The organism is Streptomyces sp. NPDC006879 (assembly GCF_042869595.1).
Classification (GTDB): domain Bacteria; phylum Actinomycetota; class Actinomycetes; order Streptomycetales; family Streptomycetaceae; genus Streptomyces.
Genome location: NZ_JBIAGC010000038.1, coordinates 1 through 54,390, shown reverse-complemented (window position 1 = coordinate 54,390; position 54,390 = coordinate 1). Strand labels below are relative to the sequence as shown.

Annotated in this window: 49 protein-coding genes and 3 pseudogenes (1 of these 52 only partly in view); 22 read left to right on the top strand and 30 right to left on the bottom strand. The window is 69.7% G+C overall.

Translation table 11 applies throughout. The features are described 5' to 3' along the window. Window positions 1-398: the 5' portion of an SRPBCC family protein gene (locus ACFYMC_RS23445; RefSeq protein WP_388528508.1), read on the bottom strand. Its footprint begins 103 nt before the window's first position; 398 of the gene's 501 nt are visible here — the first part of the coding sequence; its start codon is at window positions 396-398; its stop codon lies beyond the left edge, outside the window. Between the two features lie 627 nt (window positions 399-1,025). Between ACFYMC_RS23445 and ACFYMC_RS23440 the strand changes: the two genes are divergently transcribed. Further along, a complete protein-coding gene (locus ACFYMC_RS23440) occupies window positions 1,026-1,694 on the top strand; it encodes an HAD family acid phosphatase (RefSeq protein WP_388528506.1) in 669 nt (222 codons plus the stop codon). Window positions 1,695-1,859: 165 nt separating this feature from the next. On the opposite strand, the gene ACFYMC_RS23435 is transcribed toward ACFYMC_RS23440, so the two are convergent. From ACFYMC_RS23435 to ACFYMC_RS23415, 5 genes are all read right to left on the bottom strand, one after another. After that, entirely contained in the window at window positions 1,860-2,408 is a 549-nt protein-coding gene (locus ACFYMC_RS23435; RefSeq protein WP_388528504.1) for a GNAT family N-acetyltransferase, read from the bottom strand. 9 nt (window positions 2,409-2,417) lie between these two features. Next, window positions 2,418-2,990, bottom strand: coding sequence for a TerD family protein (locus ACFYMC_RS23430; RefSeq protein ID WP_388528502.1), 573 nt, complete (start codon window positions 2,988-2,990; stop codon window positions 2,418-2,420). Window positions 2,991-3,021: 31 nt separating this feature from the next. After that, entirely contained in the window at window positions 3,022-3,705 is a 684-nt protein-coding gene (locus ACFYMC_RS23425) for a YitT family protein (protein ID WP_388528501.1), read from the bottom strand. Window positions 3,706-3,807: 102 nt separating this feature from the next. Further along, window positions 3,808-4,557, bottom strand: a complete 750-nt coding sequence (locus ACFYMC_RS23420) for an SDR family NAD(P)-dependent oxidoreductase (protein ID WP_388528499.1) — start codon at window positions 4,555-4,557, stop codon at window positions 3,808-3,810. Between the two features lie 251 nt (window positions 4,558-4,808). Then, the gene (locus ACFYMC_RS23415; protein WP_388528497.1) at window positions 4,809-6,014 is read right to left on the bottom strand and encodes an aromatic acid exporter family protein; all 1,206 of its coding nucleotides are present in this window, start codon (window positions 6,012-6,014) and stop codon (window positions 4,809-4,811) included. A 337-nt stretch (window positions 6,015-6,351) separates the two neighbouring features. Between ACFYMC_RS23415 and ACFYMC_RS23410 the strand changes: the two genes are divergently transcribed. From ACFYMC_RS23410 to ACFYMC_RS23400, 3 genes are all read left to right on the top strand, one after another. Then, window positions 6,352-7,167 carry an endonuclease I family protein gene (locus ACFYMC_RS23410; protein ID WP_388528496.1) on the top strand — a complete coding sequence of 272 codons (816 nt, stop codon included), beginning with the start codon at window positions 6,352-6,354 and terminating at the stop codon, window positions 7,165-7,167. A gap of 131 nt (window positions 7,168-7,298) precedes the next feature. After that, entirely contained in the window at window positions 7,299-8,234 is a 936-nt protein-coding gene (gene hemC, locus ACFYMC_RS23405) for a hydroxymethylbilane synthase (protein WP_388528494.1), read from the top strand. A gap of 152 nt (window positions 8,235-8,386) precedes the next feature. Then, window positions 8,387-8,872, top strand: coding sequence for a hypothetical protein (locus ACFYMC_RS23400; protein ID WP_388528493.1), 486 nt, complete (start codon window positions 8,387-8,389; stop codon window positions 8,870-8,872). A 90-nt stretch (window positions 8,873-8,962) separates the two neighbouring features. On the opposite strand, the gene ACFYMC_RS23395 is transcribed toward ACFYMC_RS23400, so the two are convergent. The 4 genes from ACFYMC_RS23395 to ACFYMC_RS23380 form a co-directional block, all read right to left on the bottom strand. Further along, entirely contained in the window at window positions 8,963-9,706 is a 744-nt protein-coding gene (locus tag ACFYMC_RS23395) for a DUF4328 domain-containing protein (protein WP_388528491.1), read from the bottom strand. Between the two features lie 132 nt (window positions 9,707-9,838). Next, window positions 9,839-10,264 (bottom strand): hypothetical protein, encoded by a 426-nt coding sequence (locus tag ACFYMC_RS23390; protein WP_388528489.1) that lies wholly within the window; start codon window positions 10,262-10,264, stop codon window positions 9,839-9,841. 169 nt (window positions 10,265-10,433) lie between these two features. Beyond that, window positions 10,434-12,326, bottom strand: a complete 1,893-nt coding sequence (locus tag ACFYMC_RS23385) for an ABC transporter ATP-binding protein (protein WP_388528488.1) — start codon at window positions 12,324-12,326, stop codon at window positions 10,434-10,436. A gap of 115 nt (window positions 12,327-12,441) precedes the next feature. Then, window positions 12,442-14,757 (bottom strand): MMPL family transporter, encoded by a 2,316-nt coding sequence (locus ACFYMC_RS23380; RefSeq protein WP_388528523.1) that lies wholly within the window; start codon window positions 14,755-14,757, stop codon window positions 12,442-12,444. Window positions 14,758-15,139: 382 nt separating this feature from the next. Here ACFYMC_RS23380 and ACFYMC_RS23375 point away from each other — a divergent pair, with 382 nt between their 5' ends. After that, window positions 15,140-15,805, top strand: a complete 666-nt coding sequence (locus tag ACFYMC_RS23375; RefSeq protein ID WP_388528487.1) for a lysophospholipid acyltransferase family protein — start codon at window positions 15,140-15,142, stop codon at window positions 15,803-15,805. Window positions 15,806-15,989: 184 nt separating this feature from the next. Here the strand turns inward: ACFYMC_RS23375 and ACFYMC_RS23370 are convergent, their stop codons facing one another. From ACFYMC_RS23370 to ACFYMC_RS23350, 5 genes are all read right to left on the bottom strand, one after another. After that, a complete protein-coding gene (locus ACFYMC_RS23370; protein WP_388528486.1) occupies window positions 15,990-16,703 on the bottom strand; it encodes an anti-sigma factor domain-containing protein in 714 nt (237 codons plus the stop codon). Window positions 16,704-16,750: 47 nt separating this feature from the next. Then, complete coding sequence (sigK, locus tag ACFYMC_RS23365; protein ID WP_388528485.1) at window positions 16,751-17,314, bottom strand: ECF RNA polymerase sigma factor SigK; 564 nt, start codon at window positions 17,312-17,314, stop codon at window positions 16,751-16,753. A gap of 151 nt (window positions 17,315-17,465) precedes the next feature. After that, window positions 17,466-17,867 (bottom strand): hypothetical protein, encoded by a 402-nt coding sequence (locus tag ACFYMC_RS23360; RefSeq protein WP_388528483.1) that lies wholly within the window; start codon window positions 17,865-17,867, stop codon window positions 17,466-17,468. A gap of 170 nt (window positions 17,868-18,037) precedes the next feature. Continuing rightward, window positions 18,038-18,355: a hypothetical protein gene (locus tag ACFYMC_RS23355; protein WP_388528481.1), complete on the bottom strand. Its 318-nt coding sequence runs from the start codon at window positions 18,353-18,355 to the stop codon at window positions 18,038-18,040. 174 nt (window positions 18,356-18,529) lie between these two features. After that, window positions 18,530-20,845: a HelD family protein gene (locus ACFYMC_RS23350; RefSeq protein WP_388528479.1), complete on the bottom strand. Its 2,316-nt coding sequence runs from the start codon at window positions 20,843-20,845 to the stop codon at window positions 18,530-18,532. A gap of 363 nt (window positions 20,846-21,208) precedes the next feature. On the opposite strand from ACFYMC_RS23350, the gene ACFYMC_RS23345 reads away from it, so the two are divergent. Both ACFYMC_RS23345 and ACFYMC_RS23340 read left to right on the top strand, forming a co-directional pair. Next, on the top strand, window positions 21,209-22,021 hold the full coding sequence (locus ACFYMC_RS23345) for a glutamate ABC transporter substrate-binding protein (RefSeq protein ID WP_388528477.1): 813 nt from the start codon (window positions 21,209-21,211) through the stop codon (window positions 22,019-22,021). Window positions 22,022-22,117: 96 nt separating this feature from the next. Next, window positions 22,118-22,528 (top strand): ATP-binding protein, encoded by a 411-nt coding sequence (locus tag ACFYMC_RS23340; protein ID WP_388528475.1) that lies wholly within the window; start codon window positions 22,118-22,120, stop codon window positions 22,526-22,528. 139 nt (window positions 22,529-22,667) lie between these two features. On the opposite strand, the gene ACFYMC_RS23335 is transcribed toward ACFYMC_RS23340, so the two are convergent. From ACFYMC_RS23335 to ACFYMC_RS23315, 5 genes are all read right to left on the bottom strand, one after another. Then, window positions 22,668-23,243, bottom strand: coding sequence for a nucleosidase (locus ACFYMC_RS23335; protein ID WP_388528473.1), 576 nt, complete (start codon window positions 23,241-23,243; stop codon window positions 22,668-22,670). 52 nt (window positions 23,244-23,295) lie between these two features. Next, complete coding sequence (locus ACFYMC_RS23330) at window positions 23,296-23,736, bottom strand: FxLYD domain-containing protein (RefSeq protein WP_388528472.1); 441 nt, start codon at window positions 23,734-23,736, stop codon at window positions 23,296-23,298. A 301-nt stretch (window positions 23,737-24,037) separates the two neighbouring features. Further along, the gene (locus tag ACFYMC_RS23325) at window positions 24,038-25,306 is read right to left on the bottom strand and encodes a Kelch repeat-containing protein (RefSeq protein WP_388528470.1); all 1,269 of its coding nucleotides are present in this window, start codon (window positions 25,304-25,306) and stop codon (window positions 24,038-24,040) included. 324 nt (window positions 25,307-25,630) lie between these two features. Beyond that, a complete protein-coding gene (locus ACFYMC_RS23320) occupies window positions 25,631-26,548 on the bottom strand; it encodes an NADP-dependent oxidoreductase (protein WP_388528521.1) in 918 nt (305 codons plus the stop codon). A 171-nt stretch (window positions 26,549-26,719) separates the two neighbouring features. Continuing rightward, window positions 26,720-26,962 (bottom strand): DUF6158 family protein, encoded by a 243-nt coding sequence (locus tag ACFYMC_RS23315; RefSeq protein WP_388528468.1) that lies wholly within the window; start codon window positions 26,960-26,962, stop codon window positions 26,720-26,722. Window positions 26,963-27,217: 255 nt separating this feature from the next. Between ACFYMC_RS23315 and ACFYMC_RS23310 the strand changes: the two genes are divergently transcribed. Beyond that, the gene (locus ACFYMC_RS23310; RefSeq protein WP_388528466.1) at window positions 27,218-28,285 is read left to right on the top strand and encodes an N-acetylmuramoyl-L-alanine amidase; all 1,068 of its coding nucleotides are present in this window, start codon (window positions 27,218-27,220) and stop codon (window positions 28,283-28,285) included. Window positions 28,286-28,421: 136 nt separating this feature from the next. Here ACFYMC_RS23310 and ACFYMC_RS23305 read toward each other — a convergent pair whose 3' ends face one another. Further along, window positions 28,422-29,045, bottom strand: coding sequence for a TetR/AcrR family transcriptional regulator (locus ACFYMC_RS23305; RefSeq protein WP_388528464.1), 624 nt, complete (start codon window positions 29,043-29,045; stop codon window positions 28,422-28,424). A gap of 172 nt (window positions 29,046-29,217) precedes the next feature. Between ACFYMC_RS23305 and ACFYMC_RS23300 the strand changes: the two genes are divergently transcribed. Genes ACFYMC_RS23300 through ACFYMC_RS23290 form a run of 3 tightly spaced genes read left to right on the top strand, consistent with a single transcriptional unit; the run spans window position 29,218 to window position 31,399 of the window. Next, window positions 29,218-30,057 carry a phosphatase PAP2 family protein gene (locus ACFYMC_RS23300; RefSeq protein WP_388528462.1) on the top strand — a complete coding sequence of 280 codons (840 nt, stop codon included), beginning with the start codon at window positions 29,218-29,220 and terminating at the stop codon, window positions 30,055-30,057. Then, window positions 30,054-30,974 (top strand): DMT family transporter, encoded by a 921-nt coding sequence (locus ACFYMC_RS23295; RefSeq protein ID WP_388528460.1) that lies wholly within the window; start codon window positions 30,054-30,056, stop codon window positions 30,972-30,974. Before ACFYMC_RS23300 ends, ACFYMC_RS23295 begins: the two co-directional genes overlap by 4 nt. 56 nt (window positions 30,975-31,030) lie before the next feature. Next, window positions 31,031-31,399, top strand: coding sequence for a YbjQ family protein (locus ACFYMC_RS23290; RefSeq protein WP_388528458.1), 369 nt, complete (start codon window positions 31,031-31,033; stop codon window positions 31,397-31,399). 60 nt (window positions 31,400-31,459) lie between these two features. Here the strand turns inward: ACFYMC_RS23290 and ACFYMC_RS23285 are convergent, their stop codons facing one another. Then, window positions 31,460-32,209 (bottom strand): GntR family transcriptional regulator, encoded by a 750-nt coding sequence (locus tag ACFYMC_RS23285; RefSeq protein WP_388528456.1) that lies wholly within the window; start codon window positions 32,207-32,209, stop codon window positions 31,460-31,462. Window positions 32,210-32,452: 243 nt separating this feature from the next. On the opposite strand from ACFYMC_RS23285, the gene ACFYMC_RS23280 reads away from it, so the two are divergent. The 5 genes from ACFYMC_RS23280 to ACFYMC_RS23260 are packed head-to-tail and all read left to right on the top strand — an operon-like array spanning window position 32,453 to window position 37,203. After that, window positions 32,453-33,619, top strand: coding sequence for an ABC transporter substrate-binding protein (locus ACFYMC_RS23280; RefSeq protein ID WP_388528454.1), 1,167 nt, complete (start codon window positions 32,453-32,455; stop codon window positions 33,617-33,619). Then, on the top strand, window positions 33,619-34,515 hold the full coding sequence (locus ACFYMC_RS23275) for an ABC transporter permease (RefSeq protein ID WP_388528452.1): 897 nt from the start codon (window positions 33,619-33,621) through the stop codon (window positions 34,513-34,515). Before ACFYMC_RS23280 ends, ACFYMC_RS23275 begins: the two co-directional genes overlap by 1 nt. Continuing rightward, entirely contained in the window at window positions 34,503-35,414 is a 912-nt protein-coding gene (locus ACFYMC_RS23270) for an ABC transporter permease (protein ID WP_388528450.1), read from the top strand. The genes ACFYMC_RS23275 and ACFYMC_RS23270 overlap by 13 nt, the downstream gene beginning before the upstream one ends. After that, entirely contained in the window at window positions 35,414-36,514 is a 1,101-nt protein-coding gene (locus tag ACFYMC_RS23265) for an ABC transporter ATP-binding protein (protein ID WP_388528448.1), read from the top strand. The genes ACFYMC_RS23270 and ACFYMC_RS23265 overlap by 1 nt, the downstream gene beginning before the upstream one ends. After that, complete coding sequence (locus ACFYMC_RS23260; protein WP_388528446.1) at window positions 36,511-37,203, top strand: HAD family hydrolase; 693 nt, start codon at window positions 36,511-36,513, stop codon at window positions 37,201-37,203. The genes ACFYMC_RS23265 and ACFYMC_RS23260 overlap by 4 nt, the downstream gene beginning before the upstream one ends. Before the next feature lie 113 nt (window positions 37,204-37,316). Here ACFYMC_RS23260 and ACFYMC_RS23255 read toward each other — a convergent pair whose 3' ends face one another. Together ACFYMC_RS23255 and ACFYMC_RS23250 are read right to left on the bottom strand one after the other, a co-directional pair. Beyond that, entirely contained in the window at window positions 37,317-38,351 is a 1,035-nt protein-coding gene (locus ACFYMC_RS23255) for a LacI family DNA-binding transcriptional regulator (RefSeq protein ID WP_388528444.1), read from the bottom strand. Between the two features lie 71 nt (window positions 38,352-38,422). Next, on the bottom strand, window positions 38,423-39,868 hold the full coding sequence (locus ACFYMC_RS23250; protein ID WP_388528443.1) for a glycoside hydrolase family 16 protein: 1,446 nt from the start codon (window positions 39,866-39,868) through the stop codon (window positions 38,423-38,425). A gap of 550 nt (window positions 39,869-40,418) precedes the next feature. On the opposite strand from ACFYMC_RS23250, the gene ACFYMC_RS23245 reads away from it, so the two are divergent. Next, window positions 40,419-41,912 (top strand): FUSC family protein, encoded by a 1,494-nt coding sequence (locus tag ACFYMC_RS23245; RefSeq protein WP_388528519.1) that lies wholly within the window; start codon window positions 40,419-40,421, stop codon window positions 41,910-41,912. 205 nt (window positions 41,913-42,117) lie between these two features. Here ACFYMC_RS23245 and ACFYMC_RS23240 read toward each other — a convergent pair whose 3' ends face one another. Further along, entirely contained in the window at window positions 42,118-44,871 is a 2,754-nt protein-coding gene (locus ACFYMC_RS23240; protein WP_388528441.1) for a DNRLRE domain-containing protein, read from the bottom strand. Window positions 44,872-45,120: 249 nt separating this feature from the next. Here ACFYMC_RS23240 and ACFYMC_RS23235 point away from each other — a divergent pair, with 249 nt between their 5' ends. Then, a complete protein-coding gene (locus ACFYMC_RS23235) occupies window positions 45,121-46,263 on the top strand; it encodes a nitric oxide synthase oxygenase (protein WP_388528439.1) in 1,143 nt (380 codons plus the stop codon). A 66-nt stretch (window positions 46,264-46,329) separates the two neighbouring features. Further along, complete coding sequence (locus ACFYMC_RS23230) at window positions 46,330-47,409, top strand: lactonase family protein (RefSeq protein WP_388528437.1); 1,080 nt, start codon at window positions 46,330-46,332, stop codon at window positions 47,407-47,409. A gap of 339 nt (window positions 47,410-47,748) precedes the next feature. Here the strand turns inward: ACFYMC_RS23230 and ACFYMC_RS23225 are convergent, their stop codons facing one another. Beyond that, the gene (locus ACFYMC_RS23225; RefSeq protein WP_388528435.1) at window positions 47,749-48,672 is read right to left on the bottom strand and encodes a sirohydrochlorin chelatase; all 924 of its coding nucleotides are present in this window, start codon (window positions 48,670-48,672) and stop codon (window positions 47,749-47,751) included. Between the two features lie 209 nt (window positions 48,673-48,881). Here ACFYMC_RS23225 and ACFYMC_RS23220 point away from each other — a divergent pair, with 209 nt between their 5' ends. The 3 genes and pseudogenes from ACFYMC_RS23220 to ACFYMC_RS23210 form a co-directional block, all read left to right on the top strand. Beyond that, a complete protein-coding gene (locus tag ACFYMC_RS23220; protein WP_388528433.1) occupies window positions 48,882-49,559 on the top strand; it encodes a uracil-DNA glycosylase in 678 nt (225 codons plus the stop codon). A gap of 66 nt (window positions 49,560-49,625) precedes the next feature. Continuing rightward, on the top strand, window positions 49,626-50,252 hold the full coding sequence (locus ACFYMC_RS23215; RefSeq protein ID WP_388528431.1) for a TetR/AcrR family transcriptional regulator: 627 nt from the start codon (window positions 49,626-49,628) through the stop codon (window positions 50,250-50,252). A gap of 341 nt (window positions 50,253-50,593) precedes the next feature. Next, window positions 50,594-50,884: pseudogene (locus ACFYMC_RS23210) on the top strand (agmatine deiminase family protein); the annotation flags it as partial. Window positions 50,885-50,919: 35 nt separating this feature from the next. On the opposite strand, the gene ACFYMC_RS23205 reads toward ACFYMC_RS23210, so the two are convergent. From ACFYMC_RS23205 to ACFYMC_RS23190, 4 genes and pseudogenes are all read right to left on the bottom strand, one after another. Continuing rightward, window positions 50,920-52,116 (bottom strand): hypothetical protein, encoded by a 1,197-nt coding sequence (locus tag ACFYMC_RS23205; protein ID WP_388528525.1) that lies wholly within the window; start codon window positions 52,114-52,116, stop codon window positions 50,920-50,922. Window positions 52,117-52,272: 156 nt separating this feature from the next. After that, window positions 52,273-52,719: pseudogene (locus ACFYMC_RS23200) on the bottom strand (TniQ family protein); the annotation flags it as partial. Next, the gene (locus ACFYMC_RS23195) at window positions 52,716-53,948 is read right to left on the bottom strand and encodes a TniB family NTP-binding protein (protein WP_388528429.1); all 1,233 of its coding nucleotides are present in this window, start codon (window positions 53,946-53,948) and stop codon (window positions 52,716-52,718) included. The pseudogene ACFYMC_RS23200 and the gene ACFYMC_RS23195, both read right to left, overlap by 4 nt. Continuing rightward, a pseudogene (locus tag ACFYMC_RS23190) lies at window positions 53,945-54,390 on the bottom strand (transposase); the annotation flags it as partial. The gene ACFYMC_RS23195 and the pseudogene ACFYMC_RS23190, both read right to left, overlap by 4 nt.

The window sequence follows — 54,390 nt, the reverse complement described above, 5'->3', positions numbered from 1 at the left end:
GCCTCGGTGGTCATGGCCGCGAGCGCACCGAACGGGCCGACGCGCAGGTCGTGCCACGTCTGTTCCACCAGCGTTCCCCGGTCGTTGGGGGTGAGGGTGAACCCCCAGCGGGCGATCGGTAGCCCGAGTCGGACCTCCCAGAAGAGGGTGTGACCGGGGGCCGCGCGGGTGATGGTGCACCGAGTGGACCAACGTATGGGCCCCTTGCGGTTGGTGCCGCTGAAACGTGCCCCCGGTACCGGTCCGGTGTTCCCGTCCAGCCACCTCCCTCCCGTGCACTCCGGGCTCCACTCGCCCATCCGGGTAAGGTCCGCGACGGTCTCCCAGACCCGGCCGGGTGACACTCCGTGGATCTCTTCCCGCACGGTCACCGTGCGGCGGCGTTCCGCGCTCCTCATGCGTGCCGCCGGTAGCGGCAGGAGCGTACGGGCTGGAAGAGGCGCGGTAGCGGGCGCCCCATGCGGCACCGTGCGCTGGAACTTGGACAGCACCTCACGGATGATCACCTTTTCTTTTCCCGTGGCCGGACGGGCGCCCACACTAGCGCCGCCCTGGCTCCGGCGAGTAGCGGTGTGGCAGGGGAAGCCCGGGTGTTGGTGGGCACGAGCCGACTCCGCATCGGCCTTGTTCACAGGTCGGCGGTGCTGGCGCGATGTCCGTCCAGCCATCACGATGAGCGATCAGTGGGTGCGGTCCTCCGAGCGCTCGGAGGGCCTGTGGCACTTCCTGGCGCCCCTGGTCGGCGTCTGCCGACTCGCCCGAAAGCCGTCACTCAGCGTGCGAGGCCGCCTGGTTGACTGGATTCTTCGGCGGCGGCTCTCCGGTCCCCGGCAGGTGATGCGGAGCAACTCTTCGCTGTCAAAGGTAATTTCGACACGCGCAGGAGTTCACTGCAGGGGCATGTGAAATTTCCTACCGACCAGTAGACATGGCGTCGACCGGCAATCACCCTTGGGCGCGTACATGACAATAATGTGATCGACCGGGTGAGCCTTGAGGGCCCATCGAGACACGGGAGTGAACCCATGCCACGCCACAAGTCGGCCATGCGCGCAGCCTTGACCGCTGCTTCCACCACCATCCTGCTCGCCATCGGGCCGACCACCGCATCGGCCGTGACCCCCGTCCTGACACCCACCAAGGCGCAGGCGGCGGCGTCGACAGCCAGCTTCGGCGGTGGGATCGCCCAACTGCGCGGTGTCGACTACCAGGCGTGGAAGCGTGATGTCGCGGCGGTGAGCGAGGTTGCCCGTCCGTACCTGAAGGAGCGGATCGATCAGGGGAACGGGCGGAGGCTGGCCGTCGTCCTGGACATCGACAACACCTCGCTGGAGACCGACTTCCACTTCTTTCTGCACTACCCGACCCCAGCGGTCGACCAGGTGCGCGAACTGGCCCGTTACGCCAGCTCCCGCGGGGTGGCCGTCTTCTTCGTGACCGCTCGCCCAGGAATCATCGCCTCGCTCACCGAGCACAACCTCAAAGCCGTCGGCTACCCGGTCTCTGGACTCTACGTGCGCGATCTGCCGGACCTGTTCGATGAGGTGAGCACCTACAAGACCGCCAAACGTGCCCACATCGAGTCCCGGGGCTACACGATCATCGCCAACATCGGCAACAGCCCCACCGACATGGTGGGCGGGCACGCCGAGCGGACCTTCAAGCTGCCCGACTACGGTGGCAAGCTGTCCTGACCCGAGCGTCGGGCCGGCGGTGACGGCCCGTCATCGCTCGGTCTCGACACGCGGCCGTCCTCGCCCGGGGTCGGAATTCGAGGACGACCGCGCGGTGCCGACCGCGCGGTGCCGAGCGGGTGGTGTCGGGCGGGTGGTGTCGGGCGCCTTGTCCCGTCACCAAAGTCACGACGGCGCCGAGCCCGGCTTCCCGCCGGCCGGGTCGCCGCGTAGCTCGTCGGCCAGCAGGTCCATCAGTAGACCGTCGTGCCAACTGCCGTCCGACCCGCGTTCGTAGCGGCGCATCACACCGACCGGCCGGAAGCCGACTTTGGTGTAGCACCGGATGGCGGGCTCGTTGTCGGCGGCCGGGTCGATGACCAGTCGGTGGTGGCCATGGACGTCGACCAGGTACCGGGAGAGTAGGGTCACCGCCTCCGTGCCCAGGCCCCGGCCGTGCACCGCCGGATCCAGGAAGATGTCCATTCCGGCGTGCCGGTAGTCGGGTTCCTCCTCCGCGTACCACTGGATGGCTCCCACCACCCGGTCCTTGTACTCGATGGCCAGCGTGTGCGTCTGGGGGTCGTCCAGGTCAGCGGTGACCTCCGCGACCAGATCCGCCCCACCGCGCCAGCGCGCCCGCACCTGCGGGGTGGCGCGGATCGTGGCGAGTGCATCGACGTCGGCCAGAATGGCGGTACGCAAGGTGACGTGGCTTCCGCTCAGCACGGGCATGGGGCGACGCTACCGGCTGTGGGCCGAGCCCATGACACGGGTGAAGTCCGCCGGGCCGGCGTCGAACCCCCGCACCGCCTGCCGGAACGTCCAAGCGCCGTGTTCGTTCCGTGTGAACTCGGCGACCGTGGCGGAGGAACTCGACTCGACGAAGGAGAAGTCGTGCTCGGCGAGTTCGGTGTACCCCTCGCTGATCCGGATGTGTGCGTGCGGGATGTCCCGAAAGGACTTCGGTCGCTCCTCGGCCCCGGTGGGCTGGATGGCGACCCCGACCACCACCCGGGTGTAGCGGTCGGCGAGCCGGGTCAGCTCCAGGGTCATGACCTCGTCGAAGCCGAGTCCCTGCCCCGTGCGACTGTCCCGGTTGAGGGTGATGGTGCCGTCGGGGGAGCGGCTACCGAAGTGCACGAGGTAGCTCGCCTGCCCGTTAGGGTCCGCCTCGCTGTACACGCCCGCGATGATGTCGAGGTCGTTGGCGGGCGTCCCGGTGGGGCTGGGGTCCCACTTCAAAGCGATCTCGATCTTTGACAGTCCCTTACGGAAACCACTCACCGAATCTCTCCCCCCACTGTCAACCGTCACGTACTACCGATACGCCGTGTTGGCCATGGTGTCATGACCGTGGCGGTCCCATGGGTGCGGTTTCGGCCGTGGTGGTCGGGGCCGGCGCGGCGGCGCTGGCCGCCGCGGGCTGGGGGAGGGCGAAGAACCCGAGGAAGAACTGTGCCAGGGGGCCGATCGCCACTGCGTACAGGACCGTTCCCACTCCCACCGTGCCGCCCAGGGCGAACCCGGCGGCCAGCACGGTGACTTCGATTCCGGTGCGGACCAGGCGCAGGGACCGGCCAGTGCGACGATGCAAACCGGTCATCAGTCCGTCCCGCGGACCGGGGCCGAAGCAGGCTGCGATGTAGAGGCCGCAGGAGGCGCCGTTGAGGAGGATGCCGACGGCCAACATGCAACCCTGGGCGGGCAAGCCGTGTGGGGGCGGTACGAGCGCCAAGGTGGCGTCGACGCAGAGGCCGATGACGAACACGTTCGACACGGTGCCCAGGCCGGGCCGTTGCCGCAGGGGGATCCACAACAGCAGCACGAGCGCGCCGACGGCGATCGAGACCATGCCGATGCTGAGACCGAGGCGTTCGGCGAGGCCCTGGTGGAACACGTCCCATGGATCCAGCCCCAGGCCGGCCCGGACCATCAGGGCGGAGCTCGCCCCGTACAGCACGAGCCCCGCGTAGAGCTGGACGAGCCTACGCGGGAGTTGGGGTGAACGGGGGGACGGAGGTCGGGGCATGCTGCCACTCCTTGGAGGCCAGTGGGTTGACGAGCTCACCATCTGGCATCCAAAGTGAACCGGGACAGGGCCAATATGATTGAAGTGGCCTGGTTTCTTGGGTCAGAGATTGAACTCAGGCGTGCGGGCCGCCAAGCCCCCGTCCACCGGCAACTCCACGCCGGTGATGAACGAGGCTTCCTCGCCGGCGAGGAAGGCGACTGCACGCGCCACCTCCTCTGGTCGGCCGGGTCGTCGCAGCGGGTACGGCCGCACGCGGTTGGCGAGGTCGGCCGGGTCGTCGGCCAGGTGGGCATTGCGTTCCACCAGCACCAGACCGGGGGAGATGGCGTTGACCCGGATGCCGTGTGGGCCCCACTCCAATGCCGCCGTTCGGGTGAAGGACACCAGGGCGGCCTTGGCAGCGGCGTAGGCGCCGTAGGACTCGGCGGCGAGGCGGGCGTGCACGGAAGCGATGTTCACGATCGACCCGGGTCGATCGAGCTCCATGAGTCGCGCGGCGAAGGCGCGCGAGAGGCGGACGGCCGCGTGCAGGCTGACCTCGAACGTGTGGGACCACCCGGGGTCGGTGGAGTCGAGGAGTGCGGCTCGTTCCTCGGCATGGGCGCAGTTGACCAGGGTGTGCGGGTCGTCGAGTCCCTCCAGGACGTGCTCGGCGGCCCCCAGCTCGGAGATGTCGACCACCATCGGTCGGATCCGTCCGGAGGCGCTCGCCTTGACGGAGTTGAGGATGTCGACCGCGATCACCCGTTGTCCGCGGGCGGCGAGTTCGGCGACGACGGCCCGTCCTATGCCTCGGGCGGCTCCGGTGACGACTGCTGTTCCGCTCTTGTGCGTGTTGGTGCGGTGCATCGCTTCGGTCACTCCTTCGTCGAGTCCGTCGTCCGGCGGGTCCCGTCCGGACCCCAGGCCTACCACGGTCGCCGCCGGCCCCAAGGCGGTTGTCGGATGCTCAGCGGGAAAGGCGTGGTGTTCGACCGGGGGCGTCTACCGTGCTGGTGCCCGTCCGGCGCACCCGTTCACACCAGTGATCACAAGGAGTGAAGCCGTGGTGGGCTGTTCGGGGCGCGTGCGGCCGGTCGGTCCGTTCCCGTCAGGGCCCGCTACCCGTCGCGTCGTACCGTCTGGCGAAGTCGGTGGAGGCGGGGGTAGCGCTCGCGTTGGAGGCGGGAATGCCGGTCCAGCTCTTCCATGAGTCGCACTGAGCGCTTGTCCACGCCGAGCTCGTCCAGCACGCGGTCCATTTCCGTGAGCAGTGCTCCGTACAGCTGCCATTGCTTCTGATCGACGCGGATCTGGTCGAGCAACAGGAAGGCCAGGCGGTCACGACTGCTGCGGGCGGTGTCCAGTTCGGTGGCGAGTTGCTGCTCCGCCTCCTCGGCGGTGGCACTGACCTGGGCGGTGATCAGCCGAGCGAAGCTCTCCAGGGCGATGGCGAGGTGCTCGAAGAGATCCCGTAGGGCCGCTGTGATGTCCGGTGGGAACAACTTCTGTGGTGCGCGGGCCTTCGCGAGATCCGTGATGGTCCGGCAGGAGACCCTCAGGACGACGGCGCAGATCTCCAGGGTGTCCAGTCCGGTGCGCAACACCAGGCGGGACAAGAGCGCCTCCTTCACCCGCGGGTTGAGCCGCAGGCTGTCCTCGGCTTGTCGTAGCGAGGCGTCCACCAGGGCGATGTCGTTGTCCAGCCTGCGTGCCTCGTGCAGGTGGGCGGCGGCACGTTCCATGGTCGGTCGCCCCGCGAGTTCCTCGCCGACGTGGAGCAGCAGCGCGCCCATGCGCCCCGCCAGGTCGGTGATCGCGGTCTTCGCCGGCTGCACCCACACCGGCGGTACGAACAGGACGTTGAACATCAACCCCACCACGGCGCCGATCAGCGTCTCCAGGACCCTGTCCCACGCGGTGTCCGTCACCCGGGTCACGCCGAGCACGAGCATGGCGCTGATGGCCACCTCCGGTACGAACTCGTGCACCTTGACCAGACGGCCGATGACCAGTGAGGCCAGGATGACCAGGCCAAGGCTCCACCAGGTCAGTCCGACTAGGGAGCTGAAGGCGATCGCGATGAGCACTCCGGCCACCACGGAGTTCACTCGGCGGACGCTCGTGGTGAGGGTGGTGTAGAGGGTGACCTGTACGACGAGCAGGGCCGTGAGGGGGGCGGTGAGCGGCGCCGGCTCACTGCTGAGTTGGAGGGCGACGACGTAGGAGATGACAGCGGCGCCTGTGGAGCGGATCGCCTGTGCGACGGCCGGGTCCCGGTGGTGGCGCAGCAGGCGAACGAGTTGACGTCTGATCACTTCCGTCATACTTCCGCGCTTCCCGAGTCGTTCGCGTGATCAACATGGGTCGGCGCGTCCGGCCGAAGGTTGCTGCCGGGGCGGCCACATTCCGGGCCGCTCCGCGTGTGTTCCGGCTCCCACCGAGGAGGTGGGCGGGGCTGTGGGTGTGCAGAGGGTCAGGGCCGGATGTCCGGAGGGGCGTGATGCGCGTAGATTCGGCCGCAGGGCGTTGTGCTTTCGCCATTTAATTGACGTGTAACCGTCACCTCCGGGCCGGGCGCGGATGAGACGGTCCTGCCCGTCACCTGATATCCCGCCAATTCTGTGGCTGGGAGCGGTGCGTGCGAAGAGGTTCCCCCACGTGATGACTTCTCTCCGACTGGCGCGCTGGTCGGCAGGTGCCGCGGCGGCGGCCCTGCTGCTCCTGCCCGCGCCCGCCTCCGGCGCCCAGCCGGCCGCCGACTCCATATCCGTCTCGTCCGCGTCCGACGCGGACGTGGAAGCCTACTATGCGACCGCGGAGGGCAAGAGCGGTACCGCGCTCAAGAGCGCCCTTCACGACATCATCAAGAACCAGTCGAAGATCTCCTACAGCCAAGTGTGGGACGCCCTGCGGAACACCGACGAGGACCCGAACAACAGCGCCAACGTGGTGCTCCTCTACACGGGACGCTCACAGTCCAAGTGGACCAACGGTGGCGGCGTCAACGACTGGAACCGGGAGCACGTCTGGGCCAAGAGCCACGGTGACTTCGGCACCAGCACCGGACCGGGTACCGACCTGCATCACCTGCGGCCCACGGACGTCTCGGTCAACGGCGCTCGCGGCAACAAGGACTTCGACCTCGGCGGTAGCTCGATCGGCGAGGCTCCCGGGAACTACACGGACGCCGACTCCTTCGAGCCCCGCAACGCCGTCAAGGGTGACGTCGCCCGAATGCTGCTCTACATGGCGGTGCGGTACGAAGGCGGTGACGGTTTCGCCGATCTGGAGATGAACAACCAGGTCAACAATGGTTCGGCGGCCTTCCACGGCAAGATCAGCGTGCTGAAGCAGTGGCATCTGCAGGACCCGCCGGACGATTTCGAGCAGCGCCGCAACCAGGTCATCTTCGATGTGTACCAGCACAACCGGAACCCGTTCATCGACCACCCCGAGTGGGTCAGCGAGATCTGGTAGCACACCCCGGTGCCGTGACCGCCCGCAGCGCCAGCGGGCGGTCACGGCAGCCGGGCCCCGACTCGCCTGCACTGCGCAACCACGGGCGTGCCGAGGTGAGTTGTGCCTTCGGCAGGCCCTAGGCTTGAGGCATGTCCGTCCCAGAAATGATCCGCATCGTCTCCCGTGACTCGCCCATGGCGCTGGCTCAAGTGGCACGCGTCCAGGCCGAGCTCGCGGGCCTACACCCCCACCTGCGCACCGAGGTGATTCCGGTAAAGACCACCGGGGACACCTGGATGGGTGACCTCGCCCAGGTCGAGGGCAAGGGGGCCTTCACCAAGGAGGTCGATGCGGCCCTGCTCGCCGGTCACGCCGACGTGGCCGTCCACTGCGTGAAGGACGTCCCGGCAGACCGCCCGCTCCCGGCCGGGACCGTCTTCGCCGCCTTCCTCAGGCGCGATGACATCCGGGACGCGCTCGTCCATCCCGACGGGCTCACCTTGGACCAACTGCCCGCCGGGACCAGGATCGGCACCTCCTCGGTGCGACGGGTGGCCCAACTCGCGGCCTCCCACCCTCACCTGCGCTGTGTGCCGATGCGGGGCAACGCCAACCGTCGACTCGAAAAGCTCGCCTCGGGCGAAGCCGACGCCCTGCTCCTGGCCGCCGCCGGCCTGGAGCGCATCGGTCGCGCGGACGTGATGAGTGAGATCCTCAGCACCGAAGCGATGGTGCCGCCGATCGGCGCCGGAATCCTGGCCCTGCAGTGCCGAGCCGATGACACCGAACTGATCGACACCATCAGTGCGCTGGGCGACCCCGACACCTACCGGGAAGCCACGGCGGAGCGCATGTTCCTCCACGTACTCCAGGGTCATTGCAACAGCCCGATCGCCGGGTTCGCCAAGGCGGAACGCGGAGGTGACCTCTCGCTGCGCGCACGCGTCTTCACTCCCGACGGCAAGACCGTGCTCAACGCCCACGAGTGGGCCGGCCCGTTGGACCCCGCCACCTTGGGGACCTCGGTGGCCGTCGCGCTGCTCAGGCAAGGCGCCCGCGACCTGATCGACTCGATCGCGCACTGACGGGAGCGCAGTCACGCCATTCGTGTGCCCCCCTGCGCCTGGCTGTGCGCCGTACGCTGACGTGATGATTCCGAAGGGCCCGCGGATCGCCGCGGGCCCTTCGAAGTCCGGGGTTACCATAAGGCGTTCAAGTACCAACGGGGGAGGCAAGGGTGGCACCGCGTTCGGCTCGGGCCGAGGTGTCGCGGCTGGCGGACCTGCTCGAAGGGGCGGGCACCGGGCAGAGCGGCGCCCTGTGGCGCCTGCGCACCCACCAGCGCCAGTTGGATTCCAACATCGTGCGGCTACCGGCTGGGGCCGAAGTCGCCGAACACGTCGAGACCCACCTCGATGTGGTGATGTTCGCCATCCGGGGATCAGCGCGGATCACGCTCGACGGCAGGGGGCAGGACTTGGAGCCCGGCTCCGTGATCTGGCTGCCGCACGGGGTGCCCCGCGCCCTGTCGGCAGGTGCCGAAGGGCTGGTCTTCCTGACCGTTCACCGCCGCCGCCGCGGTATGACCATCGGCGGACGCTCTTCTTCCGCACAACCGCCGAACTGCACGCTGCACCGCGTGTGTCCCCGATGTCACCGGCACGCCATCGAGTTCGATGCCGCGTTCTGCAGCCGGTGCGGTACCGGACTGCCGACATCCTGAACGGCTCCCCCTCCGGTTGCGCTCACGGGCCGGCGGAACGGGCGCGGCTGGTCGGGAAGAACCGGTCCGGCTCGGGAAGCGGACACGGCTTCAGGCTTGGAGAGCTACCGGTCCCTCAAGGACCTTGCGCTGCTGGAGGCGCGTCAGTTTGTACACGAAGGAGATCGCGAGGACTGCTGCGATGATACTCAGGGCGTCGGTGAAGAGGTTCGGGGGGAGGGCGTCGCGGAACTCACGCAGCGTGTCGGCGTTGTCGTACATCCGAGCACTGATCCGGCTGGCGACCCAGTAGAGGGCGAAGAGGGTCCACCAGGCGGTCACCGGCACCGTCGAGACCTCGCGGCGGGAGCCGTCCGGCGCCAGTTGCGTGCTTGCGCTCCATGTCTCGCGGGCGATTCGGTACGGGATCCAGAGGTTCGCCAGAGGAACGAACCAGCCGCCTACGGCCCAGCCGCGGCCCTTGTCGAAGCCGTTCGGGTAGAACACCTCCGCGTTGCTGCGTACCCGGTGGAACCAGGCGATGAAGACGATCGCGAGCGCGACCGTCACGGCGGTCTGGAGGTGACCGCTGGCGGCGATCAGGTTCTGTGCCTGATCTGCGGAGTCGAGGGCGGTGGGGCTTGGGTCTGCGTTGAGGACGGCGTCCAGTTTGGAGTAGCCGACGAGGCAGGCGAAGACGTCGAAGAGGTCTGCCAGGATGCTCAGGCCGAACAGTGCCGCGAGTGCTTTGGCGAGCCCCATCGGTGAGCGGAGGATCGCGGTGGTGGCCGGCTTGCCGGTGGGCTGCGGAGCCAGAGGTGCGGTGGACGGCGGGCCGACGGAAGATGTGGACATGACGAATCCCCCCAGGGACGCAAAGGTGAAAGGGCCGCGGACGGGCGGACCGCACTGGAACCTACGTCATGAACACGAAGCACGTCTACGCGGATTCGCGCAGGTGGGAGGGGAAGCGGCGGCGCTGGTGACCTACAGCAGGGTCAGCGGCACGAGCAGGGCGTACGCCGACCCCGCCTCCACGGCCTGGCCGTACTCCGACGGATGGCGCACAGGAGCGGTCAGGAGGACGACCCGCTGTTGGGTGCGGGCCGCGGCCACCCAGTCAGCCGGGGCGCTGAGCGTGCCCTCGTACCAACCGGTGCAGGCGCCCGGGCCGGAGACGGCCAGCATGTCGTCGACGCACCGGTAGGCGGCGCCCCATTCCTCGGAGGGCCTGGACCAGCCCTCGAAATCGGAGAACGGTACCCACCCGCCCTCGTGGACCGCCTGGCCGAACCGCCAGGCCCAGCGCCCGTCGTCGGTGGGCTCGAAGCCGTCCTGCCCGGTGGTGAAGTGCACGATCGGCAGCGGGTCCTGGCCGTCGGGGGTGCTGGCCCAGGCGTACATCATCGTCATCGCTCAATTGTGCAGGTCCACCCCGTACCGTCCGCTCACGGGGTGGAGTACCTGCGATGTCCGGTTCGCCCAGGTGGCCTGTCGGTCGGGCGCAGTACGTTCCGCTTATGTCACGAGGGTGACTGGTGGGCCATCAGATGTCTGTGCAAGATGTGCAGTTGATGATCCATCAGTGAATATCGGCGCGCTCCGCGCCGCCTGCCTCGCCCTGGGCGAACTGGGTGCGGTAGAGCTCCTCGTAGCGGCCACCGGCGTCGAGGAGCTCAAGGTGGGTGCCCCGCTCGATGATCCGGCCCTCCTCGACCACCAGGATCTGGTCTGCGGCGCGCACGGTCGACAGCCGGTGGGCGATGACCAGCGCGGTCCGGCCTTCCAGGGCTTCGGCCAGTGCTTCTTGTACCGCGGCCTCGGAGGTGGAGTCCAGATGGGCGGTGGCCTCGTCGAGAACGACGACCTTCTGTCGAGCCAGGAGGAGGCGGGCGATGGTCAGGCGCTGGCGTTCACCACCGGAGAGCCGGTAGCCGCGTTCACCGACCACTGTGTCGAGACCGTCCGGCAGGGCTGCCACCAACCCGTCCAGTCGGGCCCGGCGAAGGCACTCCCAAAGCTCCGCCTCGGTCGCCCCGGGCCTGGCCAACAGGAGGTTCTCCCGGACGGAGTCGTGGAAGAGGTGTCCGTCCTGGGTGACCATGCCCAGGGTCTCGCGGATCGACGCGGCGCTCAGGTCACGTACGTCGACGCCACCGAGGCGCACCGCGCCGCGGTCGGCGTCGTACAACCGGGCCGACAACTGGGCGATCGTCGACTTCCCGGCGCCCGAGGAACCGACCAACGCGATCATCTGACCGGGCTCGGCCCGGAAGGAGACCTCGTGCAGGACCTGTGTACCGCCGCGGGCGTCGAGTACCGCGACATCCTCCAAGGAGGCGAGCGAGACCTTGTCGGGGGAGGGGTAGCCGAAGCAGACCCCGTCGAACTCGAAGGAAACCGGTCCCTCGGGCACCCTCTGTGCCTGAGGCTTCTCGGCGATCAGCGGTTCAAGGTCGAGGATCTCGAAGACCCGCTCGAAGCTGACCAGCGCGCTCATGACTTCCACCCGGGCGCCGGCCAGGGCGGTGAGCGGAGCGTAGAGCCGGGTCAGGAGAAGGGCGAGAGCCACCACCGCGCCCGCGTCGAGGCTGCCGCGCAGGGCGTAGAAGCCGCCGAGCCCGTAGACCAGGGCCAGGGCCAGGGCGGAGACGAGGGTGAGCGCGGTGACGAAGGCCGACTGGGCCATGGCCGTCCGGATCCCGATGTCACGCACCCGCGCGGCTCGGGCGGCGAAAGCGTCGGATTCCTCGGCCGGGCGTCCGAAGAGTTTGACCAATGTGGCTCCCGGCGCCGAGAACCGCTCCGTCATCTGGGTGGCCATTGCCGCGTTGTGCGCCGCCGCCTCCCGTTGGAGCCGCGCCATCCGCGTGCCCATCCGCCGAGCGGGGACGACGAACACCGGCAGGAGCACCAGGGCGAGCAGGGTGATCGGCCAGGAGATGCTCAGCATCACCGCGAGGGTCAGGGCCAAGGTCACCAGATTGGAGACGACCCCGGAAAGGGTGTTGCTGAAGGCTCGTTGGGCACCGATGACGTCGTTGTTCAGTCGGCTGACCAAAGCTCCCGTGCGGGTCCGGGTGAAGAAGGCCACGGGCATGCGTTGGACATGGTCGAAGACGGCCGTGCGCAGGTCGAGGATGAGCCCTTCGCCCAGGGTGGCGGAAAGCTTGCGGGTGAGGAGCCCGAGCCCGGCCTCAGCCACTGCGATGACCGCGATCAGTAGTGCCAAACGTACGACAGTGGCGCTCTCACTCCCCTGGACGATGGCGTCCACCACCCTGCCCGCCAGGACCGGGGTGGCTACGGCCAACAGCGCGGTGACCACGCTCAAGAGCAGGAACCGCAGTACCCGGGCGCGGTGCGGGCCGGCGAAGACGGCGATCCTACGCAAGGTGGCGCGGGAGAAGGGTCTGCGGTCCTGGGCGTTCATCGCGCTGTGCAGCGACGTCCAGGCGGTGACTTCCATGTCCATGGGGTGCCTTCCGAGAGCGGCGGGTGGGCGCGGGGCGCAACCCGCACGCTACGACCTCAACCGCACTTGAGATCAACGGATTCCCTGAACCCGCACCTCGGACATCCCTGCGGCGCTACTTCTCGCCGCCAGGTGCAGCCGGGTTCCGCAGAGGCTGCAGGCCACCGCCCTCCGCATCGACACGGGGCAGGACACGATCCAGCCACCGGGGCGACCACCAGGCGGACTTGCCCAGCAGCGTCATCACCGCGGGCACCAGGAGCAGTCGGACGATGGTGGCGTCGATGAGGACACTCGCCGCCAACCCCAAGCCGAGCATCTTCACCACGATGTTGTCGCTGAGGATGAAGGCCGCGAAGACGCTGACCATGATGAGGGCCGCGCACGTGATGACCCGCGCAGTGATCTCCAGGGCGTGGGCCACGCTTCCTTCGGGGTCACCGGTGCGCAGCCAGGCCTCGTGGACCCGGGAGAGCAGGAAGATCTCGTAGTCCATGCTCAGGCCGAAGACGATGGCGAACATCATCATCGGTACGTAGCTCTCGATGGGAACCTTGCCGGAGACCCCCAGGGCGGGGCCGCCCCAGCCCCACTGGAAGACGGCGACCACGACCCCGTAGGAGGCGGCGATCGAAATCACGTTGAGCACCGCGGCCTTGACGGCGACCAACAGTCCGCGGAAGACGATCAGGATGACCAGGAAGGCGAGCGACACCACCACTGCGATGATCAACGGAAGTCTGCTGGAGACGATTTCCAGGAAGTCGACCTGAGCCGCCGTAGGGCCGGTGACGTAGGTGTGCGCCTCGGTGCCCGACACCGCCTGCGGGAGCACGTCGTTTCCAAGGTGCTCCGTCAGCTGGGTGGTGCGCCCGTCCTGGGGGGCGGCCACCGAATATGCCGTGCCGATGAGGACGTCCCCGTCAGCGGTGGGCTGCATCGGCGTGATGACTTCTGCGTTCGGCACGTCCGTGAGGGCCTTTTGCACCGAGGAGGCCAGCGCCGCGCGGTCGGCTTCCGGCACCGCGCTCTGGTCCACCACCAGGGTCAGCGGGCCGTTCGAACCGGGCCCGAAGGCCGAGGTCATCAGATCGTAGGCGCGGCGGTCCGTGAAGGAGGTGGGGTCCGCCCCGTCGCCGATGTGACCCAGTTGGATGAACAGCAGCGGGAACGCCAGGACCGCCAGCACCACCACACCGCCGGTCAGGAACCGCCAGGGCCGGCGCTCCACCCGCATGGCGTACCGGTGCCAGGTTCCGGTCACGGGTGCACCCGGAGCCACCCCGGTCTCCGCCACGGCCTTGCGTACCACGAACCGGTCGACGTTCCGGCCGACCATGCCGAGCAGGGCCGGCACCAGGGTGATCGCAGTCAGCACCGCGGTGACCACCGTGATGCCGGCCGCCAGCCCGAGCTTGCCGATGAAGGTGATGCCGGAGACCCACAGGCCGGACAGAGCGATGATCACGGTGCACCCGGAGACCAGGACCGCGTGACCGCTGGTGGTGACCGCCATGGCGGCTGCGGTCGGCGGATCGTGGCCGTCCATCAGGTTCTGGCGGTGGCGGGTGATCAGGAACAGGGCGTAGTCGATGCCGACGCCGAGACCGATCATCGTGGCCAGGGTCGGGGAGACGGTGGCGAAAACGAAGGCGGCGGCCAACAGGCTCAGCAGAGCGAGTCCACAGACCACTCCGATGAGCGCGGTGACCAGCGGCATCACCGCACCGATCACACTGCCGAAGCCGATGAGCAACACCACGATGGCCACCGCGAATCCGATGACCTCACTGGTTCGGTCGTCCGGCGCCGGGCGGGCCAGTTCGCCGAGGGTGCCGCCGTACTCCACCGTCACGCCGGCGTCCCGCAGCGGCTGGACGGCCCGGTCCACGCCCGGGATGTAGTCCTTGCCGAGGACGGACGGCTGCTTGTCGAAGCGCACGGTGATGTACGCGGTCTTGCCATCGCTGGACAGCGGCCCGGTGTTGGGGGTGCCCGCGGGGCGGGTCGGCGGTGGGGTGCCCGGTTGGGGCAGCGGATCGACCGCGCTCAGGACGTCGGGCAGTTCCTCCAGGTTGCCGATGACCTCCGTGACCTGGCTGCTCACCTGGGTGAGTGGGGAACTGGGGTCGTGGAGGACGATCTGGCTGCTGTAGCCGCCGGCCGTCGGTGCGTGCTCCCGTAGGACGTCGAGACCCTCTTGGGACTGACTGCCCGGCAGGGTGAAGTTGTCGGAGTACTCGCCGCCGTAGTTCTGGTGCAGCACCTGAAGGCCCACCAACGCTGCCAGCCAGAGGGCGATCACCACGACGAAGTGCCGCGCGCACCACCTACCGGTGCGGTAGAGCCAGCCCGGGCGGGAGGAGGCTGGTTCCTTCGCCGCGCCCGGCCGACCTGAGGCACCGTTCGATCCGTTCTGCGGGTGCGGCATCGTCATGACCGTATTGAACGTCGGCGAGCCAGCTTCGGCACTCTGACGGTGAGAACCGGGTGAAAGGTGACTTACGCGCTCAAGAGACAGGGGCTCTCGCCACGCCCGGTCGAAGTCCGCACGCACCGGTACGTCCGGCCCCGCCCGAGGACCGTCGGGTCATCCCCGGCGGGCGCCCGAGAGCAGCTACGTCCCGGCCACGTGGCCGCCTTCCGCGCAGGTGCTCGGCGGCCGTGAAAGGCACTCAGGCGCCACTGATCCGGATGAGTACCCGCACTCATGATCGGCGCATCCCAGGGCGCGAGGATGTTCTCAACCACCGCAGGGGCTCCCGGGGCCGCATCGTCTCCCCGGAGCACACCGCACACCAGGGGGACCACCCGTGCTCAGCCGCATCGCCGCCACTGTCACACCCGCCTTCGGACGCCTGACGATCACCTCGGCACCGGAATTCCGGCTCGACCGCACGAGCATCATCGTGGCGAACCACTCCTCCTTCGCTGACCCGGCCCTGGTACTCACCGCCCTGCGTCGACGGCTGGGCATCGAACCAGTCGTCCTGGCGACTGCCGGACTGTGGCGCGTTCCCTTCCTGGGCCGTGTACTAACCCGTGAAGGTCACGTGCCGGTGCACCGGGGAACTGCCCGCGCCGGGAAAGCCCTGGAAGACGCCGCCCTGGCCTTGGGTGAAGGCCGGCACGTTCTGCTGTACGGGGAGGGCCGGCTCCCTGCGCGTCGGGACGCGGCGGACACCGCCCCTGAAGCCTTTCGCAGCGGCGTGGCCAGGCTTTCCCTGGCTACGGGCGCGCCTGTGATGCCCGTCGGCCAAGCGGGCGCCCGGCGGATCACCTCCGGCAGCCCGACCAAGCAACTCGCGGGCCTGCTGAGCGCACCCGTTCGACGTCCACGGCTGCACGTCCACATCGGCGCACCGGTCACCCTCCCCGAGGGCGTGCCCGCCGCGACAGCTCGGGCGCACCAGGCGGTGACCTGGGCCTGGGAGACCGCGGCCACCGCTGTGGGCCACACCGCGGTCAGTGCCGCCTGAGCCCGGGAGCAGCGGGCCGTCCACGATCACGCAGCCGTAGCGGTTCGGCGCATGCGGGACATCGCAGGTCGTGTTCCTGAGAGGAAGAGCCGAAGCCGAGGAAGTGGGCGGCACCGGACCGGCGTCGCGGTCAACGCCTACCCCGAGGACACCCTGGCGCCGAGATCGTGGACCGGCCCCGCCTTCAGGCCGGCAGGTCGATCACTCCGATCGGATCCGTGGTGGGCTGGGTGGAGCCGCCGGTCGGCTCCACCGTGATGCCGACGGCGGTGGCCTGGTCCACCGGACCGTCCAACAACTGGATGTGCCAATTTCCCTTTCCCGTCAGGGTGCCGGCACGGCGAGGGGTGCCGGAGTCGTCGTACCACAGCTCGTACACCTTGCCCGACTCCAGCTTCGGAAGGCCGGAGGCGATGAAGGCCGCCTGGCTCTCGCTCCGCGAGAGGACGACGCAGCCGGTGGCTCCGTTGCTGAGTTCCGCGGTGCTGATCCGCGCGTCTGGCGCGGCCAGTACGTCCGCGAGGGCCTCCGCCTCCTGCACCCGCTCCTGGGTCCGGGCCCGCACGTCCACGGCCTCCTGGTGCTGCCACAGTGCGATACCACCGAACGCCGCAGCTGCTGCCAGGCACGCGGCCAGAGCCAGCCGCATGGGTCGACTGGGCTTCCCACCAGGGGGCCGTGGAGCCCCGGACGGGCCTTCCTGCCGGGTGGTCGCCACCTTGGCGAGGACCTGCGCGCGCAGTTCCCCAGGAGGCTCCGGCGGTGGGCCGGAGCTGAGCTCGACCACAACGGTACGGAGCGCGGCCACCTCGCGCCGGCACGCCCGGCAGCGGGCCAGATGGTTCTCGAAGGCGATCTCCTCGTCTGGTGGGAGCGCGTGCAGGACATAGGCTCCCACCGACCGATGCGGTTCGGCAGAAGCCGGCGACGGTTCGTGTCCCGTAGTCATCGGGACGCCTCCAGGCAATCACGCAGCCGTTGCAGTCCGCCGCGCAGGCGTGATTTGACGGTGCCCTCCGGGGACGACAGAGAGCGTGCCACTTCGCGGTAGGTCATCCCTTCGTAGTAGGCCAGGAGGACCGCCTCGCGCTGCGCCAGGCTCAGGGTGTCCAGGCAGCGGCGTACCCGGCGTTGTTCCTCCAGCTCCTCCACGGTCTGAGCGACGTCGTCGACGGGGGTGTGCGCCTCCAACAGCGCCGCGCGCAGTTCTCGCTCACCGCGTGCCCGCTGGGAGCGCACCCGGTCCACGGCCCGCCGGTGGGCGAGCGTGAGCACCCAGGTCCTGGCGCTGCCCAGATCGGGCTGGTACCGGCCCGCGGTGCGCCATGCCTCCACCATCACGTCCTGAGTCACCTCCGCTGCCTGGTCCGGATCCCGCAGGATCCGGCAGATCAGGCCCATCACGGGGACGTGCAGTGCGTCGTAGAGGGGAATGAAGGCTTCCCGGTCGCCATCGGCGACCTTTGCGAGCAGTTCGTCCAGCTCCTGGCCCTGTCCCCTGTCCGGCATCGGATCTCTCGTGATCTCCCGGGTGTACTGACCTTCGATCCCACCACTGATCCACAGGTGGCGCATCCGGAGCGGGATCAACTGGTGAGGGCCCGTGACCTCGGGCCCTCACCGGCCGGTCGTCAGAGCTGCCGTCCGGGGGTCCGGGGTGCTACCAGCGGTGGTGCTTGCAGTCCCAGTGGCCCTTGACCCACTGCTTGTCCCAGTGCCCGGGGACGTACACCCACTTCCAGTGTCCCTTGTGCGAGGACCGCTTGTGTGAGGAGTCCTTGCGGAAGTCCTTGCCGTGATCGTTGTTCCGCTTGTCGTTGCGGTCGCGGTCGTGTCCGCTCTTGACCCACCTCTTCTCCCAGTGGCCCTTGACCCACTTCTTCTGCCAGTGCCCCTTCTTCCAGGTGCAGCGGTCGCCGTGGTCGGTCGCCACGGAAGCGGTGGTGGACGCGGGCGTGGCAGCTGCGGCGGGCGCAGCCGCTCCGAGGGCGGCGCCGCCGACGAGCAGTCCGGTCGCGGTCGCAGTGGCGACCAGGCGCCTGATCCGGATGGGAACGGTCATGGGTCCCAGCTCCTTGCGTCGGTTGAGGTGTGACACAAGTGGTTCGATGCCGGAACCCAGTTGGATGAGACATAAAGGGTAAAAGCTAGCAAAAAGGGCCCGGTTGGAGAACCGGGCCCTTCTTGTACAGGGGCATGACTGACCCCGTGATGTCGCGCAGGGTGATCGTCTCAGCGATGTCCGCCACGGCCGCCGTCGTTGTAGTGGCCGCTCCGGTGGTCATTCCCGTTCCGGTAGTCGTTGTGGTGGTCGCCGTTTCGGTTCCAGTTCCGGTCGTGGTTGTCCCAGTTCCGGTAATTTCCCCGATGGTCGTCATCGCACCAGTTGTGGTGGCGATCGTTGTTCCACCGGTAGTCGCGCCAGTCGGAGCAACGGTAGTCGTCCCGGTGGTTCCCGTTGTCCGAGGCGAAAGCTCCGCTCACGGGCATCAGGCCCAGTGCGAGACCTGCGGCTCCTGCCGCGGCTGCGGCAGCGATCCTGCGGCGCATTTCCATGCACCTCCGTGCATCATTGCAAATCGGGAAATTCGGGTCATTTCCACCCTGCATCTGGTGTGCCGTAATGTCAACGTAAGGGAGTGGTCGATACCTTTCGCCCCATGACCCGCACGCCGAATCGTCATGCGCCCAGGCACGCCGCGGAGTTGGGACTCGTCGTGGACCTCACAGCCCCGCGCCGCCAGGCTCCGACATCCCGAGCGGCAGGCGACCGCTGTGCAGGACGCCGAGTGTCCGGGTAGCACGGGTCAGCGCCACGTACAGGTCGCTCTCGGTGAAGTCCGCGGGCTCGACGACCATGACGGTGTCGAACTCCAACCCCTTCGCCTGGCGCGGGCCGAGCACAACCACCCGCTGTGTCAGATCCGGTTCCCCGCCCACCCGCAGGCCCGGCAGCGCCGTGGCCAGCTCTGCATGCAGGGCGGTCGGCGCGATCACCGCGAGCCGTCCCTCGACGGGGAGTTCTTCCACCACTGCCTCGGCCACCGCCCGTGCGAGGCCACCGTTCACCTTGCGGACCCAGGGGGATGTCCCAGTGGAGCGTACCGAGCGAGGCGGCTCGAACCGCGGATGCCGCGCCTTGCGCACCGCCCCAGCGAACTCCATGACCTCACTGGGGGTTCGGTAGTTGACGTCAAGTCGGACAAGCTCCCACCGGTGGCCGACATGCGGCGCCAGCGCCCGCTCCCATGTGCCACAGGCGCCCTCCTCGCCGGCCTGGGCGGGATCGCCCACCAAGGTCAGCGAGCGAGTAGGGCATCGTCGCATCAGCAACCGCCAGGTCATCGGGGACAGTTCTTGTGCCTCGTCCACAATGATGTGTCCGAACGCCCAGGTGCGGTCGTCCCTGGCTCGTTCGGCGGCGCTGCGGTAATCCGCCTCCTCGTGGCGCTCGGCCATCCTCTCGGCGTCGATGAGATCGTACGCGGCGAGGAACTCCCGCTCCTCGTCTTCGAATTCGTAGGACTCGGAACCCTGCGAGAGGTCGAGCACGCCTTGGGCGTAGGCGATGCGCTCCTGTTGGGCGGCCCGCCGCGCCGCCTCTTGTGCACTGTCATCCGCTCCCAACAGTTCGGCCGCCTCATCGAGGAGGGGGATGTCGGCGGGTGTCCAGGCCCCTGCCTCCGCTTCCGGACGCCGGATCACCCGGGCTTCCTCGTGGGAGAGGTGGCTGGGATCCGCCAGGAACTCCGCGATCAGCCGCTGGGGGGTCAGGCTCGGCCACAGCGCGTCGATCGCCGCGTGCACCTCAGGGCTCATGGCGACCTCCTGGCCCAGCTGGGCGATGTCGTCCGGGCTCAGGAGGTTGGGTCCCCCGAAGGGATCGGCGCCCAGTCCGTCGGCCAGCTGTGCGGTCAACGCGTCGATGATGTGGAAGGCGAAGTACGGGCGTGCCAGGTTGTGGGGGAGCGAGGTGGCCCGGGCCCGGTCGCGGGCGGCACGGGCCATGGTGCGGTCCAGGAACAGGGTTCCGTAGCCCTCGTGATCGATCTCCAAGGAAGGCTCAAGCGGGCCAGGGGCGGACTCGTGGTCGCCCCGCCCGCCAGCCGACGTCGCTCCGGGTAGGGTCTGGCGGTCCCGCACCACCTGGGCGAGGACCTCTGCCATCTCGGCCCGACCCTTGACGGCCGCCGCCCCCGGTCGATCCACCGCGGTGGCGCGCACGCCGGGGAACAGCTCCGCCGGCGTGGCCAGGAGCGCACCGGTCTCGCCGAGGGCGGGGAGTACCTGGGCGATGTAGCTGAGGAAGGCCGGGTTGGGGCCCACGATCAGCACGGCTCGTTTGGCCAGTTGCTCGCGGTGCGCGTAGAGCAGGAACGCGGCTCGGTGCAGGGCGACCGCGGTCTTGCCGGTGCCGGGGCCGCCCTCGACGACGAGGACGCCGTGAGGGGAGGAGCGGATGATGCTGTCCTGCTCGGCCTGGATGGTCCTGACGATGTCGTGCATGCGCCCGGTGCGTGCACTGTCGAGCGCCGCGAGGAGGACGGCGTCCGCATCGGTTCCCTCGTGCCCGGTGCGCACGGTGTCGGTGAGGTCCAGGATCTCGTCGTGGAGCGCGGTGACCTCGCGCCCTTCGGTGGTGATGTGGCGCCGTCTGCGCAGTCCCATCGGGGAATGCCCGGAGGCCAGGTAGAAGGGGCGGGCGAGGTCGGCGCGCCAGTCGATGAGGACCGGTGTGCGCTCGCCGTCGTCACGGCGGACGCCCATCCGTCCGATGTGCAGGTGGGAGCCGTTGTGGTGGTCCAGGCGCCCGAAGCACAGGCCCTGCTCGCTCGCATATCGCTCCGCAAGGAGGGCGGAGCGTTCTGCGACCAGGGTCTCGCGCTCCTGGCGGGCCTGGAACCCTGTTCCGTGCTGGCGAAGAGCGCCTTGTAGGGACCTCTCGGCTTCGTCGCGCAGGTCGTCGAGCCGGTCGTAGAGGTCGGCTATGAATTGAGCTTCGTTCCGGAAGTCCTCAGTTGTCTTGGTTGACAATTCCACTCCTGCCGCGCTACGGTCCAAATATAAGCTTCTGGGTGTCTGAGCTGTTGTTGGTCGCAATCCAGATGCGAATCCGCGAATATACGCCATAACGAGCCCTGGTCGCCATTTCATGGACCGGGGCTTTTTTGTGCGCGCCGGCCAACCAGGTCTCTACCGGTATGTCCCAGTCGGATACGGAAAGCTCCGACGCATACCCAGATCGTGATCCTCAAATTTTGCTCAGATCTGCTGACGTGGGGCTCATGGGCTCTCTAGCTTCCTTTGAACCGCGCACGGGCGAGTGTCATGACGTGCCGCACGGCCGGCTCCCACCCCCAGGAGCCATATGCCGACAAGGCTCCACCCCAAGGAAATTTCACCATGATGATGTCCAAATCAGGCGTCGCTGTAGCGACCGTCGTCCTCGCTCTGACCGCCACCGGGTGTTCGGGTCAGGGCGATGGTCAAAAGACGATCTCCATCGGCATCAAATACGACCAGCCCGGTCTTGGACTCAAAACCGCGGACTCGTTCACTGGTTTCGACGTGGACGTCGCGCGCTATGTGGCTAAGGAGCTCGGCTACAAGCCGGAGCAGATCATCTTCAAGCGGGTCGCCAGCTCTGACCGCGAGGTCATGCTGCGGTTCGGTGAGGTGAAGTTCGTCGTCGCGAGCTATTCGATCAACGCGAAACGCAAGGAGAAGGTCGACTTCGCCGGCCCCTACTTCAAGGCCCACCAGGACCTTCTCGTCCGTGCGGATGACGACAGCATCACCGAGGCATCGGACCTCAACAAGAAGATCCTCTGCTCTGTCACCGGCTCCACCTCGGCGCAGAACATCAAGGTGCGACTCGCTCCCAAGGCGGACCTGCTGGAGCTCGGGGACTACTCGGAGTGTCTGGCCGCGCTTGAGGACACCCGACTGGACGCGCTGACCACCGACGACACCATCCTTGCCGGGTACGCTGCGCAACCCGAGAACGAGGGCAAGTTCAAGCTCGCCGGACTGAACCTCAGCGACGAGAGCTACGGCATCGGGGTCAAGAAGGGCGCCACCGAACTGCAAAGTCAGATCAACAAGGCGCTGCGCAAGATGATCGATGACGGTTCCTGGCAGCGCTTCGCCTCGGCCAACTTCGGCTCCGCGGGCTATGAGAACGAACCCGCTCCGCAGATCACCGAAGGTAGCTGAGCCCTCCTGCCCCTCCTCCCCGTACCATCTCGATGCTCCGGTGCGTGCATCAGAAGGCGCAGGAGGGGAACCCGAAGACGGGTGAGGAGGAAGAACATGGTTCTCTGGCCCGTTCCTGGTGGCGGTCCGCCACTGACGGCTTGGCTGGCCCGGCGGATCGCCGCCGATTTCTGCGCGCACCGTGGCGTCTGTGCCGGTGCCGATGTGGACGCGGTGCTGCTCGTGGTCTCCGAGTTGATCACCAACGCACTCCGGCACGCCGGTGGGGTCACCTCCTTCGCGCTGGCCCTCGACAGCCGGGGCGTGGTGGTGACCGTCTCGGACGCGCTGACCGCTGCCCCGCATACCGTTCGGGTGGAGCCGGATCGGCCGGGAGGATTCGGTTGGCCGCTGGTGCAGCGGCTTTCGGTGGCCGTGGCGGTGGGCCCGCACGGCACCGGCAAGAGCATCCGGGCAACCGTGCCGGTAGCGGCGCTGGCACGGGAGCCCTGTCTTGAGGACCACTGATGCCGCAGGTGCCTCGCCCCTCCCGCCGCCCGGTTGACTCTGCCCGGGCGGCCCGCACCCTCATCCCGGCGGGCAGGTTTGCCCACAGCGCCGCCGGGATGCTCCCACCAACAGCCACGTGCTCCGGTGGGGGCGGCGCTCAGCTGACGTGTCGCGCTGCCCACTCGGCCAGCGCCTTGGCGCAGCCGGACACCGTCTCTCGCCAGGTTCCGGCAGCGCCCTCGCCGGCCTCGTCGCTGACGTGCTTGACGATCCGCAGTGGAACGCCGCACTGGTGGGCGGCCCATGCCAGCGCATAGCCCTCCATGTCCACCAGCGGAGCCCTGGCCGCCAGCCGTTCGCGGCTTTCCTCGTCGGCGATGAAGTAGTCTCCGGTCGCCAGCGTCGGCCCGCCCGGGTCGGCCAGCTCAAGCGGTGCCCCGTAGGTCTCCCCGGTGAGCGAGCGCAGGAGCTCGGTGTCCAGGTCGTGCTGGAGCACGGTGCCGATCGTGTGGGTGCCCGTGAAGCCGGGGCGCAGCGCCCCGGCCGTTCCCAGGTTCACGATCTGTGAGGGTCGGGGGCCGTGTCCCAGGGTTCCCGCCAGCGCGGTGGCGGCGTTCACCTTGCCCATGCCGGTGAGCAGGATCGGTAGATCCGTGCTGAGGAACTGGGCTTCCTCCTGGACGGCGAGCACGAGCAGCGGCCGTTCCGAGGTGATCTCTCCTATGAGTCGCATGTGCTCACGGTACGTCGACGGGGCGGCGGTCCCGGTGCGCGAAGCCGACCGTTCAGTACCGCAGGGCGTTGGCCACCTCAGCTTCGGGCGTGCCCGACAGATCGCGATTGCTGCGGGCGGTTGCCTCACCCTTCGCGCCGGCAGCCACGTTCGAGACGGTGACCGCGACGACGTCGAGCAAGTTGCCGTCCTTGTCCCGGAAATTGACCTGCACCAGGAAGGACTTCTCCGAATCGGTGGTGTTGTCGGTGGTCACCGTGACGGTACTGCGCCCATCGGCGTCAGTCGTCACATCGCCGAGGGTCACCGAGCTCGTCGCGTTCACCCCGCCGGAGATGTCGTCGATCTTCTTCTTTGCCTCGGCGGCGGCTGAGGAGGCCGCCTCGCCTGCCTGCGAGGCAGCCGACTCCAGCGCTGACGCGGCCTGCGAGGCGACCTGGGAGGGACTGCTGTCCCCGTCCGAACAACCGGTGACCGCGCAAGCGGCTGCCACCAGCAGCGCTCCAGCTAGCCCGCGTGACCATGTGCCCGCCATCTCGCCTCCTGTGGCTTGTCTTCTCGGCCCAGTCAACGCCGGGTGCGATGCCCACGCCCGTCCGTCGTGGCCGATCGAGTGACGGGCCACTGCCGCAGGTGGGGCGGCGGCCCCGTTTCGCGGTGAGACCTTCCGGCCACCGCCCTGGGGTGACGCGTGGTGCGGGCCCGCCACCGCACCGCGAGGTGGGGTGGCGGGCCGTAGGCTCGGCTTGATCCGTCCTGGTCGAAGGGACGGTGCCCGGCCGGCGAGAGTGGAGCTACGGCCGCGGGGCCTGTTGCGGAGCGAGGAGCGGGGTGTCCGTGGTGTCCAAGGCCACGGCCTGGGCACTGGGTGCCGTGCCGACCGCCCCACCGGGAGCGTAGACGCAGGTGCGCGCCAGGTCCTCGGCGCACGGCGCCGCGGCGGCTCCGATGCCGAAGCGGGCTTCGGGCAGGGAGGGCAGCGCGGACCAACTGTTGGTCCGCGGGACGTAGACCTCCACCGTGGCCACTGCTGTCGCCGCGGCCGTGGGCGAGCCGCCGAGTCCGTACACGCAGGTGGTGTGCGGGCGGGCGGTGTCGCCGGGGCAGGGGCCCTGGGTCACGCCCATGCCGCGGCGGGCAGTGGGCAGCGAGGGAAGGCGGCTCCACTCGTGCGCCCGCGGGTCGTATACCTCCACGGTGTCCACCGGCTCCCCCGTCCCGCTGCCGCCGACGGCGTATACGCAGGTCGCAGTGGGAGGTACGGCCGCACGGGTCACCTGCGGGCAGCTCGCGGCTGCCATGCCCAGGCTGCGGCGCGGAGCGGACAGACGGGGCAGGGCGGCCCAGGTGTTGGTGGCCGGGCTGTACGCCTCGACCGTGTCGGTGACCTCGGTGGCAGCCCTCGTGTCGTTCTTGCCGGGCTTGCCGTTCTGTCCGTGCCCGCCCTGGGCGTGGCCCGGTTGTGTGTGAGGGGCGGCCGGGTCCGCGGGCTCCGAGGTGTCCGGGGCGGGGGGTGTGCCCGTGTCCGGGGGCGATGCTGGTTGTTCGGGGGTGCTTCCGCCGGCAACGTAAAGGCAGGTCCCGGTCAGGGTGGGAACTGCCTCCGGGCAGGCGGCGGCGGCACTGCCGATGAATCCGCGCGCGGTGTGCATCGACGGCAGGGTGGCCCAGGTGTTGGTGGCCGGGCTGTAGGCCTCCACGGTGTTCTGGGGGCCGCCGCCGTTGGTCCCGCCAAGTGCGTACACGCAGGCTCCCTGGAGCCCTTCGACGCCGTCCGGGCAGCGCGCGGTCACCGCCGCCAGGCCGGAACGGCCAACGGTCATCGAAGGGAGGGCGGCCCAAGCCCCGGTCTGCGGGCTGTAGACGTGCGCGGAGAGGGCCGCTTCGAGCGGGTGCCCGCCGAGGACGTACACGCAGTCTCCGCTGCCGAGGCCTTCGACGGCCGTGGGGCAGGGCCCGGTCGTCGTTCCGTGCCCGGTGCGTGCCTGCTGCATGGTGGGCGCCGAGACCCAGTTGCCGTCGGCGTGAGCGAGCGTCGCGGTGGCGGCGAGGATGGAGGTCATGGTGGCGGCGATGATCCGCCCCCGTGCCCGGTTCGCTCTCTTCGCACCTGAACTGCCGTGTTCGTGGGTCCTTTTGTGGCCCTTGGAGAAGATCCGCACGCGGTGTCCCCTGCCTTTCCCTGATCGTCCGCACCCCGGCAGAACGATCATCCGATGAGGTGTTCGTCACCATTCGCAGCCATTAAGGCACTGTTAGTGACGACACGCGGAGGTGCAGACCTCCTAACGGCTGACGGCTCCCTCAGGCGGCGGGCAGGAGCGGGGCCCAACGGGGTATGGGCACGACGCGGCGACCTCCGGCCTGCCCTCAGGGGTGGGGAGGGCTCACGGAGCGATGATGATCTTTCCGTGGACATGCCCCGACTGGCTGAGGGTGAAGGCCTCGGCCAGTTCCTCCAGCGGGAAGACGCGGGCCACCGGCACCCTCAGACGCCCGCTCTCGGCGAGGGCGCCCAGCGCCGCGAGGTCGTCGCCGCTGGGGCGCACCCAGATCCAGGACCCACCCGCAGCGAGCACCTGGTGGTCGGCGATGGAAGCGTGCCGGCCACCCGCACGCAGTACTGCGCGCGTGGTGTCCAACACCCCTCCGACGAAGTCGGCGACCACGCTCACGCCCTCCGGCGCGAGCGCCCGCACTCGGTCTACCAGCCCGTCTCCGTATGCGACGGGTTCCGCCCCCTGCTCGGCCAACAGCTGGTGGTTGCGTTCAGACGCGGTGGCGATGACGCGCGCGCCCAACGAACGGGCGATCTGGGTGCCGAAGAACCCCACGCCGCCGGCCGCCCCGTGGATGAGCAGGGTGTCCTGAGCGTTGACCTGGAGACGGTTCAACAGCTGGTAGGCGGTCAGGCCGGCGAGCGGAAGGCCGGCAGCTTCGTCCCAGCTCATGGACGCGGGCTTGGGTGCCAGGGCGCGCACGGGCACGCTCACCAACTCCGCGAAGGTGCCGCCGTGCACGTAGTCCTTGCGGGCGTAAGCCATGACCTCGTCCCCGACCGAGAACTCCGGCACGTCGATGCCGAGCTCCTCGACCACTCCGGCGACGTCCCAGCCAGGCACGACGGGGAAGTAGACATCCATCAACGCGTCCAGATGGCCCCCCATCAGCTTCCAGTCCACCGGGTTCACCGCGGCCCGCCGCACCCGAACCAACACTTCGCCGGGGCCGCACTTGGGCCGGGGCAGGTGGAGCGGGGCGAGGACGTCCAGTCCGCCGTAGGAGTCATAGGCCATCGCGCGCATCGTGGTGCCGGCTCGGTGAGGTGTCTCGGTCATGAACGGCCTCTCGCTCGTCGGATCTGGGTGGGGCGTGGCGCGCACCCGGCCCGCGTGTCCCGGTGCGCCGACTGCCCTGGGGGAGGCGATCTGGGCGTCGCAGCATTCGACCCCCCTCCCGGGGCGGGCGCGGTGGGTTCAGCCGCCGGAAGTACGGGCCCGGGCGCCCTCGCGCGTGCGTCCCGCTGTGGGGGCCCGCTGGGGATGTCGGCGCAGGTACTCCTCCTCCAGCTCCGCCATCCGCTGGGTGTGGGTGCGCAGGGCGTCCGCCGAGCCGTACAGCAGCGTTTCGTGCCTCGTACGGTGGATCGCTTCGAGCTCTTTGAGCAGCCGCCCCTCTTCAAGCCGTCCGGGAGCCACCCCGGCCTCGTGCTCGGCCATTGTTTCCTCCTCGGCTCGCACTGCGCGCAGTCGTCTCTCCAGTTTCACCTCGAAACCGCCGCGGCACCTCGCCGGAGAGAGCGTCAAGCGCCCCGACGGGTGATCCGTCCCGGCCGTCTGCCCTCCCATCGGAGGGTGCGTGTGCCGTCTGCGGCGATCCGCCTTGTCCGCCGTTGCACCCCTGCCTAGCGTTCGGGCTCTGCCGGGCGGCCACTGACGGTCCGTCGCGGATTTCCGCTAGGGAACGGACTGCCCATGTCGCGCATCGAACGACCGCAACTGCGCCGACGCGCCGTGCTCTCCGGCGCGCTCGGCTGGGGGACCGCCCTGTCCTGGGTCGGTTCCACGGGGGTGGCGCGAGCGGTGGAGCTCCCTCAGATCGTGGGCTGCGACACCTGGGGGGCGAAGGCGCCGTCGAGTCCGGTGCGGGTCCTCGCGAACCCGCCGCGGAAGATCATCGTTCACCACACGGCGACGAAGAACGTCACCGACTACTCGCAGTCGCGTGCGTTCGCCCTCTCGCGAGCCATCCAGACGTACCACATGAACCAGGGGTGGATCGACAGCGGTCAACACTTCACGGTCACCCGGGGCGCCTACGTCACCGAGGGCCGCCACCGCAGCCTGGCCGCCCTCCAGCACGGGGGCCAGCACGTCGAGGGCGCGCACTGCACCGGCCAGAACTCGGTGGCCATCGGGATCGAGAACGAGGGAACGTACGTCACCGAGGGGCCGCGTGCGGTGCAGTACGAGGCGTTGGTCGATCTCTGTGCCCATGTGTGCCGGCAGTACCGGCTCGCCGCCTACCAGATCTACGGGCACCGGGACTTCAACAGCACCCAGTGCCCGGGCGACCGGCTGTACGCGTTGCTGCCCCAACTGCGCGCCGATGTGGCCGCGCGCACGGGAGGGAGCCCTGTGGTGCCGTCCTGGCAGCCGTTGCGCGGGGGCGACTCGGGGGAGCGGGTGCGGGCCCTTCAGTACCTGTTGGTGCAGCACGGGGAACAGCTGAGGGTGGATGGGAAGTTCGGCTCCCAGACGCGGCGCGCGGTGCTCGCGTTCCAGCGCCGCAGCGAGACGGTCGTGGACGGTGTCGCCGGCGCCCAGACCTGGCGGCAGCTCAGCGTCTGGCTGACGCGGGGCAGCACGGGCGCGGCGGTGGTGGCCGTCCAGCGCAGGCTCGCCGACTTCGGGCTTCCCGTCGAGGCCGACGGCCGCTTCGGCGTGCGCACCTGGGCCCGGGTGGCGTCCTTCCAGTCTGCGCACGGGTTGCCCGCGGACGGGGTGGTGGACGACCGGACCTGGAGCGGTCTGCTGGCGTGAGGCGTGTGCCCACCGGGCCGGGTGGCCCCTCCGCTTGCGCGGGGTCGCCACCCGGCCCGGGTGGTGCGCCGTCGCGGTCCTCACGCGGCGGCGCGGGCAGGAGCCGCCCGGTCATCGGGGACGGTTCCTGCCGGTCTCAGCGGGGCGTGGTCAGCCCCAGGGCGGGCAACAGCGCCGCATCGACGAACCGGACGAGGTAGTCGGCGTCGGCGTACTCGCCCTCAAGGAGGGGGCGGATGCGCAGGACGCCCATGAGCTGTGCGGGTAGGAACTCGGCCGCGGGGTGGTCCGCCGTGATCTCCCCGCGCGCGACGGCCCGGTCGACCATCGCGCCGAAGGCGGCGAGTTCGGGCTCGATCAGGGCCTCTCGCAGGGCGCTCTGGAGTTCCTCGTCACTGAGCACCGCGTGGCCGAGGGCCTGGGTGAGCCGGGTGTCGCGACCGGAGGTGTCAGCGGCGATCCGGGCGGCTGCGCGGAGGTCGCCTGCGAGGGTTCCGGTGTCGACGGTGGCGAGCTTCATGCAGCGGCCGGCGCGGAGTGCGGCTGCGACGAGTTGTGGTTTGGTCCGCCACTGCCGGTAGAGCGTGGACTTGCCGCAGCAGGCGCGGGCGGCGACGCCCTCCATGGTCAGGGCCTCGTAACCGTGCTCGCGGAGTTGATCGAGTACCGCGTCGAAGAACTCCTGCTCTCGTTCCGGGGTGATCTTGGAGCGGCGGGAAGTGGTGGCCGCTGGTGTCGATCCGCTCGCCTGCGGTGTCATCGCTGATGCTCCCCTCGCTCCGACTCCGTCTTCCGACTATGGGAGTGTACCGGAACGCAGGCGTATCGGTACACTCCCGTATCGATACGCAGACGTATCGAATGGTGCCTGCCACACCCGAACGGGGCGAGGCCGTCGCCGTAGACCCGCCACGAAGGAAAGAGACCGGGGGATGACTTCCCGCCCCGAGGCGTCCGCCGATCGGCCCCGCCTCATACCCGAGCTCCTGCTCGTGGCCGCACTGTTCGTGCTCTACAAACTGGGGCGGCTGGTCACGGCCGGCCGCGCCGAGGACGCGCTGCGCAACGCCGGCCACCTGTGGCGGGTCGAGCGCGCCCTGGCGCTGCCGGGCGAAGGGAGCATCCAACAACTCCTCCTGCACGGCCAGGCCGCCGTGCACACGGCCAACGCCTACTACGCCGCCGTGCACTTCCCCGCGACGGCGCTCTTCCTCGGCTGGCTCTACCTACGGCGGCCCCGACACTACCGCTGGGCCCGCAGGGTGCTCGCGCTCCTCACCGCGGCTGCGCTGGCGCTGCACCTCGCCTTCCCCCTCGCTCCGCCCCGGCTCCTGCCGGCCGCACGCATGGTGGACACCGGGCAGGTCTACGGACCCACGGTCTATCGCGCGTCGCCCGGCGCGGACACCCTGGCCAACCAGTTCGCGGCGATGCCCTCGCTGCACTTCGGCTGGGCCCTGATGCTGGCCATCGGCATGATCGCCGCCACCCGCACGCGCTGGCGCCTGCTCTGGCTGCTGCACCCCCTGCTCACCCTCGTGGTGATAGTGGGCACCGCCAACCACTACTGGCTGGACGCGTTGGTCGCGGCGGCGCTACTCAGCATCGCCCTCGCGGTTATCGCGCCACCCCCGCGCGACCGGGACCAGCGCGGGTACGGCGCACGAGGCCCCGTCGCCGGATCCCGCCTCCCCCAGAGGGTGCCTACTACGCCCACATCGGCGGCGAGGGAGCACGGGCTGGCGGCCGGGGCCGCCGGGGTGCGGGCATGAACGCCGCGGTGCTCGCGCTCCTGCTCTGCCTCGCCTCGGCGGCCACCTACGCCACGGCCGCAGTGGCCCAGGAGCGGCTCGCCCGGCGCGAGGCAACGGCCGAAGGCGGCAACCGCAGCCTGTTGAGAACCGGTGCCTGGTGGGCTTCGGCGGGCCTGAACGCGGCGGCGGCCCTGCTGCACGCGGCAGCCCTGCGGTACGGACCGCTGACCCTGGTCCAGCCCCTGGGGGCGCTCACGCTGGTGGCCGCCGTGCCGATGGGTGCCCGCGCCGCCGGGCGTCGAGTGGCGTCCGGCGAGTGGCGTGGCACCCTGCTCACGCTCGCGGGCCTTGGTCTTCTGTTGCTGCCGGCCTCGGGACCGGCCCCCGAGGAGACGCTCTCGTTTTCCCAGGTCCTGGTGGTCGCAGCCGCGAGCGCGCTCGCGATCGGCGTCCTCGCCTCCCGGCGTGCCGCGCGGAGCGGCCTGAGGCACGCGGCGGCCTCGGGCCTCGCCTCGGCCGTGGCTTCCGCGCTGACCCAGACCGTGGCGGTCTCGGCCGGGCGCGGCGGAGAACTGCTGAGCGCTCGGGTGATCGGTGTGGCGCTGCTCGTCCTCACCTTCGCCATGGGTGGTCTGCTGCTCTCCCAGACGGCGTACCAGGGTGGTCTGGGGGCGCCCCTGGCCGTGGTCAACATCGTTAACCCGCTGGCCGCGGCAGCGATCGGAATCGCTCTCCTCGGCGAGCGGCTCCAAGGCGGCCCGGCCGGTGTCGCCCTGGCCGCGGCGGGAGCTCTCGCCGCGGCTCGCGGCGTCCTCCTGCTCACCCGGACGGCCGCGCAGGGCGCCGCGCCCCTGCCTCAGGCCCGCGCGCGCGATCGCTCGGACCTCGTGGGGGTGAAGCCGGCCCCCGCCCCCGAGTCGGCCACCGTCAGCTGAAGCGGTGGTGGCTGGGTGGAGATGCGCCGGGCCGGGTGCGGCGTGAGGCTGGCGGCATGGGAATCGAAGAGTACGGAGGCGCCGCGCCGGGTCCGCAGTCCGGTGTCCTCGTCGTGACGACGAACGATGCCCCCGGCTACCGCGTGCAGAAGGTCGTGGGAGAGGTCTTCGGGCTGACGGTGCGGTCGCGGCACCTGGGCAGTCAGCTGGGCGCCGGACTGAAGTCCATGATCGGCGGTGAACTCAAGGGGTTGACCAAGACGTTGGTGGAGACCCGTAACCAGGCCATGGAGCGCCTGGTGGAACAAGCCCGCTCCCGTGGCGCCAACGCGGTACTGATGATGCGCTTCGACGTGGCCGAGGCCGCCGATGTGGGTACCGAGGTCTGTGCTTACGGCACCGCCGTGGTCATCGTGCCCGAATGAGCCCGACACCGTCGGAGTAAAGGGCGCCCGACGGCGGTGAGGGGCATGTCCGGGCGCCGGTCACAGATCTTCACCGGCCTGCCGCGCCAACGGAGTTGTTACCACTGAGTTGCTCACACTGAAGGTGACGCTGCCGGCCCGGTACCGGTCCTCCGTCCACTCGATGGGACGGCCCGCCCGGGTGCTCGTCAGATGACGCTGACGCAAGAGCGGGCTGCCCCGGCGGATGTCCAGCAGTCGGGCGTCCTCGCTCCCGGCCGCCACCGCGTCGATGAGGTGCTCACCGTGGTGGGCCACGATTCCGGCCTGGCTCGCCATGCTGTCCATCACCGAGCGACAGTCCACCGGCAGGGCCTCCACGACCGGTGCCACCCAGTCAGCGTAGAACGTCCGCTCGACCATGACCGGTTCGCCGTCCAGGAGCCGCAGGCGCAGCACGTACAGCACCTCGGTGCCCGGCCGCAGGCCGAGCCGGCCGGCCTCGGCGTCCCGGGCCGGCTGCCGCACGCGCCGAAGGAAGCGGCTGGTGACCTCGTGCCCCATGCCCTGCGCCCACTGGGCGAAGCTGTTGAGCTCGGCGAAGCTCTGCCTGCGCTCCTGTCGCAGCACGATGCTGCGGGCGCCCTGCCGGGAGCCGATGAGGCCCTCCGCCGCGAGGACGGCCACCGCCTGCCGCACCGTGCCGCGTGAGGCGGACCACCGGGTGGCCAGGTCGCTCTCGGAGGGCAGCTCGCTCCCCACGGCGTGCTCCCCGGAGACGATCGCGGTGCGCAGTGCGTGGGCGATCTCCAGGTACCGGGCGGTGCCCATGCGGGCGTCTCCTCTCGCCGGCTCGTGGATCATGACGGCGTTCACCTTAGCCGTACCCGGCTGCCGGAACACGGCTTCATGATCACCCAACTTTGCTTTGTCACGCTTGTTTTGAGACATCCCCGGGTCTTCCGTGAGCCGTGCTCGGCAAGACATCCGCCGTTAACCGTCCGTACAGGGGGCCCGGGCGAACTGGGGGCGACTTGTTCAGACAAGTAAACCCCTTCGTCTCTGGGAGAGACCGTGCTCAGTACCCCTGCCCGCGGTGCAGCCGCACTGCTCGGTGCCGCCGTACTCGCCACCCTCACCGCCTGCGGTGCCGCCCCCGAGGAGCCCGCCGACCAGGCCGGCGGAAAGGGCGCGGGTGTCGCGGTGAAGGCGAACGTGGCCACCTCCGCGGCCGACTTCGGCGGACTTGAGGCGCTGGTGAAGCAGGCGGAGAAGGAGGGCGAACTGCATGTCATCGCCCTGCCGCCGGACTGGGCCAACTACGGCGAGGTCATCAAGGCCTTCGAGGCCAAGTACAAGATCAAGATCAAGAGCGAGAACCCGGACGCCTCCAGCTCCGACGAGATCGCCGCGGTGAAGTCCCGCAAGGGCCAGGACCGCGCCCCCGACGTCCTCGACCTCGGCATCGCCTTCGCCCGCAGCGGAGCTGAGGAGGGCCTGTTCGCCCCGTACAAGGTGACGGCCTGGGACAAGATCCCCGCCGCCCAGAAGGACGCGGACGCCCGCTGGTACAACGACTACGGCGGCTACGTCTCCATCGGATGCGACGCCAAGCGCATCAAGAACTGCCCGCAGACCTTCGCCGACCTACTCAAGCCCGAGTACAAGGGCAAGGTCGCCCTCAACGGCAACCCGACCAAGTCCGGCTCCGCCTTCGGCGGCGTGTACGCGGCGGCGCTCGCCAACAAGGGCTCCTTCGCCGACATCCAGCCCGGCATCGACTTCTTCGGCAAGCTGAAGAAGAGCGGTAACTTCATCCCCGTCGAGTCCACCCCCGCCACGGTCGAAAAGGGCGAGACGCCCATCAGCATCGACTGGGACTACCTCAACGCCGGCTACGCCGACCAGTTCAAGAGCAAGGGCGTGGACTGGAAGGTCGCCATCCCCAGCGACGGCGTGTACGCCCAGTTCTACTCCCAGGCCGTCAACAAGGACGCCCCGCATCCGGCCGCCGCCCGCCTGTGGATGGAGTACCTCTACAGCCCCGAGGGCCAGAACCTCTGGCTCAAGGGCTACGCCCGGCCGGTGCTGCTGCCCTCGATGACCGAAGACGGCACCGTGGACCAGAACTTCGTGGCCAAGCTCCCCAAGGTGGCAGGCACACCCTCCTTCCCCGCCTCGGCCGAACTCGACCAGGCCAAGGCCACTCTCGCCGAGAAGTGGGACAAGGCCGTCTCCTGATGCCCACCTCCTCCACCCCCCACCCGGGCACCGCCGGCGGCACCCGCCGCCGGCGGCACGGCCCGCGCACCTGGCTCGCCACCGTTCCCCTGCTCGCCTTCACCGGGCTGTGCTTCGGGGTGCCGCTCGCGGCCATCGCCTTCGGCGCGGTCACCCGCACCGACTCCGCGAGCGGCGGCACCGAGATCACCGGCGAACACCTTCAGCGTTCCTTGCAGGGTCCCTACCTGGGTTCGCTCCTGGGCAGCGTCCAACTCTCCGCTCTCACCGCCCTCATCGGCGGTGTGGTCGGCGTGCTCATCGCCCAGGCGGTCGTCACCTCGCGTTCCCAGGCCCTGCGCAACGCCACCCTGACCGCGTCCGGCGTGCTCGCCAACTTCGGCGGAGTGCCGCTGGCCTTCGCGTTCATCGCCACCGTCGGAGTCTCCGGAGTGGTAACCGAACTCGCCAACCTCTCCGGCCTGGGCTGGAGTCTCTACTCCTTCACCGGGCTCACCGTGGTGTACCTGTACTTCCTCATTCCGCTCATGGTCCTGGTGATCATCCCCGCGCTGGACGGGCTGCGCCCGCAGTGGCGTGAAGCCGCCTCGAACAGTGGAGCCAGTAACTGGCAGTTCTGGCGGCACATCGGGCTCCCCGTGCTCACGCCCTCGCTGCTCGGCGGCTTCGTGCTGCTCTTCGGCACCGCATTCGCCGCACACGCCACCGCTGCCGCGCTGGTCGGAGGGTCGGTGCCGTTGGTCACCCTGAAGATCGCCGATGCGCTCTCCGGTAACGTGTTGATCGGCCAGGAGAACGTGGCACTCGCCCTCGGGCTCGACATGATCCTGATCGCCGGCCTGGTCATGGCGGTCTACCTGCCCCTCCAGCGACGGAGCGCCCGATGGCTGCGATGACCTCCACCGCCCCGGACACGCAACATGTGTTCGAGGCCGGCCCAGAGCGGACTCCGGGCCGGCGCCGTCCCCGCATCTGGCGGGGCCTCGTACTCGCCCTGGCAGGCGCCTACTTCGCGCTCCCGTTGCTCGCCTCCTTCGTCTTCACCGTCCACGTCCCAGACCAGGGAGTGTCCTTCGAGGCGTACACCGAGCTGCTCTCCGCCGAGGGATTCACCGAGAGCCTGCTGCTCTCGCTGGGCCTGGCGGCTGCCACCATCGGGCTGTCGCTGCTGCTCGCGGTGCCGGCCCTGGTGGCCGTGCGCGTGGGCTCACCACGGCTGCGGCCCGTGGTGGAGGTGATGTGCATGTTGCCGTTGGTCGTGCCGCCCATCGCCCTGGTCACCGGCATCACCACGGTCCTGCGCTGGGGGCCGGAACACCTGTCGCGGACCCCCCTGTACCAGACCTTCCTCGCGGTACAGGACGAGGACTTCCCCCTCGTCCTGGTCCTCGCCTACACCGTCCTCGCGCTCCCCTTCGTCTACCGCTCCTTGGACGCCGGGCTCCGTGCCGTGGACGTGCCCACCCTGGTCGAGGCCGCCCGCAGCTGCGGCGCTAGCTGGCTCACGGTGGTCTTCCGGGTACTCCTGCCGAACCTTCGGACCTCGTTGGCCGGCGCCTCCTTCCTCACCTTGGCCCTCGTCCTCGGCGAGTTCACCATCGCCTCGCTGCTCGGCTACCAACCCTTCGCGGTCTGGATCGTGTCCATCTCCGGTGCCCAGGCCCGCATGTCGGTGGCCGTGTCCATCCTCAGCCTGCTGATCACCTGGATGCTGCTGCTCCTGCTCTCCCGGGCCGGGACCGCTTCCAGTACCCCCACCGCTTCCCTTCCCTCCCGCAAGGAGACCACGTCTTGATGTCCTCCACCGTGCCCGCGGCCAGGAAGCCGGAGCAGTCGCAGCCGGCCGGCGCACGCGTCGAGTTCCGTGGACTGCGTAGGTCCTTCGGCTCCACCGTCGCCCTCGACGGACTCGACCTCACCGTCGAGCCCGGGGAGCTCATCGCCCTGCTCGGCCCCTCGGGCTGCGGCAAGACCACCGCACTGCGCGTGATCGCCGGCTTCGAGCAGCCCGATTCCGGCGAAGTGTTGGTGGACGGCCAGGACATCACCCGGGTACCGGCGAATCGCCGTGACGCGGGCATGGTCTTCCAGTCGTACAGCCTCTTTCCCAACCTCAGCGCCCGCGACAACGTCGCGTTCGGCCTGCGGGTGCGCAAGGTGCCCGCGGCCCAGCGTCGCGAGCGCGCCGGTGAACTCCTCGACCTGGTGGGCCTGCCGGATCACGGCGGGCGCTATCCGCACCAGATGTCGGGCGGACAGCAACAGCGGGTCGCGCTCGCCCGGGCACTGGCACTGCAGCCACGGGTCCTCCTCCTCGACGAGCCGCTCTCCGCCCTCGACGCCAAGGTGCGCACCAACCTGCGCGAGGAGATCCGGCGACTACAGCTCTCGCTCGGCATCACCACGATCTTCGTGACGCACGACCAGGAAGAAGCCCTGTCGATGGCCGATCGGGTGGCCGTGCTCAACGCCGGGAAGTTGGAGCAGTGCGCCGCCCCCGCCGAGTTGTACGAGCGTCCCGCCACGGCCTTCGTGGCCGAGTTCGTCGGCACCATGAACCGGCTCCCCGGCCGAATCGCCGACCCGGACGCCGCAACGGTGGAGGTGGCCGGTGCGCAGCTGCCGGTCGACGGACCCGCTCCCACGACGGGAGACGTGGAGGTGCTGGTGCGCCCGGAGAACGTCACCGCCACCGCCGACCCCAGCGGGACGGCCACCGTCGTCTCGGCCTCCTTCTTCGGTGCCGTGACCCGGCTTCACCTCGACCTCGCCGACGGCTCCGCCGTCAAAGCTGACCTGCCCTCCCGCGACGCGGGGGAACTGACCCCGGGCACCCGGGCAGCAGTGGGGCTTGCGCCACGCCCGGTCCTCGTCGTGGCGAGGAAGAGCGCATGAACGAGCTCGCGGCCGTCCTGTTCGACATGGACGGCACCCTGGTCGACACCGAAGTGCTGTGGTGGCAGGCCACCGAGGAGATCGCTTCGTCGCTGGGGTACCGGCTGACACAGGCCGATGCCGGCGAGGTGGTGGGGCGCGCCGTCGAAGACACCGCGGCCCACCTGGTCGCCGCCCTCGGGGGCGGCGACCCACGAGCCGTGGCCGCCGACCTCACCGCGGCCTTCTTCACCCGGGTGGAGGCCGGGGCGCCTCTGCGCCCGGGAGCGCAGCAGCTGCTGTCGGCGCTCGAAGGTGAGGGGGTGCCCATCGCGCTGGTCAGCGCCTCGCCGAGGGTCGTCGTGGACAGTGTGGTGGGTGGCGCGCTGGCACATGTGCCCTTCGAGTTCACCCTGGCCGCCGAGGACACCCCGCGCACCAAGCCGCAGCCCGATCCCTACCGTGCGGCAGCACACCGACTGGGTGTGACCACGGCGGCCTGCGTGGCCGTCGAGGACTCGCCGGACGGGGCCGCTTCGGCTGCTGCCGCCGGCTGCACGGTGCTCGTGGTGCCGTCCCTGCTGGAGGTTCCGGCGGGACCGGGGCGGGTGTTCGCCAAGAGCCTCGCGCAGGTGGATCCCTCCACCCTGCGACGGTGCCTTGCGGGGTACTTCGGCTCCCACGAGGCCGGTGCCGTCGCCGGGGGCTGACCCCTTCCAGAGCACAGCCGTGGGCGCTGGCACCGGCACGGGTCGATGGGACTCGGGGTGCCTTCGCCTGGCGGCGCCCCGCGACTCGGCGGGAAGCCTCGACCCGAGCCGGGTCAGGCGGACCCCCGACGGACCACCTCGGTGCGGGTGACGACCGGGGACCCACCAGCACGCACGGGCAGCCCCCCTGGACCGGCGCCGAGGAGGCCGAGGAGGAGGTGGGCCATCAGACGGCCCATGCCCTCGATGTCCTGGCGGACCGTCGTGAGTGGCGGGTCGGTGGACTCCGCCACTGTCTGGACGTCGTCGAAGCCGACCACGGCGACGTCCCCCGGCACTCGAAGGCGCCGTGCGCGCAGCGCGGCCAGGGCTCCGGAGGCCATGAGGTCGTTGGCTACGAAGACACCATCCAAATCCGGTGCGAGGCGCAGGAGCTCATCCATGGCTCGGCGCCCGGAGAGTGCCGTGAAGTCCCCTTCGACCACCAGCTCAGGCGCGTTCGGCGGTAGGAGGTCGCGGTAGCCGGCTAGGCGGTCGGCGGCCGAGGTCTGGTCGTGCGGTCCGGCGATGTGGGCGATCCGGCTACGGCCCAGGGCTCGCAGGTGCCGTAGCGCCGAACGGGCTCCGCCGCGGTTGTCCGCATCGACGAAGAGCACGTCCGCCCCGCTCCAGCCAGGGCGCCCGCCGTACACGACGGGCAGGCCAAGGCGTGCGATGGTCGCCGGAAGCGGGTCGTCGGTGTGGAGGGAGAAGGCCAGCACTCCGTCCACATGGCCCCCCGCCAGGTAGCGGGCGATTCGGTCGTGATCCTCGGGCCCGTCCTGGAGCATCAGCACGAGCTGCTGGTCCTGTTCGCCGAGCGCCTTCTCGATCCCGCGCAGCTGCCGCAGGAAGAACGGGTCCGCGAAGACGCGTGTGCCCGGTTCGGTGATGATCACGGCGACGGCCCCCGTGCGGCGCGTGACGAGGGTGCGGGCCGCAGGGTTGGGGACGTATCCCAACTCGGCCACGGCGGCCCTCACTCGATCCGCCAACGGCCCCGTGACGCCGGCGCCGCCGTTGACGACGCGGGAGACGGTGGCCCGGGACACCCCGGCGTGTGCGGCGACGGCCTCCAGGGTGGGGCGGCCGGCGGTCTCCTGTGCCATGAAAGGGAGGGTAGGCCACGCACCGGCCGAAGCCGAGGGGGCAGGTGCGTGGCCGGATCCGGCGCCGGTCGTCAGTGCCCGAAGCCGAACCAGTTCAGGTTGACGAAGTCGGCGCTCTGGCCGCTGGTGAAGGTGAGGTACACGTCGTGGACCCCCGTGACCGGCGTGATGTTGGCCGGCACGGTGCGCCAGCTCTGCCAGCCGCCGGTGCTCGCCACGGCGAAGCTTCCGACGGGCGTGGACGTCCTGCTGTCGAGCCGTACCTCGACCAGTCCACTCACCCCGCCGGCCGCGCCGCTGGCCACCCGTCCGTAGAACTGGCGGGCGGCGGTGGAGCCGAAGTCAACTGCGCGGTAGAGCGTCCCATCGCCGTTGGCCAGGGCGGCGAGGTGCTCACCACCTCCGGTGTCGGAGGTGGATTCCTTGACGACCCCCCACTGGCCGTCGTAGGACTCCGCCTGGAGGGTGCCGTAGGCATCGCGGCTGCCGGGCGGTGCGGTGGTCGGAGGCGAGGGGGAGGGCGCAGGGGTGGGCGGTGGCGTGCTGCTGCCCGGGCCGCTCTGGAGGACGCGCACGTAGTCGACGACCATCGGGCGCCCCGGGAGCGTGCCGGCGTCCGGCCCGCCGCCGAAGGCGTCGGGGAATCCGCCGCCCATGGCCACGTTCAGGATCAGGAAGTAGCCGTGCTCGGTGGCGCTGGCCCAGGTGGCCGGGTCCACCTGAGTCTGTCGGACGGTGTGGAACACGCTTTCGTCCAGCGAGAAGCGCATCTCCTGGGGGACGGCGCCGCGGTCCCATTCGACCGCATAGGTGTGGAAGCCCGCCTGGCACGAGAGGGGGGAGCAGGCCCGCTGGCCACCGATGCCGGAGGTTTCGTTGCAGGGGCCGCCGGGGCTCGTGCCGCAGTGCATCGTCGTCCACACCTGGTTGATGCCCTGGACGTTCTCCATGATGTCCAGCTCGCCGATGCCGGGCCAGTTCCACCAGTTGCCCCGGTAGGGGGTGCCGAGCATCCAGAAGGCGGGCCAGTAGCCCTTGGCCCCGGCTCCCGTCACGTTTGGCATCTGAATGCGCGCCTCGACGCGCAGCTTCCCCCCGACGGGTGGCTGGAAGTCTCCCCGTCGGGTCTCGATCCGGCCGGAGGTCCAGTTGCCCGCCGCGTCCCGCAGTGGGGTGATGCGGAGGTTCCCGGCGCCGTCGAGCGAGACGTTCGCGGGATCGGCCGTCATGGTCTCGATCTCGCCGGTACCGAAGCGGGCCGGTCCGCCCGGGTAGCTCGTCCCGGTCGTGTACTGCCAGTGGGTCGTGTCGACCCCGCTGCCGGCAGGTCCGTCGAACTCTTCGGAGAACACGGTGGTCCAGCCGGCTGCGGGCGGTGGGGCGGAGGCCCGGGCGGGTAGTGACACCGCGCCGAGGCCTGCCGCTGCGGTGAGCAGGGCGGTCAGCAGCCCGAGGGCGGCGCGACGCGCGGGGCCAGGGGCGGGTAGGCGGACTGATCTGGATCTGGTTGCACTCATGGGCACCTCGTCTAGGGCAGGGGAAGTGCGTGGTGTGAGAGCGCTCTCACACGTTCGTGCGCCGCTACTGTGCTCCTGCGGGCTCACGCCGACAAGAGGTGAACGCCAATCAATCTGACGGGTATTGGTGGCTACGCTTCCTGAACGTGATGGAGCGGTGAGGCGGCGCGCCGCCGGTCGAGGGTGGGGCGTCTCGGGCACGGCCCGGTCCCCGCTCCGAGGCGGTGGAGGTCGAAGCACCCGTCCTCCGTCCCCGCCTCGCGTTCCGATGCGCTGCGCGCATGGCCAGATGGCCCCCATATGTCGAATGTCCGGTGCGATTTCTAAGCCAATGGACCAGTTTTTCCGGTCCGTGTTGAGCCAGCGGGCTTCAGATGATTATCTGTGTCCTATCCATGTACTTGCGGCGCCGCGCAGCGCCGGGAGGGCGACGAGGCCGATCCCGGACCGCGGCGCCTTCGCCGTGCCCGTCGTCGACCGCCCACCACCCCGGGCGGTGCGCGGGCTGGCGGTCCTGCGCAAAAGGGGGCGGCACACCGCCGTGAAGAGGATGTTCGTGGCTCCGGACCCGGGGCGCCTCAGGCTCAGGAACGCGCTGCGCGCGGTACTCGGCGTCGGGCTCGCCGTCGCCCTCGCCGAACTCGCGGGGCTCTCGCTCACCGCGTCGATCACCGGGGGCCTCGCGGCCCTGCTGGCCCTCTTCACCGTCACGGACGCCTCCGTGAGCGGCCAACGGATCACCACCGCCCTGCTACCCGCCGTCGGGTTCCCGGTACTCGCCCTCGCCACCTCACTGCACGCGGTGCCGCTCGGCCGGGACGCGGCCTTCCTCGCCGTCGTCTTCTGCGGGGTCTACGCCCGCCGCTGGGGACCTCGCGGACACGCGCTGGGGATCTTCGGCTTCATGAACTTCTTCATCACCCAGTTCCTCCAGGCGGTCCCGGCCCAGTTGCCCGAGCTCTACGGCGCGGTGGCCATCGCGCTGGCCGCCGCCGCGGCGGTGCGCTTTCTGCTCTGGCCGATCGAACGCCACAATCCACCGGCACCGGCACCCCTGCTACTCCCCGGCACCGGTCTCGCCCGGCCCACGACCCGCCAGGCGGTCCAAGCGACGGTCGCTTGCGCGGTGGCCCTGGCCATCGGGCAGGGGCTCTCCGAGGACCGCTGGTACTGGGCGGTGGGCACCGCCTGGTGGATCTTCGTGAACACCGTGTCCCGCGGTGAGACCCTCGTCCGTGGATTTCGACGGGTCCTCGGCACCCTGATCGGCATCGTCGTCGGCCTGCTCGTTGCCCTGCCCCTGCACGGTTCCGCCGTCCCGACCGCGTTTCTGGTGGCCGTGTGCGTGTTCGGGATCTTCTACACGGCGGCCGTCTCCTACTCCTGGATGACGCTCGCCGTCACCGTCATGGCCGGGCTGCTCTACGGACTCCTCGGGGTCCTGGATCCGCAACTGCTCGTGCTGCGCCTTGCCGAGACGACGGTGGGGGCCGCCAGCGCCGCGCTGGCGGTGGTGCTGGTGCTGCCCGTCACCACGCACAGCACCAACGACGCCTGGATCCAGCAGGCCCTGTACCGGGTTCGCGAAGCCACCTCCGCAACCCACCGCAGGCTCGCCGGCGAAGCCGAGTCCGACCCGACCCCGCACGCCGCGGAACTGGAGGTACTGCTCGGTCGGGTGCGGATGGCCCTCGCACCTCTGGTGCACCCGCTCAGCCCCTTCCCGGCACGCAAAGCCCGGGCCCGTCAGGTGATCGCACTGCTCGACGACTGTGCCCGCGAGGTCCGCGGACTCTCGGCCGTCGCCGCGGACGCGCAGGCTTCGCACGACGCCCGGTTGGCCGCGGCCTCCTGGCGGGTGGAGGCCGCGGTGAAGGCCCTCACGGCGGGGGAGGCGGAACTCGCCCAGGACCCCGCCCCCCGAGCCGAGGCCTGCCCGGTACCAGGAGCCCCTGCCCTGGCCCATCTGCACGGACTGGAACGTGCGCTGGTCGACCTCGCGAGCCCGCTGCGCAGCGACCCACGCAGTCCGCTGACGGGCTGATGCGACCGGGCCCGCCCGGGGGGGGGGGGGGGGGGGGGGGGGGGGGGGGGCGGGGGGCGGCGGGCGCCCCCCCCCCCCCCCGCCCCCCCCCCCCCCCGCGGGCGCCCGCCGGCGGGGGGGGGCGGCCGGGGGGCGGGGGGGGGGGCGGGGGGCCCCCCCCCCCCCCCCCCCCCCCCCCCCCCCCCGCTTCCCGCACGGGATCACCTCACGGCGCGCCGAAGGTGAGCGTCAGCTGCGGGGGCCCCTGTGGGGCCGTGGCCTCGGAGGACCACAACCACAGCGAGTCCGAGCCGCTACCGGTCAGGGCCAGGCTGTAGTCCTCCTCGCCGAGCGCCGGCGCGAGCCCCGCGGCGTCCAGGGCCACGGTGTGCACGGCCGATCCCTCAGCGATCGCTGTCAACGACCCCAGCACGGTGCTGCTGACCGCGGGCCGGTCGTTGTACGTCGTCCCTGTTTCCGTCCAGGTCCCGGTCACCGGCCGCACCGTGAGGGTGTCGGCGCTGCCCGAACCGCTCATGGTGGTGGTCTTGATCCGCAACGAAGCCGATTTCAGGACTGTGCCGGCGGGTGCCTGCGGCAGGCTGAAGCGGAGGTAGCTCTGGTAGAGCGGGCTGTTGCGGACGGCCAGCGAGCTTGAGCTGCCGAAGTTGGAGCTCGGAGCACCCTGGTTGGCGTAGGTGTCCTCGGTGGCGGCAAGGGTCACTACGGTGTCCGCCGGGGCGCTGGCCAGCGCGAAGTGCTGGCTGACCTGGGCCTGACTGAGGACGCTCGGGTACACGGCGGTTTCGTCGATCTGCCCCGCGAAGGAGTTGCTGGTGGGCCGGTTGGGCCAGCCGTTGAGGTTGTCCCCACCCACGTGCCAGTAGCCCGCGAAGTCCTCGTGGGTGGTGACACCGAGGGTGCCCCGGCTCTGCCCGTCCACGTACAGCACCATCCCGGACGGGCCCTGGGTGGCCACCACGTGGTGCCACTGGTTGTCGTTGTAGCTGCCGGCCGTGGTCACGGTCCGGGTGGCTCCCGTGTAGACGCCGAAGACGAGACGGCCGTCGTTCGTCATGTACAGGTGCTTGTCGTAGCGGCTGCTGTTGCGCACGGTGTTGTTGCCGAGGCCCAGCAGCTTTCCGCCCCGCGTGGTGTCGGTGCGGAACCAGGTCTCCAGCGAGTACGTGGCCCCCACCGTCGTCCGGTGCTCCCCGTAGACCTGCTGGTCGGCTCCGTTCAGGGAGATCGCCGTGCTGGTCCCGGTCACGGCGCCCGGGCTCTGCCGCAGCCCCACCGATCCGAGGTGGTTGCCGTTGTGGTTCCCGGCCGAGGAGTCGGCCACGAAGGGCCTCACCGCGTCGTCATAGCGCCAGTACTGCTCGGCGCCGTCCGCACGGACCCGGACCGGATAGGAATGGGCCGAGGTCGGTACCGGGACCGTCGAGGTGGCGGACAAGGCGCTGGTGTTGCCCGCGGCGTCGGATGCCGTCACCCGATAGGTGTAGGTCTGGCCGGCGGCGGCACTGGTGTCCACCCAGGAGGCCTGAGGGCGCAGGAACTCCAGGGAATCGGCCTGGACGGTGCCGATCGGGGTGGCCGATCCGTTGCGGTAGATCCGGTACGTCAGCAGGCTGTCGTCCAGGTCGTAGCTGGTGCGCCAGCGGACCTGGACCTCGCCCGGCTGGAAGGCCTCCGCACTGGCCGACGGCACGGTGGGCGCACCGGTGTCCCCGGTGGAGGCGAAGCGCGTCAGGCCCTGTTGGGGGCCACCGTTGACCGTGGTGAACTCGCCGCCGACCCAGAGGTAGTCGATGCCCGTCTTGGAGCCGACGGTCATCACCCGTGGGCCGATCCCTTCGCCGATCCCGTCATTGGTGTCGGGGAACCAGCCGAGTTTCCCGGTGCTGGTCACCGGCTGGGCCAGCAGGTGGCGTCGGCGGCCGTCGGGGAACTCGCCGACGCTGGAGCAGTCGTGTGCGTGCGAGGCGCTGTAGAGCACCTGCCGGTAGGGCAGGACGGCCTGGGTGGCGCCCAGACAGGTGTCCCGCCACCGCTGGTTGAAGTCGTCCAGATCGAGTGCGATGCGGCCGTCGAAGACGCCACCACCGGTTCCCTCGTTGGCCGTGTAGAAGCCGGTTTCGTCGGTGGCGATGTCCTTGACCACCGAGTTGGTCGGGATGAAACCACTGGTGTAGCTCTTGGCGAGGGCGCCGCTGGTGGCGTCCACCACCGCCAGGGCGTGGGACTGGACTCCGTTGACGGTGAAGAAGTCCCCGCCGAGGAGCACGTGCCCGCCGTCCGGTGTGACCTCGACAGCGCGGCCCGGTTCGTCGGCGTTCGCGGTGAACGGCAGCAAGGCGCCGTTGGCGGCGTTGACCGCGGCGAAGCGCTGGCGGGTCTGTCCCGCGACGGTGGGGAAGTCACCGGCCGCGTACACGGTGTCCGCGGTGACGGCCAGAGCGCGCACGGTCGCTGGGAAACTCGGCCGGAAGTCGGACTTGGGCTGGCAGGTTGGCACGTCGATCGCAGTCATGCTGCTGACCGGCATGCCGTTGACCGCGCCGAAGTATCCGCCGGCGTAGAGCGTCTTGTGGTCCGGGGAGAGGGCCAGGGCCCGTACCGTCGCGGTGCCGCTTCCCACGGTGAAGGAGAGCGAACAGGAGCCGGGGGCTCCGGTCGCGGCGTCGAAGGAGGCGAAGTTGACCGCGGGGCGGTCGGAACCCGGTGTGCCGGCGGGAGGGCGCAACGCCGAGAAGGTACCGCCGGCGAACACCGTGTCCCCGGTGGCGGCCAGCGCCCACACCACCCCGTTGGTCTGCCAGGTGGGCAGTTCGTCTGCGGTGAACGCGACCGGTGGGGTGATGGCGGAAGCCGGTGGGGCGGTGGCCGCCCCGAGCCCGGCAGTGGCCAGGCAGAGCGCCAGCGCCCCCGTCACCCCCCGGTAGCTACGAACCGCGCCGTGTGCTGATCTCCGCATGGGCCCCCCAACGCATTGACTGAATCGGTGGCTGAAACTGAACAGGGCAGAGGTGCGTACGGGCGCACAATAGGCCTCCTCGGACCGATCCGGGAGCGGTTCCGGTCAAACTGATCACCAGTATCGAGAAATCCGGAACAACCACCACTACCCCGGCACTAGCATCCGGCGGGCGCCAGGGGCGCGCCCGCGCACATTCACCCCTCGGCTACAGGGTGGATCTGGCCGGACAGGGGGTAACCGCCGGGAATGGAAACGACGCAGTGCGTGACGGCCGCCCACAAGGCAGTGGCGGCCGAGGAGTTCATCCGACTCCATCACCAGGAGAATCCGGATGAGGGTGATCCGCGCCCGCGGTTGGCCGCGGTACGCGAGGAGTTGGCGGAGACCGGCACCTACCGGCACACGGACTCCGAACTCGTCCACGGGGCCCGCGTCGCCTGGCGCAACAGCAACCGCTGCATAGGGCGTCTGTACTGGAACTCGCTGCGGGTGCGTGACATGCGGCATCTCACCGGCGCCGACGAGATCGCCGCCGCCTGCGCGGACCATCTGCGGGCCGCGACCAACGGTGGCCGAATCCGACCCACCATCACGGTCTTCGCTCCGGACACCCCCGAGCGGCCCGGCCCGTGCATCTGGAACGAGCAACTGATCCGCTACGCCGGATACCCGGCGACACAGGGGAGGCGGATCGTCGGCGACCCCCGCAACACCGGTCTGACGGAGGCCGCCCTGCGTCTCGGGTGGCCCGGGGGTCCGGGTACCGCCTTCGACCTGTTGCCGCTGGTTGTCCAGGGTTGTGACGACAAGCCGCGGTGGTTCGAGCTGCCGCGCGACCCCGAGGTCGTCCTCGAAGTGCCCATCGAGCATCCGGAGGGCGACGGCTGGCAGGACTGGGGCCTGCGCTGGCACGCGGTGCCCGCCATCTCCAACATGTGCCTGGAGATCGGTGGTGTCTGCTACCCAGCCGCGCCCTTCAACGGGTGGTACATGGGAACGGAGATCGGTGCCCGCAACCTCGCGGACGAGGACCGCTACGACCTGTTGCCCGCCGTGGCCCGCCGGTTGGGTCTCGACACCGCAAGCGAGCGGTCCCTGTGGAAGGACCGGGCGCTGGTCGAACTGAACCGGGCGGTCCTGCACTCCTTCGACCGCTGCGGCGTCGCGATGGCCGACCACCACACCGAGGCCCGGCGCTTCATGGCCCACTTGGAGCAGGAGCGGCGCAAGGGCCGTGAGGTGAGCGCCGACTGGTCCTGGATCGTGCCGCCGATGTCCGGAGCGACGACTCCCGTCTTCCACCGCACCTACGACGAGACCGAGCGCAGTCCCGCATATGTGCACCACCCCCAGGCCCACGCCCGAGCCCGAGGGGAGCCTTTGGTCTAGACCTGCTACCGTCTGCTCCGATCACGGCACGGACCGGCGGGAGCCGGCCGCGGAGAGGGGCGAGGCGTGCACAGCGACAGGAACTCCCATCGGCCCTGGCGGGCGTACATCGGATCGTTCACGTCCGAGGGCGGCGCCGGAGTGACCGTCGCCGACCTCGACATGAGCACCGGAGCACTGGCGACGGCCGGCAGCGTGGGGTCTCCCACCGACCCCTCGTACCTGGCCGTCGCCCCTGACCGGGGAACCCTCTACGCGGTGAGTGAGACGGGCCACGGGGCTGCTGCCGCCTTCGCCCTGGACGAGACGGGCCCGCCGCGGCTGCTCGGCACCCCCCGGCTCCTCGGCGGAGCCGGCCCCACCCACCTCGCCGTGGCCGCGGGCCACCTGGTGACCGCCCAGTACACGGACGGCACGGTGGCCACCCTGCGGATCGGCGCCGACGGCGGGCTACAGGGGCGGGCGCGGGTGCTGCGCCACGAAGGCAGCGGCCCCGATCCGGACCGGCAGCGCGGGCCGCACGCCCATCAGGTGGTGCCCGCACCGCAGGGCCCCTGGGTGTTGGGCGTGGACCTCGGGGCGGACGTGGTGCGCACCCTCGCCCTGGACCCCGCCAGCGGTGAACTGCGCGTGCACGGCGAGACCGGCATGCGGCCAGGCAGCGGCCCCAGACAACTCGCCTTCCACCCCTCGGGAGAGTACTTCTACGTACTGGGCGAGTTGGACCCGGCGCTGACGGTGTGCCGCTGGAACGCCCGCGAAGGCCGGGCGGAGGTCCTCGCCGAAGTGGCGGTCGCCGGCCACGGTTTCCCGGGTCACGACCCCGACCGGCCACCCCGTGCCTATCCGTCCGCCGTGGTGGTGGATCCCGGTGGCCGCTTCCTGTGGGTGGCCGTGCGCGGTACCGATGAGATCGCCGTCCTGGACCTGGCCGACGGTCCGGACCTGCCGCGGCTGCGTTCCACCGTTGACAGCGGCGGGAGTTGGCCCCGGGACCTGGAGTTGGACCCCACGGGCCGGTGGCTGTACGCGGCCCACGAGCGTTCCGGTGAGGTCAGCTGGTTCGACCTCGACCTGACGACCGGAGTTCCGCGGCTGGCAGGGTCGGTACCGGTGGCCGCCGCCACCTGCGTGGTCTTCGGCTAAGGGCGCTCCCGCGCTACCCGGTGGGGCGGCGTGCGGCGTCAGATGCAATGCGTCGCAAGGCGGAGGGGCGCCAGCACACCCGGGTGTGTTCGGGCGATTCGACAAACCGGCGGGGCGCCGCAGCTGTCGTCGCGCGCCCGCCGGGTATCGCGGCTCGGGCCTTGGGAACTCTCCCGCGGTCCGCCCGGGAGGAGGAGCCCCGTCCCGGGCGGACTCCGGCGATCGACAATGTGGACCGGTTCCGGACAGGAGGCGGGGGCGCCGGTGTTGCGGGCCCGACCGGGCAGGCGGAAGGGCCCACCCTTCGCCAGGGAAACGGGCCCTTCACCGTGCGCGTGTTCAGTGCCCCGGTGGCGCGGGCTGCGGGCTGATCCCCAAGGCCTCCGTGTACTTGGCCACGGCCAGCTTGCCGATCGCCGAGTAGTCACCCAGCGGCTCGGCCGCGGCGCAGTCGGCCTCCTTGCAGGCGGTGTCGAGTAGCCCTTCGCTGACCTCGGGGCCGACGACGTACGGGGCGAGCGCCAGCTGGACCGAGCCGGCGTCCCGGAGCTGTGCGGCCACGGAGGTGACGGACCCCTCCTGGTCGAGTGCGGCAGCCATGACCGGTACCGCCAGCCGGGCCGCGAGCAGCATGCCGGTGATCCCGGCAGCCTGCACGGCCTCCTGGCCGCCCACGGTGCCCAGGATGATGCCGTCGGCGGCGGTGGCGACGGTGAACAGACGGGCCCGGTCCGCGCGCGCGAGCCCGGCCTCCGACAACCTGACGTGCAGGGCTTCGGCGAGCAGTGGATGCGGGCCGAGCACGTCAGCGAGCTCGACGACCACCTGGCTGTCCATCAGGGCCTGGCGGGTACGGCGCAGCAGATCGCTGTCAGGGCCGGCCAACAGCGGAACCACGACGGCCGTCGGGCCCTCGGGTTCGCTCACCTCCGAGCCCGAAGCCCGGGCGAGCTCCGCTCTGGCGGTGCGCTCCGCAGCGGTTCGGGCGAGAACGCCCTGGAGGGTCGGGAACTCGGCGCCCTCGCTGTCCTCGCCCTCCAGATATCCGATCCGGGCGTCGAGGCCCGGGAGCTCGGAACGGGCGATGCTGAGGGCGTCCTCCGCGATGGTGCGCGCAGTCGTGGACGGGGCACCAGGCACGGCGAGCACCAGCGCGGGCGCACCATCGGGGGCGACCACGGGTTCCGGCCGCCGGTGCCGTCCGGGCTGGCGGGGACGCGGCATTCGTACAGGCAGGCCCGCGGGGCCAGTGGGGGTGCTCATGGCTTCGCATGCTACTGGCTCACCCGGACCTCCTGTTCGGGCAGGTCCCGGGCGGATGCTTTCTGTCCTGATTTTTCCTGCCGCACCCGGACACCACCAGACCGGCCGTTCGAAACGGGCCTCCGCTCTCCAGCGGGCTGACGTTCGGTGGGGAGCCCGTTTCGGCCAGTGGTGCGGGGCTGGCCCTTGCGCCAGTAGAGTGATGCGGCGTGGCAGCTCTACCGTTGAGAGAACTCGTTGAGCCCGGATGGGCCGACGCACTGGCGCCGGTCGCCCATCGCATCGCCGCGATGGGTGACTTCCTTCGCGCGGAGATCGCGGCCGGGCGCACCTATCTACCGGCCGGAGCGCAAGTGCTGCGCGCCTTTCAGCAACCTTTCGACGAGGTACGGGTGCTGATCGTGGGGCAGGATCCCTACCCCACGCCCGGGATGGCCATCGGCCTGAGCTTCGCAGTGGCGCCGGATGTGCGGGCGCTGCCGGGCAGCCTGGAGAACATCTTTCGTGAGCTGCACGGCGATCTGGGGATCGCGCGTCCTTCCAACGGCGATCTGACGCCGTGGACCCGGCAGGGCGTCCTCCTGTTGAACCGCGCGCTGACCACGGCCCCCAGGAAGCCGGGTGCGCACCGAGGCAAAGGCTGGGAAGAGGTCACCGAGCAGGCGATCCGGGCGCTGGCCGCACGGGGGAAACCGCTGGTCTCCGTGCTCTGGGGGCGTGACGCGCGCAACCTGCGACCGTTCCTGGAGGACTTCCCGGCCATCGAGTCCGCCCATCCGTCCCCGATGTCCGCCGACCGGGGTTTCTTCGGCTCCCGGCCCTTCAGCCGGGCCAACGACCTCCTGGTCCGCCAGGGGGCCCAGCCAGTGGACTGGCGGCTGTCCTGAGGTTGCCCGTCCTGCCCGACCTGGTGCGTGGGTAAAACTGATGGGAATATCAGCCTGAGTCCTTGGATGGCAGGATGGCCCTGCGAGGTACGGACAGGGGCGGAGGAAGACGTGGCCGATCGTAGGGCGGCGATCCTGGAAGCGGCTGCTCGGGTGATCGCCCGTCGCGGAGTGCGCGGGCTGCGTGTGGAGGAGTTGGCCGCGGAGGCCCGCGTGTCCACCGCGCTGATCTACTACCACTTCAAGGACCGGGCCGGCATCCTGCGCCAGACGATGGAGTTCATCAGCGACCGGGCCGGCCATTACACGACTGATCTCGACCCTAAGGCGGCGCAGCTCGGCCCTCGCGGGGAGCTGGAGCGGGCGCTGCTCATGGAGTTCCAGGACGCGCCGCTGGTGCGGGAGAACAGCACGGCCTGGGGGGAGCTGCGGGCCAGTGCGATCTTCGACCCCGATCTACGGGAGGACTTGCGGCGCGCGAGTTTGGTGTGGGTGCAGGAGATCGCCGAATTGTTGGGCCGAGTGCAGCCGTTGGGGACCCCCACGGCTTTGGCCTCGGCTGCTGAGCGGCTCACGGCTCTGGTGGAGGGGCTGAGTGGGCGCTGGCTCAGTGGTGTTCTGCCACTCGATCATGCGCGCAACCTCCTGGGAGAGGCGATCGACGTGGAGCTGCAACACCTCGAACGTCGCTGACTGAATTTTTAGCCCCCTGCCCTTCGAAACCGAAGGTGGCGGGGGGTTTCGCGCCTTCGACTCCCACCTTATAGGTGTATATCAGGGCATTTTTGGCGTTGGTGGGGAGTGACTGCATGCCGACGTGTGAGGGTGGAACGATCGATTCTTTCTGATTGACTGAATTTCCAGTCAGTGTCACAGTGGGGCCATGAGGCCCGCCATCTCGGAGCGTGAGCTCGTGGGTCGCTCCGCCGTCACCTCGAAGGGCAGCCGCCGTGCCGGGGGCCCCGCCCTGCCCAGTTCTGGAGTCAGCCGTGTTGAACTCTCCACGCCGCAAGGCCTTGCGCACCCTTGCCGGCATGAGCATGCTCGCCTTCGGATCCGCGGCCTGTGGATCAGGTGCCTCTTCGGCCGCGCGCCCCTCCGGCACCGGCACCGTACGGCCGGCGACCGGGTCCGCGCCGACCCGCAGGCTCGGGGCCGAATGGGAGAGTCATGCCCGTACGTTCATGTCCTGGCCGGCACTGGAATCCGTATGGGGTCCGGACCTGCGCTACGTGCGTGAGGACATCGCCCGGGTGGCCCGGGCCATCGCTGAATACGAGTACGTGGTCCTGATGGCTAGCCCTGGGCAACTGGCAGCCGCCCAACTGTGACTGAGCGTGCTAGTTGTCCGATGAGCGCGCTATCTGTCCACTTGAGTGCCAGCGTCGATCGCTGTGGCTAGGCGGTCTGCGTAGGAGTCGAGCGTGTGCCGCAGGGCCCCGAAGGCGGGGTAGGCATCTCCGCGCACGAGGTAGTGGCGGCCTTGGTCCCTTGTGGCCGTCGGTGGAAAGGGAGCGAATCGCTGCTCACCTTTGGTGACCTCTGCCCAGACGTAGATGGAGGAGGACATCCGTCTGCCGTCGTCATTGGCGATGTCCCGCCGCGCGCGGGACATCGACGTCTGCTCGAGCAGTTCATGCCAGGTATCGACGGAGATCGACCAGCCGAGCAGGGCCTCTCGTCGTCGCTGGTAGTTGATCAAGGGTGCTCTTTCGAGCTCTCCTGCCAGGCAGTCGATCGCCGCGTCGAACTTGTCGATGAGCCCAGCTGAGCGCAGACGGTTCACGAGATATCGGACTGCCCCGATCTGCTTGCCGCTGAGATTCATACCGAGAAATTGTGAAGCCTCGCCGGCTGAGCCGCCCTTGGCTCGCTGGACGAGCAGAACGGCAGATGAGCGGCGCAAAGCACGCGGGTTGATGACCGGGAACTCGGCGAGGTGACGGTCTGCCCAATCGTCCAGAAGGAAGGCGGGGACGTGCATGGGAAGGAACCCCGCTTTCGGGTGAGGGCGCCTCCGGCCTCTCTGGCCGGTGCAGCGATATGTGGTGAGGACTGTGTCCGCCGCCTGTTGGAATTCCGGCGAGCATTCCTGTCTGACGCCTTTGAAGGCGGCTTCCCACGTGTTGTAGAGCTGCGCCTTCCGGCCATAGCCCGGTTCATTAGTCGGCATGAGCGGGGCAACTGCGGTGGCCATATCGGGAGAACTGAGCATGGTGTCTGCGGTCAAGAGGATCGCGGCGCAGGCCCGCGCGTCGACGGGAGGGTGGTGGGAGGCGAAAGTCGTGATGCTTGCTTCTTCTTCCATTCGGCGTTGGGCCAGGACCCGGTCGGCGGCCAGAGTCGTCGTGTCGGGGGCCTTGAGGTTGGCTGCCGGCCAGGTCGCGATGATCAGCGAACTGAGCAGATGGAGTTCGGTGAAGTAGTTGGCCGACTGTTCCGCTGGGTGGCGAGGATCCAGTTTTGCGAGAATCCGGCCTTGCAAGTCGAGGTGCTGTCGGCTGGGTTGGTCTTGTGTGGGTGTTGACTCATCGAGTCGTGCGCCGCAGATCGCCATGAATTGTCCTCGAGAGGGTCCCGAGGCGGATACCACAGTGTTTCGGCACTGAGCTGGATGCAGCCCGGCCTTGGCGCTTCGCGAGATCAAACGTCGGTTTTTATTTCCGGTGATGGGCTGACTGCATGCAGGGCAGAGGTGCTCCAGAAAGCACCGGTGCTTGACGCAGAGGAATACGTCCGGCAAGCGCCATAGCGCATGCCATGTCCCCCCGAAGCGTCGCTGAATGGTGGAGGTGTCGCCTGCCAGGCAACGCGGGCAGTATCGGGCGGCCTTGCCGAAAAGCCAATGTAGAAACACTGACCTGTGAAGTGCTTGCCGAACCGGCGGAAAGTGAGAGGCGAGGGGGCGGAGAGTGAGGGCCTCAATTTCCGCCGGGGAGAGCCGTGTGGCCAGGGAGAAGTTGTCGATCAGTTCTGCCGTCAGAGCGGTGGCGAGGACTGGAGTGACATAGGTGGACCCTTGGCTGAGCCCTGTTCGGCGGATCAGGTGGGCCGGGGGCACTGCGAGGCGGTAACTCAGCCTGAGCAGGAACCCGGGCAGAGATTCGCCGGGCAGGGGATCCAGTCCCCGAGGCAGGGGCGTGACCGTGGTGCCCTTCATCCCGTCTCCCCGGCTGGTCCCCGGTCGTCGAAGACCGTGTTCCGGCCTTGCTTGGTGGGGGGCCTCTTCTTGGCGGGGACGAGCGGAATCTCGCCGGCGGCGGCATCGCGGGCAGGTGAACCGTCAAGATCGATGGCGATCGTGTCCAGGAGAGCCTCGGTCAGGTGCTCCTTCCCGCTGTCCATGGCCTCGCGGCAGCCGTCCTCGACGAGCCGTTCAAGGAGCCCGACGACGCCCCCGGTGCGTTCATAGAGGTACTCGGGCATCGTGCCCGAGCTCAGCATGCCGGGGCAGGCGTCGAGCAGACGCAGCGAGTTCTCGACGCCGGTCAAGTGACGGGCCCAGGCGGCGATGCTGGCTGGACGGTCGTAGCGGAAAGGGCCGAGTTCGACCAGGTCGAAGCGCCGCTCGGTCTGGGTGGCCTCCAGCCCGTTGACCCGGCGAGAGGAAGCCGGCGGCAGCGTCCACTGGCCGGTGGCGGCGTCGCGCAGGCCCTCGCGTAGCAGGCCGGATGCGTGGATGTTGACGCCGACCAGGACGAGGGTGACGTGCATGCTCATGAAGGCCCGGATCAGGTCGAGGGTGTCCTGGTCGTCCGCCCGGTGCATGCGCAGACGCGTGATGTCGTCGAGGATGAGGACCTTGGTGCCGTGGTCGTGCAGGCAGTCGGCGACCAGGCGGATCAGGTCGGGAAGGTCCATCTTGGTGTGGACCGGCGCGTCGTAGAAGCCCAGGATCGCTTTGCAGAGGCTCTTGGGCTTGGCGGTCACCGGGGTTTGGACATAGGCGACGGGGGCGTGCAGGTCGCGGGTGCCGGTCAGGGCTTCGGGGTTGACGTGCCCGAGCAGGTCGCGCCAGCGGTCTTCGAAGGTTGCGATGATCTCGCAGACGGACTCGGTCTTGCCCTGGTAGCCGCCCCCGGTGACCATCACCCCGGCCCGGGTGGTGGGTTGCTGCTTGAGTGCGTTCGTTTCGATCCGGCTGGTCAGCAGCTTGCTGACGGCCCGGCTCATCGGCGTTGACAGCACCGGCAGGTTTGCGTGGGTCGCCGCCCGGTGCAGGTCATGGATCTGGCGGTGGCGCCGGCTGAGTGCCCGCCAGGCGTCCCGGTCGAGAACGGGGGCCGCGGTGAAGCTCTTGCGGGTCCGCCGGTAGGTGTCCCATCCGGTCAGGGTGTTGCGGGCCAGCGGTGGGCCGGGGAGCACGAACGGAGCGACCTCGCCGTTCATGAGACCTCGCCTTCCTTCGGCCCGTGGGGGCTGTCGTTTTCGTGGTCCGGCGTCAGACTGAACAGGCTGCGTGCGTGCAGGTCCTCGCCGAGCGTCGGTGGAGGAGCCAGGGGTTCGGTGACGGCTTCCTCGCGGCGGCGGCGCCGGTCGGCGTCGATGGCCCGCCGGTTCTGCCGGGCCAGGTCCCCGGTTGCGGCCGGGGCCGGCAGGAGGTGGAGCCCTCCAGCCGCGGCCGGGCGGTCCGCGGCCGCCGCCCGGGCGCGGGCGAGCTCGCGGGCCCGCTCGGTCCGTTCCGCCTTTGTCCACTGGCTCGGCCAGGCGCTGACCGGGGTCTTGGCGTGCAGGAGGTCTAGTAGCACCGGCAGCAGTTCCCGGTCGTCCTGCGGTTTCAGCCCGCGCCGGGCCGCCTCCCGCAGGACTTGCTGGATCCGGGCGTCCGAGA

Bases quoted from the DNA above. Each gene is read 5' to 3' on its own strand.
- ACFYMC_RS23440 (WP_388528506.1), top strand. From the start codon at position 1,026: ATGCCACGCCACAAGTCGGCCATGCGCGCAGCCTTGACCGCTGCTTCC.
- ACFYMC_RS23435 (WP_388528504.1), bottom strand. From the start codon at position 2,408: ATGCCCGTGCTGAGCGGAAGCCACGTCACCTTGCGTACCGCCATTCTG.
- ACFYMC_RS23425 (WP_388528501.1), bottom strand. From the start codon at position 3,705: ATGCCCCGACCTCCGTCCCCCCGTTCACCCCAACTCCCGCGTAGGCTC.
- ACFYMC_RS23420 (WP_388528499.1), bottom strand. From the start codon at position 4,557: ATGCACCGCACCAACACGCACAAGAGCGGAACAGCAGTCGTCACCGGA.
- ACFYMC_RS23415 (WP_388528497.1), bottom strand. From the start codon at position 6,014: ATGACGGAAGTGATCAGACGTCAACTCGTTCGCCTGCTGCGCCACCAC.
- ACFYMC_RS23410 (WP_388528496.1), top strand. From the start codon at position 6,352: ATGACTTCTCTCCGACTGGCGCGCTGGTCGGCAGGTGCCGCGGCGGCG.
- hemC (WP_388528494.1), top strand. From the start codon at position 7,299: ATGTCCGTCCCAGAAATGATCCGCATCGTCTCCCGTGACTCGCCCATG.
- ACFYMC_RS23395 (WP_388528491.1), bottom strand. From the start codon at position 9,706: ATGTCCACATCTTCCGTCGGCCCGCCGTCCACCGCACCTCTGGCTCCG.
- ACFYMC_RS23390 (WP_388528489.1), bottom strand. From the start codon at position 10,264: ATGACGATGATGTACGCCTGGGCCAGCACCCCCGACGGCCAGGACCCG.
- ACFYMC_RS23385 (WP_388528488.1), bottom strand. From the start codon at position 12,326: ATGGACATGGAAGTCACCGCCTGGACGTCGCTGCACAGCGCGATGAAC.
- ACFYMC_RS23380 (WP_388528523.1), bottom strand. From the start codon at position 14,757: ATGCCGCACCCGCAGAACGGATCGAACGGTGCCTCAGGTCGGCCGGGC.
- sigK (WP_388528485.1), bottom strand. From the start codon at position 17,314: ATGCCGGACAGGGGACAGGGCCAGGAGCTGGACGAACTGCTCGCAAAG.
- ACFYMC_RS23360 (WP_388528483.1), bottom strand. From the start codon at position 17,867: ATGACCGTTCCCATCCGGATCAGGCGCCTGGTCGCCACTGCGACCGCG.
- ACFYMC_RS23355 (WP_388528481.1), bottom strand. From the start codon at position 18,355: ATGCGCCGCAGGATCGCTGCCGCAGCCGCGGCAGGAGCCGCAGGTCTC.
- ACFYMC_RS23345 (WP_388528477.1), top strand. From the start codon at position 21,209: ATGATGATGTCCAAATCAGGCGTCGCTGTAGCGACCGTCGTCCTCGCT.
- ACFYMC_RS23340 (WP_388528475.1), top strand. From the start codon at position 22,118: ATGGTTCTCTGGCCCGTTCCTGGTGGCGGTCCGCCACTGACGGCTTGG.
- ACFYMC_RS23335 (WP_388528473.1), bottom strand. From the start codon at position 23,243: ATGCGACTCATAGGAGAGATCACCTCGGAACGGCCGCTGCTCGTGCTC.
- ACFYMC_RS23325 (WP_388528470.1), bottom strand. From the start codon at position 25,306: ATGACCTCCATCCTCGCCGCCACCGCGACGCTCGCTCACGCCGACGGC.
- ACFYMC_RS23320 (WP_388528521.1), bottom strand. From the start codon at position 26,548: ATGCGCGCGATGGCCTATGACTCCTACGGCGGACTGGACGTCCTCGCC.
- ACFYMC_RS23315 (WP_388528468.1), bottom strand. From the start codon at position 26,962: ATGGCCGAGCACGAGGCCGGGGTGGCTCCCGGACGGCTTGAAGAGGGG.
- ACFYMC_RS23310 (WP_388528466.1), top strand. From the start codon at position 27,218: ATGTCGCGCATCGAACGACCGCAACTGCGCCGACGCGCCGTGCTCTCC.
- ACFYMC_RS23305 (WP_388528464.1), bottom strand. From the start codon at position 29,045: ATGACACCGCAGGCGAGCGGATCGACACCAGCGGCCACCACTTCCCGC.
- ACFYMC_RS23300 (WP_388528462.1), top strand. From the start codon at position 29,218: ATGACTTCCCGCCCCGAGGCGTCCGCCGATCGGCCCCGCCTCATACCC.
- ACFYMC_RS23295 (WP_388528460.1), top strand. From the start codon at position 30,054: ATGAACGCCGCGGTGCTCGCGCTCCTGCTCTGCCTCGCCTCGGCGGCC.
- ACFYMC_RS23290 (WP_388528458.1), top strand. From the start codon at position 31,031: ATGGGAATCGAAGAGTACGGAGGCGCCGCGCCGGGTCCGCAGTCCGGT.
- ACFYMC_RS23285 (WP_388528456.1), bottom strand. From the start codon at position 32,209: ATGGGCACCGCCCGGTACCTGGAGATCGCCCACGCACTGCGCACCGCG.
- ACFYMC_RS23275 (WP_388528452.1), top strand. From the start codon at position 33,619: ATGCCCACCTCCTCCACCCCCCACCCGGGCACCGCCGGCGGCACCCGC.
- ACFYMC_RS23270 (WP_388528450.1), top strand. From the start codon at position 34,503: ATGGCTGCGATGACCTCCACCGCCCCGGACACGCAACATGTGTTCGAG.
- ACFYMC_RS23265 (WP_388528448.1), top strand. From the start codon at position 35,414: ATGTCCTCCACCGTGCCCGCGGCCAGGAAGCCGGAGCAGTCGCAGCCG.
- ACFYMC_RS23260 (WP_388528446.1), top strand. From the start codon at position 36,511: ATGAACGAGCTCGCGGCCGTCCTGTTCGACATGGACGGCACCCTGGTC.
- ACFYMC_RS23255 (WP_388528444.1), bottom strand. From the start codon at position 38,351: ATGGCACAGGAGACCGCCGGCCGCCCCACCCTGGAGGCCGTCGCCGCA.
- ACFYMC_RS23250 (WP_388528443.1), bottom strand. From the start codon at position 39,868: ATGAGTGCAACCAGATCCAGATCAGTCCGCCTACCCGCCCCTGGCCCC.
- ACFYMC_RS23245 (WP_388528519.1), top strand. From the start codon at position 40,419: ATGTTCGTGGCTCCGGACCCGGGGCGCCTCAGGCTCAGGAACGCGCTG.
- ACFYMC_RS23240 (WP_388528441.1), bottom strand. From the start codon at position 44,871: ATGCGGAGATCAGCACACGGCGCGGTTCGTAGCTACCGGGGGGTGACG.
- ACFYMC_RS23235 (WP_388528439.1), top strand. From the start codon at position 45,121: ATGGAAACGACGCAGTGCGTGACGGCCGCCCACAAGGCAGTGGCGGCC.
- ACFYMC_RS23225 (WP_388528435.1), bottom strand. From the start codon at position 48,672: ATGAGCACCCCCACTGGCCCCGCGGGCCTGCCTGTACGAATGCCGCGT.
- ACFYMC_RS23215 (WP_388528431.1), top strand. From the start codon at position 49,626: ATGGCAGGATGGCCCTGCGAGGTACGGACAGGGGCGGAGGAAGACGTG.
- ACFYMC_RS23205 (WP_388528525.1), bottom strand. From the start codon at position 52,116: ATGGCGATCTGCGGCGCACGACTCGATGAGTCAACACCCACACAAGAC.
- ACFYMC_RS23195 (WP_388528429.1), bottom strand. From the start codon at position 53,948: ATGAACGGCGAGGTCGCTCCGTTCGTGCTCCCCGGCCCACCGCTGGCC.